At 68.0% G+C, this 56,834-nt stretch carries 55 protein-coding genes (1 of these 55 cut by a window edge); 40 read left to right on the forward strand and 15 right to left on the reverse strand.

The window, feature by feature from the left end; genetic code table 11:
* Nucleotides 1–60: 60 nt before the first annotated feature.
* Nucleotides 61–1,170, forward strand: a complete 1,110-nt coding sequence (locus AC5Y5Z_RS07085; protein ID WP_463827065.1) for a D-alanine--D-alanine ligase family protein — start codon at nucleotides 61–63, stop codon at nucleotides 1,168–1,170.
* Nucleotides 1,171–1,187: 17 nt separating this feature from the next.
* Here the strand turns inward: AC5Y5Z_RS07085 and AC5Y5Z_RS07090 are convergent, their stop codons facing one another.
* Complete coding sequence (locus tag AC5Y5Z_RS07090; protein ID WP_463827064.1) at nucleotides 1,188–1,733, reverse strand: DUF3515 domain-containing protein; 546 nt, start codon at nucleotides 1,731–1,733, stop codon at nucleotides 1,188–1,190.
* Between the two features lie 95 nt (nucleotides 1,734–1,828).
* Here AC5Y5Z_RS07090 and AC5Y5Z_RS07095 point away from each other — a divergent pair, with 95 nt between their 5' ends.
* Both AC5Y5Z_RS07095 and AC5Y5Z_RS07100 read left to right on the forward strand, forming a co-directional pair.
* Nucleotides 1,829–2,785 carry a thiamine-phosphate kinase gene (locus AC5Y5Z_RS07095; protein ID WP_499924183.1) on the forward strand — a complete coding sequence of 319 codons (957 nt, stop codon included), beginning with the start codon at nucleotides 1,829–1,831 and terminating at the stop codon, nucleotides 2,783–2,785.
* A gap of 168 nt (nucleotides 2,786–2,953) precedes the next feature.
* Nucleotides 2,954–3,637 carry a uracil-DNA glycosylase gene (locus AC5Y5Z_RS07100; RefSeq protein WP_499924185.1) on the forward strand — a complete coding sequence of 228 codons (684 nt, stop codon included), beginning with the start codon at nucleotides 2,954–2,956 and terminating at the stop codon, nucleotides 3,635–3,637.
* A 7-nt stretch (nucleotides 3,638–3,644) separates the two neighbouring features.
* Here the strand turns inward: AC5Y5Z_RS07100 and AC5Y5Z_RS07105 are convergent, their stop codons facing one another.
* Genes AC5Y5Z_RS07105 through AC5Y5Z_RS07120 form a run of 4 tightly spaced genes read right to left on the reverse strand, consistent with a single transcriptional unit; the run spans nucleotide 3,645 to nucleotide 7,348 of the window.
* On the reverse strand, nucleotides 3,645–4,475 hold the full coding sequence (locus tag AC5Y5Z_RS07105) for an oxidoreductase (RefSeq protein WP_499924187.1): 831 nt from the start codon (nucleotides 4,473–4,475) through the stop codon (nucleotides 3,645–3,647).
* Nucleotide 4,476: 1 nt separating this feature from the next.
* Nucleotides 4,477–5,721, reverse strand: coding sequence for a DUF1214 domain-containing protein (locus AC5Y5Z_RS07110; RefSeq protein WP_463827060.1), 1,245 nt, complete (start codon nucleotides 5,719–5,721; stop codon nucleotides 4,477–4,479).
* Nucleotides 5,718–6,899, reverse strand: a complete 1,182-nt coding sequence (locus AC5Y5Z_RS07115) for a sulfotransferase family protein (RefSeq protein WP_499924189.1) — start codon at nucleotides 6,897–6,899, stop codon at nucleotides 5,718–5,720. Before AC5Y5Z_RS07115 ends, AC5Y5Z_RS07110 begins: the two co-directional genes overlap by 4 nt.
* A 5-nt stretch (nucleotides 6,900–6,904) precedes the next feature.
* A complete protein-coding gene (locus tag AC5Y5Z_RS07120; RefSeq protein WP_499924192.1) occupies nucleotides 6,905–7,348 on the reverse strand; it encodes a nuclear transport factor 2 family protein in 444 nt (147 codons plus the stop codon).
* Between the two features lie 44 nt (nucleotides 7,349–7,392).
* Between AC5Y5Z_RS07120 and AC5Y5Z_RS07125 the strand changes: the two genes are divergently transcribed.
* Together AC5Y5Z_RS07125 and AC5Y5Z_RS07130 are read left to right on the forward strand one after the other, a co-directional pair.
* A complete protein-coding gene (locus AC5Y5Z_RS07125; protein WP_499924195.1) occupies nucleotides 7,393–8,295 on the forward strand; it encodes an SDR family NAD(P)-dependent oxidoreductase in 903 nt (300 codons plus the stop codon).
* 41 nt (nucleotides 8,296–8,336) lie between these two features.
* Nucleotides 8,337–8,525 (forward strand): hypothetical protein, encoded by a 189-nt coding sequence (locus AC5Y5Z_RS07130; protein WP_499924198.1) that lies wholly within the window; start codon nucleotides 8,337–8,339, stop codon nucleotides 8,523–8,525.
* A gap of 24 nt (nucleotides 8,526–8,549) precedes the next feature.
* Here AC5Y5Z_RS07130 and rpmB read toward each other — a convergent pair whose 3' ends face one another.
* Nucleotides 8,550–8,744: a 50S ribosomal protein L28 gene (gene rpmB / locus AC5Y5Z_RS07135; protein ID WP_463827055.1), complete on the reverse strand. Its 195-nt coding sequence runs from the start codon at nucleotides 8,742–8,744 to the stop codon at nucleotides 8,550–8,552.
* 266 nt (nucleotides 8,745–9,010) lie between these two features.
* Here rpmB and AC5Y5Z_RS07140 point away from each other — a divergent pair, with 266 nt between their 5' ends.
* Genes AC5Y5Z_RS07140 through AC5Y5Z_RS07150 form a run of 3 tightly spaced genes read left to right on the forward strand, consistent with a single transcriptional unit; the run spans nucleotide 9,011 to nucleotide 13,643 of the window.
* A complete protein-coding gene (locus AC5Y5Z_RS07140) occupies nucleotides 9,011–10,684 on the forward strand; it encodes a DAK2 domain-containing protein (RefSeq protein WP_499924201.1) in 1,674 nt (557 codons plus the stop codon).
* Complete coding sequence (recG, locus tag AC5Y5Z_RS07145; RefSeq protein WP_499924203.1) at nucleotides 10,684–12,930, forward strand: ATP-dependent DNA helicase RecG; 2,247 nt, start codon at nucleotides 10,684–10,686, stop codon at nucleotides 12,928–12,930. The genes AC5Y5Z_RS07140 and recG overlap by 1 nt, the downstream gene beginning before the upstream one ends.
* A complete protein-coding gene (locus AC5Y5Z_RS07150; protein ID WP_473139981.1) occupies nucleotides 12,927–13,643 on the forward strand; it encodes an HNH endonuclease family protein in 717 nt (238 codons plus the stop codon). The genes recG and AC5Y5Z_RS07150 overlap by 4 nt, the downstream gene beginning before the upstream one ends.
* 7 nt (nucleotides 13,644–13,650) lie before the next feature.
* On the opposite strand, the gene AC5Y5Z_RS07155 is transcribed toward AC5Y5Z_RS07150, so the two are convergent.
* On the reverse strand, nucleotides 13,651–14,511 hold the full coding sequence (locus tag AC5Y5Z_RS07155; protein WP_463827051.1) for an aldo/keto reductase: 861 nt from the start codon (nucleotides 14,509–14,511) through the stop codon (nucleotides 13,651–13,653).
* Between the two features lie 241 nt (nucleotides 14,512–14,752).
* On the opposite strand from AC5Y5Z_RS07155, the gene AC5Y5Z_RS07160 reads away from it, so the two are divergent.
* The 6 genes from AC5Y5Z_RS07160 (at nucleotide 14,753) to coaD (ending at nucleotide 21,916) form a co-directional block, all read left to right on the forward strand.
* Nucleotides 14,753–15,868 (forward strand): alpha/beta hydrolase, encoded by a 1,116-nt coding sequence (locus AC5Y5Z_RS07160; RefSeq protein WP_473139980.1) that lies wholly within the window; start codon nucleotides 14,753–14,755, stop codon nucleotides 15,866–15,868.
* Nucleotides 15,869–15,941: 73 nt separating this feature from the next.
* Nucleotides 15,942–16,703 (forward strand): DsbA family protein, encoded by a 762-nt coding sequence (locus AC5Y5Z_RS07165; protein ID WP_463827049.1) that lies wholly within the window; start codon nucleotides 15,942–15,944, stop codon nucleotides 16,701–16,703.
* Nucleotides 16,704–16,731: 28 nt separating this feature from the next.
* Complete coding sequence (locus AC5Y5Z_RS07170; protein ID WP_499924584.1) at nucleotides 16,732–17,352, forward strand: vitamin K epoxide reductase family protein; 621 nt, start codon at nucleotides 16,732–16,734, stop codon at nucleotides 17,350–17,352.
* 13 nt (nucleotides 17,353–17,365) lie between these two features.
* A complete protein-coding gene (locus tag AC5Y5Z_RS07175) occupies nucleotides 17,366–20,749 on the forward strand; it encodes a pyruvate carboxylase (protein ID WP_499924214.1) in 3,384 nt (1,127 codons plus the stop codon).
* Nucleotides 20,746–21,300 (forward strand): 16S rRNA (guanine(966)-N(2))-methyltransferase RsmD, encoded by a 555-nt coding sequence (gene rsmD / locus AC5Y5Z_RS07180; protein ID WP_473140001.1) that lies wholly within the window; start codon nucleotides 20,746–20,748, stop codon nucleotides 21,298–21,300. Before AC5Y5Z_RS07175 ends, rsmD begins: the two co-directional genes overlap by 4 nt.
* A 130-nt stretch (nucleotides 21,301–21,430) precedes the next feature.
* Nucleotides 21,431–21,916 carry a pantetheine-phosphate adenylyltransferase gene (gene coaD / locus AC5Y5Z_RS07185; protein WP_473139978.1) on the forward strand — a complete coding sequence of 162 codons (486 nt, stop codon included), beginning with the start codon at nucleotides 21,431–21,433 and terminating at the stop codon, nucleotides 21,914–21,916.
* Nucleotide 21,917: 1 nt separating this feature from the next.
* On the opposite strand, the gene AC5Y5Z_RS07190 is transcribed toward coaD, so the two are convergent.
* Nucleotides 21,918–23,018, reverse strand: a complete 1,101-nt coding sequence (locus tag AC5Y5Z_RS07190) for a metallophosphoesterase (RefSeq protein WP_499924219.1) — start codon at nucleotides 23,016–23,018, stop codon at nucleotides 21,918–21,920.
* On the opposite strand from AC5Y5Z_RS07190, the gene AC5Y5Z_RS07195 reads away from it, so the two are divergent.
* Nucleotides 23,017–24,069 (forward strand): NAD-dependent epimerase/dehydratase family protein, encoded by a 1,053-nt coding sequence (locus AC5Y5Z_RS07195; RefSeq protein WP_499924223.1) that lies wholly within the window; start codon nucleotides 23,017–23,019, stop codon nucleotides 24,067–24,069. The genes AC5Y5Z_RS07190 and AC5Y5Z_RS07195 overlap by 2 nt on opposite strands.
* Nucleotides 24,070–24,082: 13 nt before the next feature.
* On the opposite strand, the gene purU is transcribed toward AC5Y5Z_RS07195, so the two are convergent.
* On the reverse strand, nucleotides 24,083–24,994 hold the full coding sequence (gene purU, locus AC5Y5Z_RS07200; RefSeq protein WP_499924227.1) for a formyltetrahydrofolate deformylase: 912 nt from the start codon (nucleotides 24,992–24,994) through the stop codon (nucleotides 24,083–24,085).
* A 431-nt stretch (nucleotides 24,995–25,425) separates the two neighbouring features.
* Entirely contained in the window at nucleotides 25,426–26,610 is a 1,185-nt protein-coding gene (locus AC5Y5Z_RS07205; protein WP_499924231.1) for a permease, read from the reverse strand.
* 255 nt (nucleotides 26,611–26,865) lie between these two features.
* Between AC5Y5Z_RS07205 and sepIVA the strand changes: the two genes are divergently transcribed.
* The 11 genes from sepIVA (at nucleotide 26,866) to AC5Y5Z_RS07260 (ending at nucleotide 40,573) form a co-directional block, all read left to right on the forward strand.
* Nucleotides 26,866–27,603, forward strand: coding sequence for a cell division protein SepIVA (gene sepIVA, locus AC5Y5Z_RS07210; RefSeq protein ID WP_463827182.1), 738 nt, complete (start codon nucleotides 26,866–26,868; stop codon nucleotides 27,601–27,603).
* Nucleotides 27,604–27,674: 71 nt separating this feature from the next.
* Nucleotides 27,675–28,253, forward strand: coding sequence for a YceD family protein (locus tag AC5Y5Z_RS07215; RefSeq protein ID WP_463827042.1), 579 nt, complete (start codon nucleotides 27,675–27,677; stop codon nucleotides 28,251–28,253).
* Nucleotides 28,250–28,969, forward strand: coding sequence for a ribonuclease III (rnc, locus tag AC5Y5Z_RS07220; RefSeq protein ID WP_463827041.1), 720 nt, complete (start codon nucleotides 28,250–28,252; stop codon nucleotides 28,967–28,969). The genes AC5Y5Z_RS07215 and rnc overlap by 4 nt, the downstream gene beginning before the upstream one ends.
* A gap of 109 nt (nucleotides 28,970–29,078) precedes the next feature.
* Nucleotides 29,079–29,927, forward strand: a complete 849-nt coding sequence (gene mutM / locus AC5Y5Z_RS07225) for a DNA-formamidopyrimidine glycosylase (RefSeq protein WP_499924240.1) — start codon at nucleotides 29,079–29,081, stop codon at nucleotides 29,925–29,927.
* A gap of 81 nt (nucleotides 29,928–30,008) precedes the next feature.
* A complete protein-coding gene (locus tag AC5Y5Z_RS07230) occupies nucleotides 30,009–30,422 on the forward strand; it encodes an OsmC family protein (RefSeq protein ID WP_463827039.1) in 414 nt (137 codons plus the stop codon).
* Nucleotides 30,409–30,690, forward strand: coding sequence for an acylphosphatase (locus AC5Y5Z_RS07235; RefSeq protein WP_473139972.1), 282 nt, complete (start codon nucleotides 30,409–30,411; stop codon nucleotides 30,688–30,690). The genes AC5Y5Z_RS07230 and AC5Y5Z_RS07235 overlap by 14 nt, the downstream gene beginning before the upstream one ends.
* Nucleotides 30,691–30,943: 253 nt before the next feature.
* A complete protein-coding gene (smc, locus tag AC5Y5Z_RS07240; RefSeq protein WP_463827037.1) occupies nucleotides 30,944–34,549 on the forward strand; it encodes a chromosome segregation protein SMC in 3,606 nt (1,201 codons plus the stop codon).
* 300 nt (nucleotides 34,550–34,849) lie between these two features.
* A complete protein-coding gene (gene ftsY, locus AC5Y5Z_RS07245; RefSeq protein WP_463827036.1) occupies nucleotides 34,850–36,187 on the forward strand; it encodes a signal recognition particle-docking protein FtsY in 1,338 nt (445 codons plus the stop codon).
* Nucleotides 36,188–36,340: 153 nt separating this feature from the next.
* On the forward strand, nucleotides 36,341–37,759 hold the full coding sequence (locus AC5Y5Z_RS07250; RefSeq protein WP_499924586.1) for an ammonium transporter: 1,419 nt from the start codon (nucleotides 36,341–36,343) through the stop codon (nucleotides 37,757–37,759).
* 2 nt (nucleotides 37,760–37,761) lie between these two features.
* Nucleotides 37,762–38,100 (forward strand): nitrogen regulatory protein P-II, encoded by a 339-nt coding sequence (gene glnB, locus AC5Y5Z_RS07255; RefSeq protein ID WP_463827035.1) that lies wholly within the window; start codon nucleotides 37,762–37,764, stop codon nucleotides 38,098–38,100.
* A gap of 16 nt (nucleotides 38,101–38,116) precedes the next feature.
* The gene (locus AC5Y5Z_RS07260) at nucleotides 38,117–40,573 is read left to right on the forward strand and encodes a [protein-PII] uridylyltransferase (RefSeq protein WP_463827034.1); all 2,457 of its coding nucleotides are present in this window, start codon (nucleotides 38,117–38,119) and stop codon (nucleotides 40,571–40,573) included.
* Nucleotides 40,574–40,675: 102 nt separating this feature from the next.
* Here the strand turns inward: AC5Y5Z_RS07260 and AC5Y5Z_RS07265 are convergent, their stop codons facing one another.
* Nucleotides 40,676–42,421, reverse strand: coding sequence for a DEAD/DEAH box helicase (locus tag AC5Y5Z_RS07265; RefSeq protein ID WP_499924257.1), 1,746 nt, complete (start codon nucleotides 42,419–42,421; stop codon nucleotides 40,676–40,678).
* Between the two features lie 233 nt (nucleotides 42,422–42,654).
* Here AC5Y5Z_RS07265 and ffh point away from each other — a divergent pair, with 233 nt between their 5' ends.
* The 5 genes from ffh (at nucleotide 42,655) to AC5Y5Z_RS07290 (ending at nucleotide 48,437) form a co-directional block, all read left to right on the forward strand.
* The gene (ffh, locus tag AC5Y5Z_RS07270) at nucleotides 42,655–44,211 is read left to right on the forward strand and encodes a signal recognition particle protein (protein ID WP_499924261.1); all 1,557 of its coding nucleotides are present in this window, start codon (nucleotides 42,655–42,657) and stop codon (nucleotides 44,209–44,211) included.
* Between the two features lie 7 nt (nucleotides 44,212–44,218).
* On the forward strand, nucleotides 44,219–45,295 hold the full coding sequence (locus AC5Y5Z_RS07275; RefSeq protein ID WP_499924265.1) for a metal-dependent hydrolase family protein: 1,077 nt from the start codon (nucleotides 44,219–44,221) through the stop codon (nucleotides 45,293–45,295).
* Between the two features lie 44 nt (nucleotides 45,296–45,339).
* Nucleotides 45,340–45,984, forward strand: coding sequence for an Rv2253/PknI dimerization domain-containing protein (locus AC5Y5Z_RS07280; RefSeq protein ID WP_499924269.1), 645 nt, complete (start codon nucleotides 45,340–45,342; stop codon nucleotides 45,982–45,984).
* Between the two features lie 61 nt (nucleotides 45,985–46,045).
* Entirely contained in the window at nucleotides 46,046–47,833 is a 1,788-nt protein-coding gene (locus AC5Y5Z_RS07285) for an N-acyl-D-amino-acid deacylase family protein (RefSeq protein ID WP_499924272.1), read from the forward strand.
* 1 nt (nucleotide 47,834) lies between these two features.
* Nucleotides 47,835–48,437, forward strand: a complete 603-nt coding sequence (locus AC5Y5Z_RS07290; protein ID WP_499924277.1) for a TetR/AcrR family transcriptional regulator — start codon at nucleotides 47,835–47,837, stop codon at nucleotides 48,435–48,437.
* Nucleotides 48,438–48,529: 92 nt separating this feature from the next.
* Here the strand turns inward: AC5Y5Z_RS07290 and AC5Y5Z_RS07295 are convergent, their stop codons facing one another.
* Nucleotides 48,530–49,411 (reverse strand): D-alanyl-D-alanine carboxypeptidase family protein, encoded by an 882-nt coding sequence (locus AC5Y5Z_RS07295; protein WP_463827027.1) that lies wholly within the window; start codon nucleotides 49,409–49,411, stop codon nucleotides 48,530–48,532.
* A gap of 46 nt (nucleotides 49,412–49,457) precedes the next feature.
* Between AC5Y5Z_RS07295 and AC5Y5Z_RS07300 the strand changes: the two genes are divergently transcribed.
* The 5 genes from AC5Y5Z_RS07300 (at nucleotide 49,458) to trmD (ending at nucleotide 52,000) form a co-directional block, all read left to right on the forward strand.
* Nucleotides 49,458–49,877: a nuclear transport factor 2 family protein gene (locus tag AC5Y5Z_RS07300; RefSeq protein WP_463827026.1), complete on the forward strand. Its 420-nt coding sequence runs from the start codon at nucleotides 49,458–49,460 to the stop codon at nucleotides 49,875–49,877.
* 154 nt (nucleotides 49,878–50,031) lie between these two features.
* Nucleotides 50,032–50,520, forward strand: coding sequence for a 30S ribosomal protein S16 (gene rpsP / locus AC5Y5Z_RS07305; RefSeq protein WP_463827025.1), 489 nt, complete (start codon nucleotides 50,032–50,034; stop codon nucleotides 50,518–50,520).
* 8 nt (nucleotides 50,521–50,528) lie between these two features.
* Entirely contained in the window at nucleotides 50,529–50,771 is a 243-nt protein-coding gene (locus tag AC5Y5Z_RS07310; RefSeq protein WP_036354608.1) for an RNA-binding protein, read from the forward strand.
* A 7-nt stretch (nucleotides 50,772–50,778) separates the two neighbouring features.
* Nucleotides 50,779–51,300: a ribosome maturation factor RimM gene (gene rimM, locus AC5Y5Z_RS07315; RefSeq protein ID WP_473139963.1), complete on the forward strand. Its 522-nt coding sequence runs from the start codon at nucleotides 50,779–50,781 to the stop codon at nucleotides 51,298–51,300.
* Between the two features lie 13 nt (nucleotides 51,301–51,313).
* Complete coding sequence (trmD, locus tag AC5Y5Z_RS07320) at nucleotides 51,314–52,000, forward strand: tRNA (guanosine(37)-N1)-methyltransferase TrmD (RefSeq protein ID WP_463827023.1); 687 nt, start codon at nucleotides 51,314–51,316, stop codon at nucleotides 51,998–52,000.
* Between the two features lie 10 nt (nucleotides 52,001–52,010).
* On the opposite strand, the gene AC5Y5Z_RS07325 is transcribed toward trmD, so the two are convergent.
* Complete coding sequence (locus AC5Y5Z_RS07325) at nucleotides 52,011–52,964, reverse strand: serine hydrolase (RefSeq protein ID WP_463827022.1); 954 nt, start codon at nucleotides 52,962–52,964, stop codon at nucleotides 52,011–52,013.
* A gap of 366 nt (nucleotides 52,965–53,330) precedes the next feature.
* On the opposite strand from AC5Y5Z_RS07325, the gene rplS reads away from it, so the two are divergent.
* The 4 genes from rplS to AC5Y5Z_RS07345 are packed head-to-tail and all read left to right on the forward strand — an operon-like array spanning nucleotide 53,331 to nucleotide 55,652.
* Complete coding sequence (gene rplS / locus AC5Y5Z_RS07330) at nucleotides 53,331–53,672, forward strand: 50S ribosomal protein L19 (RefSeq protein WP_044510756.1); 342 nt, start codon at nucleotides 53,331–53,333, stop codon at nucleotides 53,670–53,672.
* Between the two features lie 54 nt (nucleotides 53,673–53,726).
* Nucleotides 53,727–54,599, forward strand: coding sequence for a signal peptidase I (lepB, locus tag AC5Y5Z_RS07335; protein ID WP_473139962.1), 873 nt, complete (start codon nucleotides 53,727–53,729; stop codon nucleotides 54,597–54,599).
* Nucleotides 54,600–54,601: 2 nt separating this feature from the next.
* Nucleotides 54,602–55,303 carry a ribonuclease HII gene (locus AC5Y5Z_RS07340; protein WP_463827020.1) on the forward strand — a complete coding sequence of 234 codons (702 nt, stop codon included), beginning with the start codon at nucleotides 54,602–54,604 and terminating at the stop codon, nucleotides 55,301–55,303.
* A gap of 43 nt (nucleotides 55,304–55,346) precedes the next feature.
* Nucleotides 55,347–55,652, forward strand: coding sequence for a DUF2469 domain-containing protein (locus AC5Y5Z_RS07345; RefSeq protein ID WP_012393608.1), 306 nt, complete (start codon nucleotides 55,347–55,349; stop codon nucleotides 55,650–55,652).
* On the opposite strand, the gene AC5Y5Z_RS07350 is transcribed toward AC5Y5Z_RS07345, so the two are convergent.
* Nucleotides 55,653–56,393 (reverse strand): ANTAR domain-containing protein, encoded by a 741-nt coding sequence (locus AC5Y5Z_RS07350; RefSeq protein ID WP_499924289.1) that lies wholly within the window; start codon nucleotides 56,391–56,393, stop codon nucleotides 55,653–55,655.
* 61 nt (nucleotides 56,394–56,454) lie between these two features.
* A protein-coding gene (locus tag AC5Y5Z_RS07355; RefSeq protein ID WP_463827018.1) for a WS/DGAT/MGAT family O-acyltransferase crosses the window boundary here: on the reverse strand, nucleotides 56,455–56,834 show its 3' portion. The gene runs 976 nt beyond the window's last position; only the last 380 of its 1,356 coding nucleotides appear in the window; the start codon falls outside the window, past its right edge; the stop codon is at nucleotides 56,455–56,457.

The raw sequence follows: 56,834 nt of genomic DNA on the forward strand, positions 1-56,834 counted from the left end.
CTCTCCGCTGACCTGCGCAATCCCGCGACGCGGCGCCGCAACCGGTAGCGTCTCCAGGTTGTGACTGCCAGCAATCGGGTGCGCGTCGCCGTCGTTTTCGGCGGCCGCAGCAACGAGCACGCCATTTCGTGCGTGTCTGCGGGCAGCATTCTGCGCAATCTCGACCCGCAGCGGTTCGAGGTGGTCGCGATCGGCATCACGCCGCAGGGCTCGTGGGTGCTCACCGACGGCAACCCCGACGCGTTGACGATCAGCAACCGGCAACTGCCTGCGGTGAGCCCGGAATCGGGTACCGAACTGGCGCTGCCGGCCGACCCGCAGCGCGGCGGCGAACTGGTGTCGCTGCGGCCCGGCGCCACCGAAGTGCTGGGCGCGGTCGACGTGGTGTTCCCGGTCCTGCACGGCCCCTACGGCGAGGACGGCACCATTCAGGGCCTGCTCGAACTCGCCGGCGTGCCGTACGTCGGCGCCGGCGTGCTGGCCAGTGCGGCCGGGATGGACAAAGAATTCACCAAGAAGCTGCTGGTCGCCGAGGGCCTGCCGGTGGGTGACTACACCGTGTTGCGGTCGTCCCAGCCGACGTTGCACCCCGAGGAACGCGAACGGTTGGGACTGCCCGCGTTCGTCAAACCCGCGCGCGGGGGTTCCTCCATCGGGGTCAGCCGGGTGACGAGTTGGGACCAGTTGCCCGACGCGATTGCGCAGGCCCGCCGCCACGACCCGAAGGTGATCGTGGAGGCCGCCATCAGTGGTCGCGAGCTGGAGTGCGGGGTGCTCGAAATGCCGGACGGCACAATCGAAGCCAGCACACTGGGTGAGATCCGGGTGGCCGGGGTGCGGGGTCGCGAGGACTCCTTCTACGACTTCGCCACCAAGTACCTCGACGACGCCGCCGAACTGGACGTGCCGGCAAAGGTCGACGACGACATCGCGGACACGGTGCGGCAGTTGGCGATTCGTTCGTTCGCCGCCATCGACTGCCAGGGCCTGGCCCGGGTGGACTTCTTCCTGACCGACGCAGGCCCGGTGATCAACGAGATCAACACGATGCCGGGCTTCACCACCATCTCGATGTACCCGCGGATGTGGGCGGCAAGCGGCGTCGATTATCCGACCCTGTTGGCCACCATGGTGGACACGGCGCTGGCGCGGGGTGTGGGGCTGCGTTAGCCGATAGCCGATAGCCGTTAGCCGGGCCGGGCGGGGTCGATTGGGACCGCGGCCAGGGTGCGGTCGATGACGGCGGAGAGTTCCTGAATCGGCGTCGGCCCCGATCCGCCGGGCAGGGTCAGTGCCACGTAGACCGGACGGTCCACGGTGTACCAGGTCGATTCGGTCCCGTGGGTGCCGGCCGGCTCGGACACCTGGAACCACTGCACCCGGTCGACGCCCTGGATCGGTACGCCCACCACGAAGCCGGCCGGACGCGGCATGCCGCAGCGCAGCACCACGGCACCGCCGTCGGACCGCCAGGCGCGGGCGCCATCGGGAGCGGGCTGCGCCAGATCCGCGCGCTGGTAGTCGCCGAGTCGCTGCGGCAGGGCGGCGAGCAGCGCCTGACACTCGGGGCTCGCCGCCTGCGGGGCCGCAGCCGCCGCGATGACGACCGGTGGCCGCGGTGCGCGGCGGTTGACCGCGACGACCAGGAGCGCCCCGATCGTCGCCACGGCCAGCACCAGCGCGGCGATCAGCGCGGCGCGCGGTGGGCCGCCGGGCTCGGAGTTGCCTGCCACTGCTGGTTACCTCCGCAATTACACTGACGCGGTCCGCCCGAACCGGCAGGGAACCAACGTACCGGTTCGTCGGGCCGCATGCGGGAGGAGGCGGGGTGAGCGACGACGCGGCCGGGCAGTCCCCGACGCTGCAGCAGTCCGGTGAGTTCGCCGTGATCGAGCGTCTGGTGCGCGACCGCCGGCAGCCCGCCGCGGTCACCCTGGGCCCCGGGGACGACGGGGCCGTGGTGTCGGGAACCGTGGTCTCGACCGACATGCTGGTGCAGGACCGGCACTTTCGGCTGGACTGGTCGTCGCCGCACGACGTCGGCCGCAAGGCCATCGCGCAGAACGCCGCCGACATCGAGGCGATGGGTGCGCGACCCACCGCGTTCGTGGTGGGTTTCGGGGCGCCCGGCAGTACACCGACGGCCGAAGTGATCGCCCTGGTCGACGGCATGTGGGACGAGGCGGACCGGATCGGCGCCGGCATCGCGGGCGGGGATTTGGTGAGCTGCCCGCAGTGGGTGGTGTCGGTGACGGTGCTGGGTGACCTGAACGGTCGTGCGCCGGTCATGCGGTCGGGGGCTCGGCCCGGGTCGGTGGTTGCGGTCACCGGTGAACTGGGCCGATCCGCAGCAGGATATGAATTGTGGCGCAACGGCATTGAGGAATTCCGCGAGCTACGCCGTCGGCATCTGGTGCCGCAACCGCCCTACGGTCAGGGGGCGATCGCCGCGGCCGGTGGCGCCACAGCGATGATCGACGTCTCCGATGGACTGATCTCGGATCTGCGGCACGTCGCGAAGGCCTCCGGCGTTGCCATCGATCTGTCGGCTGCGTCATTGGCCGCCGATCACGATGCGGTGACCGGCGCTGCCGCGGCGGTGGGTGTCGACGGCTGGTCATGGGTGCTGGGCGGCGGGGAAGACCACGCCCTGGTGGCGTGTTTCAGCGATGCGGTGCCCGACTCGTGGCGGGTGATCGGACGGGTGCTCGACGGGCCGGCGCGGGTGATGGTCGACGGTGTCGACTGGACGGGTCATGCGGGGTGGGAGTCTTTCGCGGGGTGAGGCCGTTGCCGGCGCCGAGCCGGTATCCAGGGCTGGCGCTCCTCGGCGTGTCGGCACTCTGAGTGCAGGCTCGGTGCCACCAGTGCAGTCTCGGTCTCACCGTGCGCGGCACGACGCGCGTTAGGGTGGCGCGGTGACCGTCTACGCCTTCAACCAGCCCGGGTCGCCGTGACCGCCCGTCCGTTGCCCGAACTGGTCGAAGCGGGCTGGGCGAGCGCACTCGAGCCGGTCGCCGACCAGGTGGCCCAGCTGGGCCAGTTCCTGCGCGACGAGATCACCGCCGGCCGGCGATATCTTCCCGCCGGACCAAACGTGCTGCGTGCCTTCACCTTTCCGTTCGATGACGTTCGGGTACTGATCGTCGGCCAGGATCCCTACCCGACGCCCGGGCATGCGGTGGGCCTGAGCTTCTCGGTCGCGCCAGACGTGCGGCCGCTGCCGCGCAGCCTGGCCAACATCTTCGACGAGTACGCCAAAGACCTCGGTTACCCGCCGCCGTCGTGCGGAGATCTCACCCCGTGGGCGCAACGGGGCGTCTTGCTGCTGAACAGGGTGCTCACCGTGCGGCCCAGCACCCCGGCGTCGCACCGCGGAAAGGGATGGGAGGCGGTGACGGAGTGCGCGATTCGCGCCCTGGTCGGTCGCCAGAAGCCGATGGTGGCGATTCTGTGGGGACGCGACGCCTCAACCCTCAAGCCTATGCTGGCCGACGGCGACTGCGCCTTCATCGAATCACCGCATCCGTCGCCGTTGTCGGCCTCGCGCGGCTTCTTCGGGTCGCGACCGTTCAGTCGCGCCAACGAACTGTTGGCGCGAATGGGCGCCGACCCGATCGACTGGCGGCTGCCCTAGCGCGCGCCTACCCGCCGGGGAAGTTGACGTCCTTGGTGACGGCCTTCCACTCCTCGATCGAGGCCGACATCGCGGCGATCTTGTCGCGCATCGCTTTGAGCACGTCGCGGCCCAGCAACAGCCGCAGTGGCGGTTCGTCGAGTTCGGTGACCATCAGCACCGCCTCGGCCACCTTGCGTGGGTCACCCGGCAGGTGATCGGCGAACTGCTTGATGAGGTCCTTGCGGGCGGCGACGTCGGCGTAATCGGCGATGGGAGTGCTGGATTCCTTCATCGATCGCGACGCCCAGTCGGTGCGGAAGGCGCCCGGTTCGATGGCGGTCACCTTGATACCCAGCGGCTTGACCTCCTGCGCAAGCGCTTCGGTCACCGCCTCCAGCGCAAATTTGGTCGACGAGTAGTAGGCGTTGGGCGGGTTGGCCACCAGCCCCGTCATGGACGAGATGTTGACGACATGGCCCGATCCGCGGGCCCGCATCGCCGGGAGCACCGCCTTGATCATGTCGACGGCACCGAAGTAGTTGACGTCGAAGAGCTTTCGCACCTCGGCGTCCTCACCCTCCTCCACCGCCGACAGATAGCCATGGCCGGCATTGTTGACCAGCACGTCGATGCCGCCGAAGGTCTCCTCCGCCGCGGCGACCGCGGCGGCGATCTGGCCGGCGTCGGTCACGTCGAGAGCCACGGGCAGGGCCCGGTCGCCGAACTCGTTGACGAAGTCGCGCACCGCATCGGCGTTACGTGCGGTGACGACGACGCTGTGTCCGGCTTCCAGGGCACCGCGGGCGATCTCGCGGCCGAACCCGGTGGAGCAACCGGTGACCAACCAGCGTGCCATATCAAAGTGTCCCTTCCGGGAGTCGCCGCAGATACGCCCTGCGGCGTTCGGCGAGTTCGGTTTTACGCTGTTGCTCGGTCACCCGCGGCAGGTTCGGTACCTCGGCGTCGAGCAGGTCGCGCTTGATCACCCGCCCGTGCGCACCCAGACCCGCACGGGGTCCGGTCTCGCCGAACTCGGCCATCCGCAACGTCAGGATGGCCTCGCGCAGACCGTCGGTGTCGATCCAGTTCGCCACACCGGGATCCTCGGGGGAGATCACATAGGTGTAGGTGCCGTCCTCGTTGGCCACCGACTGCGCCTTGTTGAGGCTTCCGGTGCGGTCGACGATGTCCAGCGTGGTACCCCAGATGTTGCTCAGCGGCACCGTGAAGTATTCGGCGCCACCATCGTTGACGTCCACCACGAAGGCCTCGTCCGGGGCGAGGTCGATGCGGCCCATCACATAGAACTGGTTGCGCATGGCGCCGTCGGTGTCTGCCGACCACGCCAGTTCGAACCGGTTGGCGGGCATCTTGTAGGCGCCGTGGCTGAGCTTGCCGGTGAAATTCGCGAAGTACGCCATCATCGCCGCGGTCGCCTCGGCCTGCTCGTCACGGGTGCGGGCCGGGGACGACGGTGCAGCGCCAAGGCGTTGCACCGCAAGGTGATTGGGGTCGTCACGGCCCCAGTCCAGCAAAACGTCGCGGATGTAGAACTCGTGCGCGGCCGCAGTGGTCCGCACGTGATTGGGTCGCCCCCCGGCGGGTTCGGCGTCGACGGTGATGGTGAAGCTGCCGTCGGAATCGACCGCCATGGTGCGGCCGTTGAGCACATCGACGGTGCCCATGTTCGCATCCCAGAGGGTGAAGTAATTCTCGGTCATGCGGTGTTCGCCGACGCGACCGTGGATCTCGTAGCGCTCGTCGCCGGAGATCGGGATAACCCGGTACACGCTGTCGGGATTGTCGATGCCCCACCGTGATCCGGGAATCGCGCGGCCGTCCACCGGGTGCGCCAGTCGGGTGATGCAGCTGACCTTGGGTCGCAGCTTGTCCTGGTTGGACGACCACACCGCCGCCGAGAACATCACCTCGGCGAACGCATCGTCGAACCGCTCGCGCATCGCGTCCGACGCCTTGGCGCGGCCCAGCCAGGTCTGCGCGACGTCGGCATAGGCGGCTTTGACGGTGGGGTGCTCGATCAGCTCGAGGGCGGCCAGTTCCTGTTCGTGCTGCGATGCCGTGGCGACCGGGTCATCACTCACTGGCTCCTCCTTGTGTATTCGTGAAATCGCTTGTTGTACAGACTGAATCGCTCGTCTACCAGTTCGGGCTGCAAACCGTAGGTCTGGAGACCGTAGGGCGGGCGCGCCGGCTCGCGGGGACGTTCGCGCAGCCAGCGTCGCATCGCGTCCTCGGCGTGGGACGTCAGCGGAAGCCCGATCGACTCGTAAACGCGGGACACCTGCCCGATCGGATCGGCGACCGCATCGTCGAACCCGATGTCGGTGACCCGCTCCGGTCCCCAGCCGTCCCGCGCCGTCATCGCCCTGTCGTTGGTCCATCCCATCCGCTCCAGCCACTGCGCGCCCACCCGGGGGAGGTCGACGGTGTCGGCGTGCATCGCGTGCAGGGTGGCGTTCAGGCCGGCCCCCGAGGCGATGGTGGTGCGCGGGTCCCGGTGCATGTGCACCAGGTGCAGTTCGGGGAACTGCGTGCGCAGCAGATCCAGATAGCCCAGGTGGGCCGGCGATTTCAGCACCCAGCGCTGCGGTTGTTCCCCGCGCTGCCGCTTCTGCCACTGCAGGAATTGCAGCATCCGGTGTAGGTGCCGGTAGGCCGGGGTGAAGTCTTGGTCGTCGAGCCAGGATCGGTAGTGCGGCAGGTGCGCGCCGGATTCGGGAACGTGGGACAGGAACGCATCGGCCAGGAAGACGATCTCCTCCTCGGCTTCCCGCGCATACATCGGATGGATCCGGAACAGGTCCGGCGCCAATTCCCGCGATTTCGCTTCGCGCCCTTCGCTGATCGCGATGCGGGGGTCGAGCCCGTCGAATCGGTAGCCTAGCTTTGGTGCGACCTCGACGACCTCCCAGCCGTACGCGCAGCTGAAGCGCGGGTCGGCCGCCAGCAGGCGTTGCAGCAGTGTGGTTCCGCTGCGCATCATGCCGACCACGACGATCGGCGGCGCCAGTCGTTCGGCCAGGATGTCGGGGTGCCGCCGGACCCATTCCTGGGTACGCAACCGCATCCGCAGGCTGTGCACGATGCCGGAGCGCAGGATGTAGGTGCCGATATCGTTGAGCCCGGCGTTCGGGTAGTCGTCCAGCAGCACGCGCAGCGGCCGCTCGAATTCGCCTGGCCCCCAATCGGTCAGCGACTCCTTGCGTTGCGCGTCGGCCAGGATGGCCGCGGCGTCGAAGGGTGCGGAGGCGTTGCCCACCAGGGTCAGAGCTTCAGGTGCTGGCTGACGTCGCCGACCTGGTCGACGAACATGACGCGGCAGTCGAAGTGCCACACGCCGTCGAGCCGGTGGAACGTGTCTTTGTAATGTCCGGTCACGATCACCTGTAGGGGCAGCTCGGGGGTGGCTTGGGTGACGCAGTAATACGAGGTACTGCGGGCGGTCCCGGCGGCCTCGTCGATGTACAACTGCACGTTGCTGGTGTTGTGTTTGGTCTTGGGGGTGCCGTCCTCATAGATGCGAGTGGCCATGTCATACATCTCGCGCACCCGGGCCGATCCGGCGAACACGGTCTCGGGCGGCCCGTCTTCCATCCCGCAGATGCGGCCGTGCTCGAAGAGCTGGGCGACGCCGTCCAGGTCGCCGCCGTCGAGCCGCTCGGCGTAGGTGTAGATCAGGTTGGTGATCTCTGTCGCGCTGTCACTCACCTTCGAACCGCCCTCGACGCCATCAGTCTGACTAATCTGACCTCGTGACGTTACCTTGGACGCCCGATCGGCTCGGCGACCTGACCGGCAAACGGGTCATCGTGACCGGAGCGACCAACGGGGTGGGGCTGGGCACCGCGCGAGCGCTGGTCAAAGCCGGCGCGCACGTCATTCTGGCGGTACGCAACACCGAGCTCGGTGAGCAACGCGCCGCGCAGCTTGGTGGCTCGACGTCGGTGGTCAAGCTCGATCTGGCCGACCTGTCCTCGGTGCGTGCCTTCCCCGATCTGATCGACGGCGACGTCGACATCCTGATCAACAACGCCGGCGCTCTGACCGAGCGGCGCCGCGACACCGTGGACGGCTTCGAGATGACGCTGGGCACCAACTTGCTCGGCCCGTTCGCGCTGACCAACTTGCTGCTGCCGCGGGTGCGGGCCCAGATCATCAATGTCGGATCCGACGCGCACCGCTCGGCGACGCTGCACCTCGACGATCTGCATCTGCGCCGCACCAAGTGGACGAGGCTGGGGGCCTACGCGCAGTCCAAGCTCACGGTGATGTTGTGGGGGCTCGAGCTCGACCGCCGGCTCCGTGCCGCAGGCTCGCCGATCGTCAGTCAGCTCACCCACCCGGGCTGGGTGGCGTCGAACCTGTCGCAGGTCGGCGACTCGCCGCTGATGTCGTTGGCGCACAAGGCGGTCAAGACGGTGGCCGACCGGCTGGCCAACGACATCGACGAGGGCGCGGCGCCCACGCTGTACTGCATCAGCGAACCGATCCCGCCGGGCAGCTATGTCGGCGTCAGCGGTCGGGGCGGGCTGCGCGGCGGCCCGGTGCTGATCGGCCGCACGGTGGTCGCGTGCGATTACGACACGGCCGGCCGGCTCGTGGCGTTCGCGGAAGAGGAGACCGGTACCACGTTGCAGATTCCCGGCCGTAAGTGAGCGGACGGCGCTGTGTGCGGGAGCCGCTAGCGGCGTGCGCCATGAGGGTGTCGATCGCGAAACCGCAGGGCTGCGGAAATCAACGCGGCGCCAACCGGCCCGTGGTCGTAGGCGTACACGATCGCGGCGGCGGCGCGATCGCGCAGATTGCGCCGCTCGGCGAGCCACGTCGTCGGCGCAACACCCGCGACATGACAACAACCCTCGAACGCATCAAAGCCGCTCTGTGAAAAGTGAGGCGGCGGGTAACGGCTTCAGCCGCGGGTGACCTTGCCGGCCTTGATGCACGACGTGCACACGTTGAGCCGCGTCTTGTTGCCGCCGGGACGGGTCACGGCGTGCACGGTCTGAACGTTGGGGTTCCACCGGCGGCTGGTGCGGCGGTGGGAGTGCGACACCGACTTACCGAAGCCGGGGCCTTTCCCGCAGATATCGCACACAGCGGCCATGGTTCAAACTCCTCAAGTCTTTGTTGCTGCGGTCCGGCGACCCGGTTCGGATCCGCCGGCCGGAAGTAGGCCGGGTTGGCCCGGCCGTCCCACAATACCGACTCCGGTAGGCAACCGCCAAAACGGCTCAACGAACCGCGACGCGTCGTGACCAGTGCTGTCGTGGCCGATAGCTAGGCTGCTGACTGGCTCACCGGCCGGCGGGACCGAGGTTACGCTAGCGCGCATCGGGGGCGTGCTGCGGCGGTAAGGAGGTGGGGGCGGGTTTGGCCACGGAGGATCGTCAGCTGGACGGCTCGGCCCTGCGGGACTGGGCGCACACCGCCGTGAGCGACCTGATCACCCACATCGACGAGATCAACCGCCTCAACGTGTTCCCGGTCGCCGATTCCGACACCGGTGCCAACATGCTGTTCACCATGCGTTCGGCGCTGGCCGAGGCGGATGCCGAAGCCAGTCGCGGCAGCCTGGACGTGGTCAGGGTCGCGGCGGCGTTGTCAGCGGGAGCGCTGCACGGCGCCCGCGGCAACTCCGGGGTGATCCTGTCGCAGATTCTGCGGGGATTCGCCGACGCGACCGCTGCTGCGGCCGCCGAATCCGGTGCGGCGCTACCGGCGATCGATGCCGCGCTCCTGGCCGCCGCGCTGTGGCGGGGGGTGGAACTGGTCGTCACCTCGATGGGGGGAAACGAGGTGCCAGGGACCATCGTGTCGGTGTTGCGGGCCGCCGCCGGTGCCGTCGACGAGTGTGCCGCCGCCGGCCAGTCGCTGCACCTTGCCCTCGTCGCGGCCGGGGATGCGGCGGTGATCGCGCTGGAGAAGACCCCCGAACAGCTGGACGTGCTCGCCGATGCCGGTGTGGTGGACGCCGGGGGCCGGGGGCTGCTGGTCATGCTGGACTCGCTGCGTTCGACGATCACCGGAGAGACGCCCACCCGGGCGGTCTACGAGCCGTCGCAGCCGCAGCAGAAGCCGCCGGCGATCGAGCGGGGTCCGGCGCCTCAGTTCGAGGTCATGTACCTGGTGGCCGGCTGCGATGCGGCGGCTGCGGACACGTTGCGGCAACGGCTGGAGGAATTGGGCGACTCGGTGGCCATCGCGGCCGCGCCGTCGGACAGCTACTCCGTGCACGTCCACACCGACGACGCCGGCGCCGCGGTGGAAGCCGGCCTGGCCGCCGGTCAGCTGAGCCGGATCGTGATCTCGGGACTCAGTTCCGGCGCGACCGGGCTGCCCGCGGGCAGCTGGACGCGGGAACGTGCGGTGCTTGCCGTCGTCGACGGCGACGGGGCCGAGGAGTTGTTCGCCGGTGAGGGTGCCTGCGTGCTGCGACCGGGGGCGGACGGCAGCGCCGATGCGCCCGGGATCACCGCCCATCAGTTGGTGCGCGCCGTGGTGGACAGCGGTGCCGCCCAGGTGATGGTGCTGCCGAACGGGTACGTGGCCGCTGAGGAGTTGGTGGCGGGGTGCACCGCGGCCATCGGCTGGGGTGTCGACGTGGTGCCGGTGCCGACCGGGTCGATGGTGCAGGGGCTGGCGGCATTGGCTGTGCACGACGCCGGCCGTCAAGCCGTCGACGACGGCTACACCATGGCCCGCGCCGCCGGCGCCGCCCGGCACGGATCGGTGCGGGTGGCTACCGAGAACGCGCTGACCTGGGCCGGAACCTGTAAACCGGGCGACGGCCTGGGCATCGCGGGCGATGAGGTGCTGATCGTCGCCGAGGACGTGGCCGCTGCCGCGATCGGCCTGCTGGACCTGCTGATGGCCTCGGGCGGTGACCTGATCACCGTGCTGATAGGCGGCGACCTGGACGACGCGGCGGCCGCTGGCATCGAGCAGGTGCTGGACAGACACATGCACGACCACCACCCGGGCAGCGAACTGGTGAGCTACCGCACCGGTCACCGCGGCGATGCGTTGCTGATCGGGGTGGAGTAGTGGCCTCGCTGACCGATCGGCTGGTCGACGTCATCGGGGGCAAGTCAGCCGGACAGCTGTACGAGTACTTCGGTCTGCGGACCGTCGACGACCTGTTGCGGCACTACCCACGCAGTTACCTGGAGGGCGCCTCCCGGCTCACGGCCGAAGACCAGCGTCCACAAGCCGGTGAGCACATCACCATCGTCGATGTCATCACCAAAAGGGCTTCCGGTGTGATGAAAAAGAAAAGTCCGACTCAGAAGAAAGCGCGAATGTGGTTGCGCATCACGGTCGGATCCGGCCGCGGTGAGGTGACTGCGACGTTCTTCAACGCCGAAGGCCTGATGAAGGACCTCACCGAGAACACGAAGGTGATGCTCTCCGGGGAGGTTGGATACTACGGCAAGACAATGCAATTCACCCATCCCGCGTTCTTGATCATGGACTCGACGGACGGGAGGAACCACGGCAGCGTCTCGCTGCGTGAGATCGCCGACGCGTCGACGTTGGTCACCGGCGAGTTGGCGATGTCGGAGTTCGAGCGTCGGGTCTACCCGATCTATCCGGCCAGCGCCAAAGTGCAGACCTGGCACATCTATGGCGCCGTAAAGCAGGTGCTGGACCAACTCGACCCGGTGCCCGATCCATTGCCCGCCGATTTGCGTGCCAGGTTGGGTTTGATCGACGAAGACGCAGCCTTACGCGGCATCCATTTGGCTGAACGACCGGCCGAGCGGGCGCGGGCGCGTGATCGCCTCACCTTCGACGAGGCCGTCGCTCTGCAGTGGGCGCTGGTCGGTCGCCGCCATGGTGAGTTGTCCGCATCCGGTCCCGTCGCCCCCCGGCGCGACGACGGTCTGGCAGCAGAACTGTTGCAGCGTTTGCCCTTTGAACTGACCGCCGGACAGCGTGAGGTGCTGTCCGTGGTGTCCGACGGGCTGGCCTCGGCTCGGCCGCTGAACCGGTTGCTGCAGGGTGAGGTCGGGTCCGGAAAGACCATCGTGTCGGTGCTGGCGATGCTGCAGATGGTCGACGCGGGTTACCAGTGCGCGCTGTTGGCGCCTACTGAAGTGCTTGCGGCACAACATTTTCGGTCCATCACCGAGGTGCTGGGTCCGCTGGCCACGGGCGGTCAGCTGGGAGCGGCCGCCGGGGACGGCTGGGAAGCCACCCGGGTGGTGCTGCTCTCCGGGTCCATGACCGCGGCGCAAAAGAAGCGGGCGCGGTCCGAGATCGCCGGCGGTGCGGCCGGGATCGTCATCGGCACCCACGCATTGCTGCACGACGCGGTGGAGTTCCACAAGTTGGGCATGGTGGTGGTCGACGAGCAACACCGGTTCGGTGTCGAGCAACGGGATCGGTTGCGCGCCAAGGCCCCGGCCGGCGTCACGCCGCATCTGCTGGTGATGACCGCGACGCCGATCCCGCGCAGTCTGGCCCTGACCGTGTACGGCGACCTGGAAACGTCGACCCTGCGCGAGCTGCCCCGGGGGCGTCAGCCCATCACCACCAAGGTGATCTTCGTCCGGGACAAGCGGGCCTGGCTGGAGCGTGGTTTTCAGCGCATCCGGGAGGAGGTCGCCGCCGGCCGCCAGGCCTATGTGGTGGCGCCGCGGATCGACGAGGAGGAAGCCGACGAGGCCGGAGACGACGGCAAGCGGCCGTCGGCGACCGCGGTCGGACTGTTCACCAGGCTGCGCTCGGCCGAGCTGGCCGGGCTGCGGCTGGGTCTGATGCACGGACGGCTCTCCGCTGACGAGAAGGACGCCGTGATGGCGTCCTTCCGCAGCGGCCAGACCGATGTGCTGGTCTGTACCACCGTGATCGAAGTGGGTGTCGACGTCCCCAACGCCACCGTGATGCTGGTGATGGATGCCGACCGGTTCGGCATCAGCCAGTTGCATCAACTGCGCGGCCGCATCGGCCGCGGCCGGCACCCGAGCCTTTGCCTGCTGGCGAGCTGGACGTCAGCGGGTTCTCCGGCAGGCAAAAGGCTGGAGGCGGTCGCCGGGACGATCGACGGATTTGTGCTCGCCGACCTGGATCTCAAAGAGCGCAGAGAAGGAGATGTGCTGGGCCGCAATCAATCGGGTCGGGCTATCGTGCTGCGGTTGTTGTCGCTGGCCGACCACCTCGAGTTCATCGAGAACGCTCGGGACTTCTGCGAGGCCGCCTACGCCACCAACCCCGACGATCCCGGATTGTCCTCGCTGGCAGCCCGATTCACCGATACCGATCAGATCGAGTACCTGGACAAGTCATGACGAACCGTCGAACCCTGCTGTGGCTGGCCGCGGTCGCTGCCGTGGCGGTGCTGGTCGCATACCAGACGCTGGGGTCCTCCGCCGCCCGACAAGCCCAGGAGTTCGCTGCGCGCGCCGACGTACCGACCGTGGCGCCCGGCGACGATGTGCTCGCCGGGGTGCTGCTGTTGCCGTTTCGGGCACACCGGTTCGACTACCGCCGGTCCGCGTTCGGCGACGCCTGGGACGACGACAACGATGCGCCGCTGGGCCACAACGGTTGTGACACCCGTAACGACATCCTCAACCGCGATCTGGTGGACGTCACGCACGTGTTCACCAAGCGGTGTCCCGACGCCGTGGCCACCGGCACCCTGCACGACCCGTACACCAACACCGTCGTCGCGTTTCAGCGCGGCGCCAAGGTCGGCGAATCGGTGCAGATCGATCATCTGGTACCGCTGGCGTATGCCTGGGACATGGGCGCCTACGGTTGGCCGGAGGCCCAACGGGTGCGCTTTGCCAACGACCCGGCGAACCTGCTGGCCGTGCAGGGCAGGGCCAACCAGGACAAGGGCGATTCGCCGCCGTCGCAATGGATGCCGCCCAACGGTGCTTTCGCGTGTCAATACGCCGTGCAGTTCATCGCGGTGCTGCGTGGCTACGCGCTGCCGTTGGATCAAGCGTCCAGCGGCGTGCTGCGAGACGCGGCGGCCACCTGCCCCGCCCGCTGATCGGCGCTCAGGTGCCGGCGTAGTTGTCCGGATCCGGGCGCAGCCGGGTGCCGTCGTTGAGCCCGTTCAGCGCGTCGACGTGCTCGGCGGCCAGCTCGAAATCGAACACATCCAAGTTGCCGGCGATGTGTTCGGGTTTTGCCGAGCGGAACACCACCGAGTTGCCCAACTGCACGTTCCACCGCAGCAGGACCTGGGCGGGCGTCTTGCCGTACTCGCCGGCGATCGACGTCACCGTCGGGTTGTCATTCAACTTGCCCAGCGCCAGCGGGGTGTAGGACTGCGTGACGATGTCGTGCTCGGCGTTCGCCTTGCGCAGCTCCTCCTGGTTGAGCAGCGGGTGCAACTCGATCTGATTGACCGAGGGGGTGACGAAAGTCAGGTCGATGGCCATCGTCAGGTGCTCCGCGGTGAAGTTGGACACCCCGATCGAGCGGGCGTGCTGCTCGCCGCGGCACTGGATCAGGCCACCCCACGAGTCCACGTACTTGCCCAGCGACGCGGCCGGCCAGTGAATCAGGTACAGGTCGACGTAATCGAGGCCGAGGGTCTCCAGGCTGCGCCGGCAGGCTTCCTGCGAGGACTTGAAACCCTGGTCAGCGGTGGCCAGCTTGGTAGTGACGAACAACTCGGCGCGCGGAATGCCCGACGCGGCGATCGCCCGGCCCACCGCCGCTTCGTTGCCGTAGGCGGCCGCGGTGTCGATGAGCCGGCAACCGACTTCGAGTGCGGCCGAGACGGCGCGTTCTGTCTCGTCGTCCGACAATTCCGCGGTGCCGAGACCCAGCACCGGCATCGTCTGCTCGTCGTTGAGGGCTATCGAGGGGATAGAACCGGGGACAGAAGCGGCGCCCGACTCGCCAGTCAACGTCATCACCTACCTATGAAATTTGAGCGTTCTCCGATTAGGGCCCAGCCTGGTGCCGCAGTCCGCACGGCTCGGGGATCACATATTACCGAGTTGACTATGCGATCTAACCAACGCCCGGGCTGGTGTCCGCTCCCAATGTCGGACATTCGTCGCACCGTCGGGCAGGCGGCGGCCGGATTTCGCCCGTTCGGCACGACGTAAGGTGGGCCGGCACGAGGCAATTTCAAGGGAGCGGCCGATGACCAAGAGTCTGTCAGGCGCGCCGGACCTCCATCTTGGAGCAAAGCGCGCACCGACCGGTTGGGTGACGCGCGTCCAGAACACGGTCACCAGCGTCGGCGCGAAAGTCATTCCGCGGATCCCGGACGGCGCCAAGCGCCTGCTGACCCGCGGGCGTTCGGTGACCATCGACGGCAACACCCTGGACCCCACCTTGCAGCTGCTGTTGACGGGACAGCGCGCCGTGGGGATCGGCGGCCTGGTGGTCGACGACGACGCGCGCACCTCCCGGGCGACGATGCGGGACGGCCTGCAGGCCATGCCCGGTCCGCAGATTCACGTCGACGTTGCCGAGATCTCGATTCCCGGGCCGGCAGGTCCGATCCCGGCGCGGCACTACCGCCCGGCAACCGCGAATGCGCCGCTGCTGGTCTTCTATCACGGTGGCGGCTGGTCGATCGGCGACCTGGACACCCACGACGCGCTGTGCCGATTGACCTGCCGGGACGGGGAGATGCATGTGCTGTCGATCGATTACCGGCTGGCACCTGAGCATCCGGCACCCGCGGCGATCGAGGATGCGTACGCCGCGTTCGGGTGGGCCTGGGAGCACGCTGAGGAACTGGGTGCGGCGCCCGGGCGGGTGGCGGTCGGCGGCGACAGCGCCGGCGGCAACCTGGCGGCCGTCGTCAGCCAGCTCGCGCGGGACAACGGCGGACCGGCCCCGGTGTTGCAGTGGCTCATCTACCCGCGAACCGACTTCACCGCGCAGACCCGCTCGCTGAGCCTGTTCGCGCGTGGCTTCCTGCTGACCAGACGCGACATCGACTGGTTCACCTCGCAGTACCTGCGCAAGTCCGGGATCGACGCGTCCGACCCACGGGTGTCACCGGCGCTGGCGGATTCGCTGTCCGACCTGGCACCCGCGCTGATCGCGGTCGCCGGGTTCGATCCGCTGCGCGACGAGGGTCAGGAGTACGCCGAGGCGCTGCGGGCCGCGGGCACCGCTGTGGACCTGCGCTACCTGGGATCGCTGACGCACGGCTTCGCCAATCTCTTCCCGCTCGGGGGTGGCAGCGCCGCCGGAACGGGCGAGCTGATCTCGGCGCTGCGGGCACACCTGAGCCGGTGCTGACCTGCGGCTGCGGCGCCGTCGGTACTCTAGAGTCGCCCGACCGCAGGTGAAGCAAACGAAACGTGAGGATTCTGTGGCCGAAAAACCCAAGCGCCCCGCGCGGCTCGACCTGAAGTCCGGCGACGGCAGGTCCGGCCGACTCATCCAAATCGGCGGCACGTTGATCGTCGTGCTGTTCGCCGTCGGTCTGGTCTTCTACATCGTGACGAGTCACAACAAGAAGCAGGCCGCCGGTGCGGGAGCCGAGGGCGCCGTCCGCGTGACCTCGAGCAAACTGGTCGCCGACAACGGCAAACCCAAGGCGACCGTGGCCTTCTACGAGGACTTCCTGTGCCCGGCGTGCGGCGATTTCGAGCGCACCTTCGGTCGCACGGTCGCCAAGCTCATCGACATCGGCGCGATCGCCGGTGACTACACGATGGTCACCATCCTGGACAGTCCGGCCACCCAGAACTACTCCTCGCGGGCGGCCGCCGCGGCCTACTGCGTGGCCGACGAGTCCATGGACGCCTTTCGCCGCTTCCACGAAGCGCTGTACAGCAAGGGCATTCAGCCGTCCGAAACGGGTGACCGGTTCCCCGACAATGCGCGACTGATCGAGCTCGCGCGCCAGGCGGGCGCCGCCGGCAAGGTGCCGGACTGCATCAACAGCGGCAAGTACATCGGCAAGGTCACCGGGTTGGCGGCAGCCAACAAGATCCGCGCGACCCCGACCGTGCGGATCAACGGCACCGAATTCGAGCGGACGTCACCGGCAGCGCTCGTCGCCAAGGTCAGAGACATCGTCGGCAACATCCCCGGGATGGACGAGGCCGCGGCAGTGGCGAACACCTGACCACGTGGCGGCTGATCTCGTCCCCGAGGTGGACTCCGACGCGGCTGACCCGCCCGGCGAACTCGAACCGTCCGGACCGTGGGTACCCGCGCCCAGTGCATGGTGGGTGCTGATCGCCGGGGTGATCGGTCTGCTCGCCTCCGTCACGCTGACGGTGGAGAAGATCGCGTTGCTGCTCAACTCGTCCTACGTGCCGTCCTGCAACATCAACCCGATCGTGTCGTGCGGTTCGGTGATGGTGACCCCGCAGGCTTCGGTGCTCGGCTTCCCCAACTCGCTGCTCGGTATCGCCGGTTTCACGGTGGTGGTGGTCACCGGGGTGTTGGCCGTGGCGAAAGTTCAGCTGCCGCAATGGTATTGGGTGGGGTTGGTGATCGGGTTGACAGCCGGCACGGTGTTTGTGCACTGGCTGATCTTTCAGAGCCTGTACCGCATCGGGGCGCTGTGCCCGTACTGCATGGTGGTGTGGGCGGCCACCGTGACGCTGCTGGTGGTCGCGGCCTCGATCCTGGTGCGTCCGGCCGCGACGGGAAATACCGCGCTGCGGTTACTGTTCGGCTGGCGCTGGTCGCTGGTCACGTTCTGGTTCACCGGGGTATTCCTGCTGATCATGGCGCGGTTCTGGAATTATTGGTCGACACTCATTTGATTAGGGGTCGCACGTGATCTCCAAAGTGTTGGTGGCCAATCGCGGCGAGATCGCGATCCGCGCCTTCCGCGCCGCATACGAGTTGGGTGTCGGCACCGTCGCCGTCTATTCGTACGAGGACCGCAATTCGCTGCACCGGACCAAAGCCGATGAGTCGTACCAGATCGGCGAAGTGGGGCACCCGGTGCGGGCGTACCTGTCCGTCGCCGAGATCGTCGAGACGGCCCTGCGCTGCCATGCGGACGCCGTCTATCCCGGTTACGGATTCCTCTCGGAGAACCCGGAATTGGCCGCAGCGTGCGCTGAGGCGGGCATCACGTTCGTGGGGCCCGACGCCGAAGTGCTCAAGTTGACCGGAAACAAGTCGCGGGCGATCGCCGCCGCGCGCGAGGCGGGCCTGCCGGTGCTGCAGTCCTCGGCTCCCTCGGCGTCGGTGGACGAGTTGGTCGCGGCCGCACAGGACATGCGATTTCCGTTGTTCGTCAAGGCCATTGCCGGTGGCGGTGGGCGCGGGATGCGGCGGGTCACTGACAGCGCAGCTCTGGGTGAGGCCATCGAGGCCGCCAGCCGGGAGGCGGAGTCGGCGTTCGGGGACCCGACGGTGTATCTCGAGCAGGCTGTGCTGCGCCCGCGGCACATCGAGGTTCAGATCCTGGCCGACACCGGTGGCAACGTGATCCACCTCTACGAGCGGGACTGCAGTGTGCAGCGCCGCCACCAGAAGGTGATCGAACTGGCTCCGGCGCCGAACCTTTCGGCTGAGTTGCGGGAAAAGATGTGTGCGGATGCGGTGGCCTTCGCCCGCCACATCGGCTACAGCTGCGCCGGCACCGTCGAATTCCTGCTGGACGAGAACGGCGAATACGTCTTCATCGAGATGAACCCGCGAATTCAGGTGGAGCACACCGTCACCGAGGAGATCACCGACGTCGACCTGGTGTCCAGCCAGCTGCGCATCGCCGCCGGCGAGACCCTCGACGATCTGGGCCTCACCCAGGACACCGTGCGCCCGCACGGTGCCGCGCTGCAATGCCGGATCACCACCGAGGATCCGGCCAACGGGTTCCGCCCCGACACCGGTCGGATCAGTGCGCTGCGCACCCCCGGCGGCGCCGGGATCCGGCTGGACGGCAGCACCAATCTGGGGGCTGAGATCAGCGCCCACTTCGACTCCATGCTGGTGAAGCTGACCTGCCGGGGCCGCGATTTCCAAACCGCGGTCAACCGGGCGCGCCGGGCGATGGCCGAGTTCCGGATCCGCGGTGTGTCGACCAATATTCCTTTCCTGCAAGCGGTTCTGGACGACCCGGACTTCCAGGCCGGCCGCGTCACGACGTCGTTCATCGACGACCGGCCGCAACTGCTGACCTCGCACACCTCGGCCGACCGCGGCACCAAGATCCTGAACTACCTGGCCGATGTCACCGTCAACCAGCCGCACGGCGCGCGTCCGTCGACGGTGTACCCGCAGGACAAGCTGCCCTCGATCGACCGCGAGGTGGCGCCGGAGCACGGTTCCCGGCAGCGGTTGCTCAAACTCGGCCCGGACGGTTTCGCGCGCTGGTTGCGGGAGTCGCCCGCGGTCGGCGTGACCGACACGACGTTCCGCGACGCGCATCAGTCGCTGCTGGCCACCCGGGTGCGCACCAGCGGATTACTCATGGTGGCACCGTATCTCGCGCGCACGATGCCGCAGCTCTTGTCGGTCGAGTGCTGGGGCGGGGCGACCTACGACGTGGCGCTGCGCTTCCTCAAGGAGGACCCGTGGGAGCGGCTGGCCGCGCTGCGGCAAGCCATCCCCAACATCTGCCTGCAGATGTTGTTGCGGGGCCGGAACACCGTGGGCTACACGCCCTATCCGGAGACCGTCACGTCGGCGTTCATCGAGGAGGCGACGGCCACCGGTATCGACATCTTCCGGATCTTCGACGCGCTGAACAACCTGGACTCGATGCGACCGGCTATCGACGCGGTCCGCGAAACCGGCACTGCCATAGCCGAAGTCGCGATGTGCTACACGGGTGACCTGTCCGATCCGGACGAACGACTCTACACCCTGGACTATTACCTGCGATTGGCCGACGGGATCGTCGAGGCCGGTGCACATGTGCTGGCCATCAAGGACATGGCGGGGTTGCTGCGGCCGCCGGCGGCCCACACCCTCGTTTCCGCTTTGCGCAGCCGGTTCGACCTCCCCATTCACGTGCACACTCACGACACGCCGGGCGGCCAGCTGGCCAGTTACGTGGCCGCCTGGCAGGCGGGCGCCGACGCCGTCGACGGGGCCTCGGCGCCGATGGCCGGCACCACCAGTCAGCCGGCGTTGAGTTCGATCGTGGCCACGGCCGCGCACACCGAGTACGAGACCGGGTTGTCGTTGTCGGCGGTGTGCGCGCTCGAGCCGTTCTGGGAAGGCCTGCGGAAGGTCTACGCGCCCTTCGAATCCGGTCTACCCGGTCCGACCGGCCGGGTGTATCACCACGAGATCCCGGGCGGTCAGCTGTCGAACCTGCGCCAACAGGCGATCGCGCTGGGGCTGGGGGACCGGTTCGAGGAGGTCGAGGAGGCATATGCGGGCGCTGACCGGGTGCTGGGCCGGCTGATCAAGGTCACCCCGTCGTCGAAGGTGGTCGGCGACCTGGCGCTGGCCCTGGTGGGCTCCGGTCTGAGCGCCGACGAATTCGCCGCTGACCCAAAGCGATTCGATATCCCGGACTCGGTGCTGGGATTCCTGCGCGGTGAGTTGGGCGATCCGCCCGGCGGATGGCCCGAGCCGTTGCGTTCCGACGCGCTGGCCGGCCGCGCGCCGGCCAAGCCGGACCCGCAACTGACCGCCGACGACGAGAAGGCGCTCGCCACCGCCGGTCCGGAGCGTCAGGCCGCCCTCAACCGGCTGTTGTTCCCCGGTCCCACAAAGGAATTCGAGGACCATCGAGAGGCGTACGGCGATACCTCGCAGCTGTCGGCCAACCAGTTCTTCTACGGCCTGCGCCAAGGCGAGGAGCATCGGGTGAAGCTGGAGCCGGGCGTGGAGTTGTTGATCGGGCTGGAGGCCATCTCCGAACCCGACGAGCGCGGCATGCGGACCGTGATGTGCATCATCAACGGCCAGCTGCGTCCGGTGCTGGTGCGCGACCGCAGCATCGCCAGCGCCGTTCCCGCTGCGGAGAAAGCTGACCGCGGCAACGCCGGCCATGTCGCGGCGCCCTTCGCCGGGGTAGTCACCGTCAGCGTGTCCGAAGGTGATGAGGTGAGCGCCGGCCAAACCGTCGCCACCATCGAGGCCATGAAGATGGAAGCGCCGATCACCGCGCCCAGCGACGGCACGGTGGAGCGGGTGGCGGTCTCCGACACCGCTCAGGTGGAGGGTGGCGACCTGCTGGTGGTGCTGAACTGACCCGCGTGATCGGTGGCGTGGCCCGGGGCCGGCGCCTCACCGTTCCGCCGCGGGGGACCCGGCCGACCACTGACCGGGTGCGCGAGTCGCTGTTCAACATCCTGGCGACGCGGGTCGGTTTCGCGGACGTGGCGGTGCTGGATCTCTTTGCCGGGTCGGGTGCCTTGGGTCTGGAAGCCCTGTCGCGGGGAGCTGCGTCGGCGCTGTTTGTGGAATCCGACCCGCGCGCGGCGGCGGTGATCGCCCGCAACATCGAGACGGTGGGGCTGCCCGGGGCGATCGTGCGCCGCGGTGCGGTCGCTGCCGTGCTGACCGCCGGGTCGCCCTCCCCGTTCGACCTGGTATTGGCCGACCCGCCGTACGAGCTTGGAGCCGCTGAGCTCTCGGCTGTGCTGGCCGCGCTGACGTCGGGGGGTTGGACCCGGGTGGGAACGGTTGCCGTGGTGGAGCGCGGAATCGGCAGTGCCGCGCTCACGTGGCCGGACGGCTGGACGTTGTGGCCCGAGCGCGTCTACGGCGACACCCGTCTGGAGCTGGCCGAACGGGTGTAGGGCGCCTGCTAGCGTCGTTGACTATGAGCGTGCCGCCGGCGACGATGCTGAGCGGAGCGAAGAGGAGGAGCGGCGCAATTGAGCGCCGCCGGCGACGATGCTGAGCGGAGCGAAGAGGAGGAGCGGCGCAATGAGCGGCGCGGTCTGTCCCGGGTCCTTCGACCCGGTCACGTTGGGGCACGTCGACGTCTTCGAACGTGCCGCAGCCCAATTCGACGAGGTCGTGGTGGCGATCCTGATCAACCCCGCCAAGAAGGGCATGTTCGACCTCGACGAGCGGATCGCGATGATCGAGGAGTCGACGAGCCACCTGCCCAACGTGCGGGCGCAGGCCGGGAAAGGCCTGGTCGTCGACTTCGTCAGGTCCTGCGGGATGAACGCCATCGTCAAGGGTCTGCGCACCGGCACCGACTTCGAGTACGAACTGCAGATGGCGCAGATGAACAAGCACGTCGCCGGCGTTGACACGTTCTTCGTAGCGACATCGCCGCGGTATTCGTTCGTGTCGTCGTCGCTGGCGAAAGAGGTGGCGATGCTGGGCGGCGACGTGACCGAGTTGCTGCCCGAACCGGTCAACCGGCGACTGCGCGAACGGATCGCCCGGCAGAGCGGGTAGCTCAACCGGCGCTCTGCCAGTAGTTGTCGGCGCAGATCGTGGTCTCGCCCGACCAGCGATAGGCCGTCAACTTGCCGCCCTTCACCGCGCTGAAATCCACGCACGCGCAATGGTCTGCCCAATCACGGTGGCGCTGCGGGGAATCCTTGCGCCAGTAATGACCGAAGAACACCGGAACTGTTCCCGAGTAGACGTAGCAGCGGTCCGCAGATGTGACGGCGCTGTCGGGTAGCGGGGGATACGGTGCACCCGCCGCAGTGGTGAAATTGCTTGCCATTTCCGCGATCTCGCGCAGGGTCGCCGCATCCTCGTTCCACCACCGGATTCTGGCCCTGCTGCGGGCGTGGCCGTCCTTATCCAGATAATCCGGCTGGTGATGGGCTGCCAGGCTGATCTCAGGGCCCTTGAGCAGCACCTCGACCGTGGTGTAGAGGCGGTCGGTGCTGTCGGAGGCCCGGGCGAACTGGTCCACCGCAGTGAACTGGTTGGATCCCAGTTGGCTCTCGACGTATCGCATGGACTCCTCATGCCAGCAGGCATGAACGACGCGGATATCGCCGAGGTCCAGCCACAGCGGCAGCGTCTTGAACCAGTCCAGGTAGTAGAAGCGCTGCTCGTCGGTGAGTTGGTCGACGAACTCGCGGTGCTGTCGGTAGTTGCTGTCGGTGTGTTTGCGCAGATATTGGCCGCTGCCGCTCGGGTGCTCGATGGAGTAGCAGATCGCATTGAACTCATGGTTGCCCATGACGATGCGGGCGCTGCCCGTATCCACCATCGGCTTGACGATTTCGAGGACGCGAAGCTGTTCCGGGCCGCGGTCCACCAGGTCGCCGACGAAGACGGCTTGACGGGTGGGGTGTTGATACGCGCCCGTCGAATCCTGAAGTGTGTAGCCAAGATCGGCGAGCAGCGTTTCAAGCGCGGAAGCACAACCGTGGATGTCGCCGATGATGTCGTAGTACTGCATGACCTGATCTTCGCACCTGGGTGCGACACGTCGTCGAGCTTGAGCAAGCTGGTGCCGGAGGCATGGCGTTCTCTTCGTCGAGTGGGTTACCGTCTGCTCGAAACATCGATGTTGACGGGGATCGAGGACGCCCATGCAGACCGTGCTGATTACCGGAGCCTTCGGTCTGGTCGGTGCGGAGGCGGTCCGAAGGTTCGCTGCCGACGGATGGCGGGTGGTCGCCACCGCGCACCGCAAGTTGGCGGTCCTGCCGCCGGGGGTGGAAAGCCGCCGCGTCGACTTGACCGTTCCCGACCAGGTTGAACAGTTGGTCAGCGAAATTTCGCCGGACGTGATCGTCCACCTGGCGGCCGTCATCCCCCCGTTGATCTACCGCGAACCGGCGTGGGCGCGCAGAGTCAACGTCGATGCCACCGCAATCTTGGTGCGTGCGGCAGAGCAGCAACCTGATCCGCCGCGCTTTCTGCATGCGTCCAGCATCTCCGTATACGGCGCGCGCAATCCACATCGGCACCAGGACCGGTTGGGCGTGGAAACCCCGGTCAACCCGTGCGACCTGTACGGGAGTCAGAAGCTCGAAGCCGAGGAGATCGTCCGTGCGTCGAGGTTGAACTGGTTGATCTTGCGGCTCGGTGGGGTGATCAGCGTCGACCCGGCGGCCATGCCCTTCACCACCGACGTGTTGTATTTCAGCAGCGCGATGCCGGCCGACGGTCGGGTGCACTGCGTCGATACCCGCGATGTGGCAACCGCATTCGTTGCGGCCGCGCATTCGGAGGTGGCCGGTGAGGTGTTGATGATCGCCGGCGATAACTCGCACATGTTGCGGCAGGCCGAGATTGGCGCGGCCATGGCGGCGGCGCAGGGCATGGCCGGCCTGATACCGATGGGACGTCCCGGTGACCCGGACAGTGACGATTCCTGGTATCTCAACGATTGGATGGATGTCTCCCGTGCGCAGGAACTGCTGAATTTTCAGCAGCATTCGTGGCCGGACATGCTGGCCGAGATCCGTGCGCAGACCGGCTGGCGACGCTACCCGCGGCGCCTCGTGGCGCCGGTTGCCCGGCAGATCCTGAAACGCCATGGGGCGTATCGCAAGTCGCCCGGTCAGTATGCCGATGTGTGGGGAGCGCTGCGAGCCAGGTACGGCGACTCGTTGTCGGAAGTCGGAAGCGCAGAATAGATTCCCGTCGCGGTCAAAAGACAATCGTCTGGTTGTCGTGCACGATCACTCGGTCCTGACAGTGCCAGAGCACCGCGCGCGAGAGTACCGCCCGCTCCACGTCGGCACCGACACGCACCAGGTCGTCGACGGTGTCGGTGTGGCTGACCCGCACCACATCCTGCTCGATGATCGGCCCCTCGTCGAGCATCTCAGTGACGTAGTGGGCTGTGGCGCCCACCAGTTTGACGCCGCGCTCGCGGGCGCGCTTATAGGGTGCTGCGCCGATGAATGCCGGCAGGAATGAATGGTGAATGTTGATCAGCGGGCATCCGACGGCGGCGAGGAACTCAGGCGTCAGTATCTGCATATAGCGCGCCAACACCACCAAATCGACATTGCCGGTGAGTAATTGAAGCTGACGCTGTTCGGCTGCGGCGCGGCTTTCCCGGGTGGCGGGTATGTGGATGAACGGCACACCGAACGGACGAACCCGCTCGGCAAGGTCGGGATGGTTGGCGATCACCATCGCGACGGAAATCTTGAGCTCGCCACGACGGTTGCGCCACAACAGATCCAATAGGCAATGGTCTTCCCTGGATGCGAAGATGGCGACCCGTTTGGGTTTGGCCGCCTCGGTGAAGCGGTAGTCGATGCCGAATTCCCCTGCCACGGTGGCGGCGAATTGCTCTTCCAGACCATCGATTGCGGCGGTGAGCCCGGGCAGGTGAAAGATCGCGCGCTGCAGAAAGGTTCCGTTCTCGGGTGCGGTGGAGTGCTGGTCCAGAGAGATGATGTTGGCACCGGCTCGAGCGAGGAATGTGCTTACCGCAGCGATGATTCCGGGGCGGTCGTGGCAGCGCAGCAGTAGTCGTCCGATGTCTGCGGGAGACGGGGGGCCGGCCGGCCGCTGCGCGAAGTTGCCGGGATCGTTCGGCGTCGGCACCAGTGGACCCCTTTCGCCTCGCAATCGTGCGAGCAACGATACCGCCGTGGTAGGCATCGCGGCAGCTACGGCACGTCGTCGTCTTCAGTGAGGTCTCCCGCGCGGGACACCCACGCCAACATTTAGTATCCGTTCGCCTACCGCGGCCGGGCGCAGCAGTTCAACGGGGCTTACGCAGCTTTGGCCAGAGAGGCGCCGATTTTGCCGGCTTGGATGACGCCGATCTCCTCGAACCCGTGGGCGGCATAGAGCTACCTGTTGTGGGGGTTGGTTGCTTCGAGGTACGCAGGCAGTCCGTCGCGGTCGCAGCGCCCGGCCGCATGGCGGAGCAGTGCTGAGCCGAGCCCACCGCGACCGGCGTCCGGAAAACCCAGCGGGCGACGGAAGACATCCACCGGCAATCGATCAACGAAAAATGTTGGTAGCGAGCCTCAGTGGCACTGGTGACTATGCCCGCCATGATCGTGTTCAGCGTCGGGCGACCCGTTCATCATCCGTAGCATCGGCATTCCACCGGACGCGAAGAATCGAACCACCAGCACCGCTGCGACGATCAGGAAAGCGATGTTCAGCCAGGTGGTGTAATTCCAGGAGATGCTGCCGGACATCACCATCGCGTTGCGGGCGCCCGGAATGAGATCGGCTGCCCCGAAGATCAATTCGACGAGATAGCCCGCGACGACCATCGCGGCGTAGAACGTCGTCAACAACGTCAGCATCATTCTGGCGCCGTAATACTTGCGATAGATGTTGAGGATCGGCAGGATCAGCAGGTCGGCGAAGATGAACGCGATGACCCCGCCGAAACTGATGCCGCCGTTCCACAGCACCGCGGCCAACGGCACATTGCCGATCGAGCAGACGAACGACACGATCGCGACGACTGGGCCCACGATCGGTCCCCACACCGACGACAGTGCCGGGTGGTTCGCTAAAAAGAAGCTCTGCCAGAAGCTCTCCGGGACCCACGCCGCGATTGCGCCGGCGATGAGCAATCCGATGACCAGGTCGCGCAGGATCGCCAGCCACTCCATCACGAAGACATGCGACACGGAGGTCAGACCCGGTCCGGAGAACAGCCGTCGCCAGAACGACCCGTCGCCCCGGATCGACATGTCCATCGCCGCATGGCCTTCCATCGATCCGGCGATTCCCTTGTCTGCCTGTTCACGCGCGGCATCGATGAGCCGGCCGCGCACGAACAGCCGGAACAGTAGGGCCAGCACGATGATCATCAGCGGTCCGCCGACGAACTCCGCTGCGGTGAATTGCCAGCCCATCAGCAGCGCCAGGATGATGCCCAGTTCCACCACCAGATTGGTGGAGCCGATTTCGAAGGCCATGGCCGCGGTGAAGTCGGCCCCCTTGCGGAACAGCGAGCGGGCCAGCGCCACGGCGGCATAGGAGCACGACGACGACGCGGCGCCGAGCGTGGCCGCCACGGCCAGGGTGCGGGGCCTGTCGTCGCCCATCAAGGCCACGATTGTCGAGCGGCGCACAACAGCCTGGACGACCGCCGACAACGCGAAGCCCAGGATCAGCGCCCAAAGGATTTCCCAGGTCATGGAACCTGTCAGCGTCAACGCGTGCAGCACTGCGTTCACGACTCTGTCCATCAAAGTTCCCTTCCGCTGTGACGCCGTCATATATACCCCCCAAGGGTATATATGCTGTCAATAGAGGCCTCGTCCGCTGTCCCGGTGGCTACACCGGCGATAGTCTGAGACCAAATCACGTGGCTAGAGGCGGTTCGCGGGTGATGCGCAGCAAAAATTCAAGCCGACACACCGGAGTCATCACCGCAGTCACAGACGTAACACCAGGCACACTGGTAACTACAGATTTATGCAAGCCGCCAGGAGGGTATGGCCGTGTACCGAGTCTTTGAAGCGCTGGATGAATTGAGCGCGATCGTCGAGGAAGCCCGCGGCGTGCCGATGACCGCCGGGTGCGTCGTTCCCCGCGGCGACGTGCTTGAACTGATCGACGACATCAAGGACGCGATCCCTGGTGAGCTCGACGATGCCCAGGACGTGCTGGACGCCCGCGACGCGATGCTGCACGACGCCAAATCGCACGCCGACTCGATGGTGTCCTCGGCGACCACCGAATCCGAGTCGATGGTCAACCACGCCCGCGCCGAAGCCGACCGGCTGCTCTCGGACGCCAAGGCTCAGGCTGATCGGATGGTCAGCGAGGCCCGTCAGCACAGCGAGCGGATGGTCGGGGAGGCCCGCGAAGAGGCGATGCGCATCGCCGCGTCGGCGAAACGCGAGTACGAGGCCAGCATCAGCCGGGCCAAGTCCGAATGCGACCGCCTGATCGAAAACGGCAACCTCTCCTATGAAAAGGCCGTGCAAGAGGGCATCAAGGAGCAGCAGCGGCTGGTGTCCCAGAACGAGGTGGTGCAGGCCGCGCACGCCGAATCCACCCGTCTGATCGACACGGCGCACGCCGAAGCGGACCGGCTGCGCGGCGAATGCGACATCTACGTCGACAACAAGCTGGCCGAGTTCGAAGAGTTCCTCAACGGAACGCTGCGGTCGGTCGGTCGAGGCCGTCACCAGCTCCGGACCGCAGCCGGCACCCACGACTACGTCACGCGGTAGGCCCGACGGCCCGGTGACGGGCAGCTGAACTGAACGTGGACCTGTCAGCTGCGCGCCGTAGGATTCCACCTATGGCCAAGCAGCACAGCCAGACGGCGCAGCGACACATCACCACGCCGTTGACGATCGATATCGCTCGGCTGGGTCGACGGCCAGGAGCGATGATTCCGCTGCGCCAAAGCGTGGACAGCCCGCTGCGCATCGGCCTGGATCTGATCGCGATCCAGCCGGGAGCACCCCTGGAGCTGGACCTGCGGCTGGAATCGGTGTCCGAAGGGGTGCTGGTGACCGGCACGGTAACCGCACCCACCGGCGGCGAGTGTTCCCGGTGCCTGTCGCCGATCCAGGGCCGGGTGCAGGTTGCGCTGACCGAGCTCTTCGCCTATCCGAACAGTGCGACCGAGGCGACCACCGAGCAGGACGAGGTCGGCCACGTCGTCGCCGAGACCATCGACCTCGAGCAACCGATCATCGACGCGGTGGGGCTGGAATTGCCGTTCGCGCCGGTGTGCTCGTCGGATTGCCCGGGTTTGTGCACGCAGTGCGGCATTTCGCTGGCCGCCGAGCCCGACCACCGGCACGATCAGATCGACCCCAGGTGGGCCAAGCTCGCCGGAATACTGCCCCCGCCGGACGGGGGCGAGCAGTGACCCCCTCCCGGCAGGTCCTGCTGGACGCGCTGGGCGTCGACCTGCCCGAAGACCTGCTCACGCTGGCGTTGACGCACCGCAGTTACGCCTACGAGAACGGCGGTCTGCCCACCAATGAGCGGCTGGAGTTTCTCGGCGACGCCGTATTAGGCCTCACCATCACCGACGAGCTCTACCACCGGCATCCGGACCGGTCGGAGGGGGACCTGGCCAAGTTGCGTGCCAGCGTCGTCAACACCCTGGCGCTGGCGGACGTGGCGCGCCGCCTGCCCGGCGACGGGCTGGGCGTGCACGTACTGCTCGGTCGCGGGGAAGCGAACACCGGTGGCGCGGACAAGTCCAGCATCCTGGCCGACGGGATGGAGTCGTTGCTCGGCGCGATCTATCTGCAGCACGGGATCGACGTCGCACGGGAGGTCATCCTGCGCCTGTTCGGCCCGCTGCTGGACGCCGCGCCGACCCTGGGTGCCGGTCTGGACTGGAAGACCAGCCTGCAAGAACTCACCGCCTCGCTGACGCTCGGCACGCCGACCTACCAGGTGACCTCGACCGGGCCCGACCACGACAAAGAATTCACCGCGGTGGTGGTGGTGATGGAGACCGAATACGGGTCGGGCGTGGGCCGCTCCAAGAAGGAAGCCGAGCAGAAGGCGGCGTCGGCTGCGTACAAAACACTCGAGGCAGCGCACGTGCTCGACACCGCGGGGAAATCCTGAAGCTCCGATGACGGTGACAAGCCGGTGCCTGCTGCGCCGACAGTGAATTTCCCGACGGTCGCGCGGCGTGTCCGGTCGCGGATTGCACAGTGGGCCCAGGAGGGCGGACATGCCTGAGCTACCTGAAGTCGAGGTGGTGCGGCGCGGTCTGCAGTCCCATGTAGTCGACAAGACGATCACCGCCGTCCGCGTCCACCACCCCCGCGCGGTGCGGCGCCACGAGGCCGGCCCGGCCGACCTGACCGCCCGGCTGCTCGACGCCCGGATCACCGGCACCGATCGGCGCGGCAAGTACCTGTGGCTGACGTTGAGCACCGGCGAGGCCCTGGTGGTCCACCTCGGCATGAGCGGCCAGATGTTGCTGGGGGTGGTGCCGCGCGCTGACCACGTGCGGATTTCGGCGTTGCTCGACGACGGGACGGTGTTGAGTTTCGCCGACCAGCGCACCTTCGGCGGCTGGCTGCTTGCCGATCTGGTGACCGTCGACGGCAGCGTCGTGCCGCAGCCGGTCGCGCACCTGGCGCGCGATCCGCTGGATCCGCAGTTCAATGCCGCGGCGGTGGTGGATGTATTGCGGCGCAAGCATTCTGAGATCAAGCGCCAACTGCTGGACCAGCAGGTGGTCTCGGGCATCGGCAACATCTACGCCGACGAAGCCCTGTGGCGAGCCCAGGTCAACGGCGCGCGGATTGCGGCCACGATGCCGCGTCGGCGGCTGGCCGCGGTGCTGGAATCGGCGGCTGAGGTGATGCGCGAAGCGCTGGCCAAGGGTGGCACCTCGTTCGATTCGCTGTACGTCAACGTCAACGGGGAGTCGGGTTACTTCGACCGGTCGCTGGACGCCTACGGCCGCGACGGGCAGCCGTGCCGGCGCTGCGGGGCGGTGATGCGCCGGGAGAAGTTCATGAACCGCTCGTCGTTCTATTGCCCGAAATGTCAACCGCGGCCGCGCCGTTGAGCCATTGACTCTGCGCTCAGGGAGCAGAAACGGCCGAAACAGCGCCCTCACCGCAGACTCAACACACAGAAGAGAGGAACTATGACGCAACTGTGGGTGGAACGCACCGGCACCCGCCGCTATACCGGGCACAGCTCCCGGGGAGCACAGGTGCTCGTCGGGAGCGAGGACGTCGAGGGGGTGTTCACTCCCGGCGAATTGCTGAAGATCGCGCTCGCCGCGTGTAGCGGCATGGCCAGTGACCAGCCGTTGGCCCGCCGGCTGGGTGACGACTACCGGGCGGTGATCCGCGTGTCCGGCGCCGCTGACCGGGAAAAAGAGGTCTACCCGCTGCTCGAAGAGACCCTCGAACTGGACCTGTCGGGACTGAGCGACGAAGACCAGCAACGGGTGCGCACTGTCGTCGACCGGGCCGTCGACGCGGTGTGCACAGTGGGTCGAACGCTGAGATCGGGCAGCACGGTGACGTTCGGAGTCCGCGATGTCGGGGCCTGACGTGCGACTGACCGCCTGGGTGCACGGCCACGTCCAGGGCGTTGGTTTCCGCTGGTGGACGCGCTGCCGCGCGCTGGAGCAGGGGTTGACGGGGTACGCCGCCAACCACGCCGACGGGCGCGTGCTCGTCGTGGCCAACGGGCCGCGTGAGTCCGGCGAGAAGCTGCTGGACCTGCTGCGCGGCGACAGCACGCCGGGACGGGTGGACAAGGTCGTCGCCGACTGGTCGGAGCCGACCGAGCAGTTCACCGGATTCGTCGAGCGTTAGCGGGCACGGCCCTCGCCGAGCGTCACGCCAGCGTGGCGTCGGGCGTTGGCTGCCACGCTGGCGTGACGTTCGGCGTGACGGGCGAGGGCCAAGCGCTTAGCTGCTCGTCGACTGTCACGCCAGCGTGGCGTCGGGCGTTGGCCGCCACGCTGGCGTGACGTTCGGCGCGACGGGTGACGGGCGAGGGCCACGCGCTCGGCTGCTGGCGTGACGCTCGGCGCGATGGCAGACGGCCCGAGTAGTCTGGCTCGCCATGTACCTCAAGAGTCTGACGCTGAAGGGCTTCAAGTCCTTCGCCGCGCCTACGACTCTGCGTTTCGAGCCGGGCATCACCGCCGTCGTCGGGCCCAACGGCTCCGGCAAGTCCAATGTGGTCGACGCGCTGGCCTGGGTGATGGGCGAACAGGGCGCCAAGACGCTGCGCGGCGGCAAGATGGAAGACGTCATCTTCGCCGGCACCTCCTCCCGTGCCCCGCTGGGACGCGCCGAGGTCACCGTCACCATCGACAACTCCGACAATGCACTGCCGATCGAGTACTCCGAGGTGTCCATCACCCGCCGGATGTTCCGCGACGGCGCCAGCGAGTACGAAATCAACGGCAGCAGTTGCCGTTTGATGGATGTCCAGGAACTCCTGAGCGACTCCGGCATCGGCCGCGAGATGCATGTGATCGTCGGGCAGGGCAAGCTCGACGAGATCCTGCAGTCCCGCCCCGAAGACCGGCGGGCGTTCATCGAAGAAGCCGCGGGCGTGCTCAAGCACCGCAAGCGCAAGGAAAAGGCGCTGCGCAAACTCGACGCGATGGCAGCCAACCTGGCCCGTCTGTCGGACCTGACCACCGAACTGCGGCGCCAGCTCAAGCCGCTGGGCCGGCAGGCCGAAGTGGCCCGGCGTGCCCAGACCATCCAGGCCGACCTACGCGATTCCCGGTTGCGCCTGGCCGCCGACGACCTGGTCAGCCGGCGCACCGAACGGCAGGCCATCTTCGACGCCGAAGCGTCCATGCGCCGCGAACATGACGAAGCCGCGGCCCGCCTGTCGGTCGCCGCGGAGGAACTGGCCGCGCACGAAGCGGCACTGTCGGAGCTCTCCGGACGCGCCGAATCCGTCCAGCAGACCTGGTTCCGGCTGTCCGCGCTGGCCGAACGGGTCGGTGCGACGGTGCGGATCGCCAGCGAGCGGGCGCAGCATCTTGACGTGGAACCGGTCCGGGCCAGCGACACCGACCCCGACGCGTTGGACGCCGAGGCCGACGAGGTGGCGTCTGCCGAGCAGCAACTGCTGGCAGAACTAGACGAGGCCCGCGCCCGCCTGGACGGCGCCCGCGCCGAACTGGCCGAGTGGGAGCGCCGCGCGGTCGAGGCGGACAAGGCGCACCTGGCGGCGGTACGCGCCGAGGCGGACCGGCGCGAAGGTCTGGCGCGGCTGGCCGGCCAGGTGGAGACCATGCGGGCGCGGGTCGAGTCGACCGACGAGAGCCTCGCGCGGCTCTCCGAGCGGATCGAGCAGGCCGACGCCCGTGCCCAACAGACCCGCGCCGAGTTCGAGAGCGTGCAGGGTCGCGTCGGGCAGCTGGACCAGGGCGAGTTGGGCCTGGACCAGCAGTATGAGCGGACGATGTCCGCGGTGCGGCTGGCCGACGCGCGGGTCGCCGAGCTGCAGACCGCCGAACGTAGCGCCGAACGCCAGGTCGCCTCGTTGCGGGCTCGCATCGACGCGTTGTCGGTGAGCCTGGAACGCAAGGACGGGACCGCCTGGCTGACCCGAAATCACGGTGGCGCGGGGCTTTTCGGTTCGATCGCGGAGTTGGTCAAAGTGTCCCCGGGCTACGAGGCGGCGGTGGCAGCGGTGCTGGGGTCGGCGGCCGACGCGCTGGCCGCCGACAGCCTGGGCACCGCGCGCAGCGCGGTCACCGCGCTCAAACAGGCCGACGGTGGTCGTGCGGCGCTGGTGCTCAGCGATTGGCCCGCACCGACGCCTGAGTCGCCGGAGTTGCCCGACGGGTCCCGCTGGGCGCTGGACCTCATCGACGCGCCGGCCCGGCTGCGTGGGGCGTTGGCGGCGATGCTCTCCGACGTCGCGGTCGTCGAGGATCTCGGTCACGCGCTGGACCTGGTGGCCAGCCGTCCTCAGCTGCGCGCGGTCACCCGCGACGGCGACCTGGTGGGCGCGGGCCGGGTGAGCGGCGGGTCGGACCGCAAGTTGTCCACGCTGGAGGTCGCCTCGGAGATCGACAAGGCGCGCAGCGAACTGGCCGCCGCCGAAGAACAGGTCGCTGCGCTCAGCGCCGCGCTGTCCGGGGCGCTGACCGAACAGAGCGCTCGCCAGGATGCCGCCGAGCATGCGCTGGCGGCGCTCAACGAGTCCGACACCGCCATTTCGGCGATGTATGACCAGCTCGGCCGGCTGGGCCAGGATGCGCGAACGGCACAGGACGAGTGGACCCGATTGCTGCAGCAACGCGAACAATTGGAAGCCGGGCGCGCCGGGACCGTCGAGGAAGTGGCCGAGCTGGAGACGCGGCTGCGCAATGCGCAGCAAACCGAGTACGTCACCGAGGAGGAGGCAAGCCCGGCGCAGGCGCGTCAGGAGATCGCGGCCGCCGCCGACCGGGCACGCAGCGTCGAGGTCGAGGCCCGGCTGGCAGTGCGCACCGCCGAGGAGCGGGCCAATGCGGTGCGCGGGCGTGCCGACTCGCTGCGCCGGGCCGCCGCGGCCGAACGCAAGGCGCGATCGCTGGCCGAACAGGCGCGCGCAGCCCGGGTGCGGGCCGCCGCGGTGGCCGCCGCGGTCGCCGAGTCCGGTCGGTCGCTGGCCGGTCGGCTCGATCTCGTCGTAGCCGCGGCGTCGAAGATGCGGGACGAGCTGGCCGCCGAACGCCAGCAGCGGGCAGCGGCAATGACCGCAGTTCGCGAGGAGACCAACACGTTGAGCGCGCGGGTGGCGGCGCTCACCGATTCGCTGCACCGCGACGAGGTGGCCAACGCCCAGGCGGCGCTGCGCATCGAGCAGCTCGAGCAGATGGTCCTCGACCAGTTCGGCATGGCGCCGGCCGACCTGGTCGCCGAGTACGGACCCGACGTCCCACTGCCGCCGACCGAGCTGGAGATGGCCGAGTTCGAGCAGGCCCGGGAGCGCGGGGAGCAGGTCGTCGCGCCCGCCCCGATGCCCTACGACCGCACCACCCAGGAGCGTCGGGCCAAACGCGCCGAGCGGGAGCTGGCCGAACTGGGACGGGTCAATCCGCTGGCCCTGGAAGAGTTCGCTGCGCTGGAGGAGCGGTACAACTTCCTGTCCACCCAGCTTGAAGACGTCAAGGCCGCCCGCAAGGATCTGCTCGACGTCGTCGCTGACGTCGACGCCCGCATCCTGCAGGTGTTCAGCGAGGCATTCTTCGACGTCGAACGCGAGTTCCAGACCGTATTCACCGCGCTGTTCCCCGGCGGCGAGGGCCGGCTCCGGCTGACTCAACCCGACGACATGCTCACCACCGGCATCGAGGTAGAGGCCCGTCCGCCGGGCAAGAAGGTGACCCGGCTGTCGTTGCTGTCCGGCGGCGAGAAGGCGCTGACGGCGGTGGCGATGCTGGTCGCGATCTTCCGGGCCCGCCCGTCGCCGTTCTACATCATGGACGAGGTGGAGGCCGCGCTGGACGACGTGAACCTGCGCCGCCTGATCGGGCTGTTCGAGATGCTGCGGGACCGCTCGCAGCTGATCATCATCACCCACCAGAAGCCCACCATGGAAGTGGCGGACGCGCTCTACGGCGTGACGATGCAAGGTGACGGCATCACCGCCGTGATCTCGCAGCGGATCCGGGGGCAGCAGGTCGATCGGCTAGCTACCACGCCGGTATAAGCCGGTTGCTCCGACGGGCTGCAGAACTGCCCGGCGTTCGAGCGTGCCGTTGGTTACGGGGTGTGCACTCAGGGCGTCGGGTGTGCACGCAGGGCCTGGAATGTGTACTGGCGGAGGGATTCTCGCCGGATTGCCGCCCTGGTTACACCGCTGAAACCCTGACTTCACACTCAACGCCCTGCCCGCACACCCGACGTCGAGCGCGTGGGCAGCGCACGCGAACAGCCCAGCCCAAGAGCCGCCCGACCCGCCCCCAACCCGCCGAGTGCCTGACACCCCCCGGCTGGAAGGATTGTCCGCGTGTCCGAAGGTCTATGGATCGCCGTCGCGGTCGTCGCCGTCCTGCTCATCATCGCGGCGCTGGTCGTCGGACTGGTGCGGTACCGCACGCGCAGGATCAGCCTGGCGCCGCGCCCGCAAACCGACGCGATCGACAAATCCGGCGGCTACACCGCATCGTCCGGCATCACGTTCAGCCAGACCCCGACGCCGACCCTGGACCGGCCCGAACCGGTAGAGCGGATCGACACCAGCGGTCTGCCCGCCGTCGGGGACGACGCGACCATCCCGCGCGACGCGCCCAAGCGCCCGATCTCCGAGGTCCACCTCCCTGAGGTCGAGGCGCCGCCGGCCGAACCCGAGATCCCCGAAGGTCTCGAGGTCCTCGACGTCCTGGAACCGGAAGCGCCCGAAGCGCCCGCGGTGGAGGAGATCGAACCGACCGAAGGGCGACTGGAACGCCTGCGCGGCCGGCTGGCCCGGTCGCAGAACGCGCTCGGGCGCAGCATGCTGGGCCTGATCGGCGGCGGCGACCTGGACGAGGACTCCTGGCAGGACGTCGAGGACACCCTGCTGGTCGCCGACCTGGGCCCGGTGGTCACCGAGTCGGTGGTGAGCCAGCTGCGCGCCCGGCTGGCCAGCACCAACGTGCGCACCGAGGCCGACGCCCGCGCGGTGCTGCGGGACGTCCTGATCAAAGAGCTGCATCCCGAGATGGACCGATCCATCCGGGCGCTGCCGCACGCCGACCATCCGTCGGTGTTGCTGGTGGTCGGCGTCAACGGCACCGGCAAGACGACCACGGTCGGCAAACTGGCCCGGGTGTTGGTGGCCGACGGTCGCCGCGTGGTGCTGGGTGCGGCGGACACCTTCCGGGCCGCGGCGGCCGATCAGCTGCAGACCTGGGCGTCGCGGGTCGGCGCGGAAGTGGTGCGCGGCGCCGAGGGCGCTGACCCGGCGTCGGTGGCGTTCGACGCCGTCGACAAGGGCATCGCGGCCGGCGCCGACGTCGTCCTGATCGACACCGCCGGCCGGTTGCACACCAAGGTCGGCCTGATGGACGAGCTGGGCAAGGTCAAGCGCATCGTGACCCGTCGGGCGTCGGTCGACGAGGTGCTGCTGGTGCTCGACGCCACGATCGGGCAGAACGGACTGGCCCAGGCCAAGGTGTTCGCCGACGTCGTCGAGATCACCGGCGCGGTGCTGACCAAGCTGGACGGAACCGCCAAGGGCGGCATCGTTTTCCGCGTCCAGCAGGAACTCGGCGTGCCGGTGAAGTTGGTCGGGCTGGGCGAAGGCCCCGACGATCTGGCGCCGTTCGAGCCCGCGGCGTTCGTCGACGCCCTGCTCGGCAAGTAGGTATTACACAGCAGTCTTTACGTTAATCCTGACGAAACATCGCCGCCCCATTCGCGCAACAACTTATGCGCATGGTTCTGGGCAGGTCGCCAGTCATCCATCTGGGGCCCTCCCGATGCTGACTGGAGGTGATAGCGAGTGAGTTTCCCGATTATGGGCCAGCCCAACACGGGCGATACCGCCTGGATGCTGGCGAGTTCCGCGCTCGTTCTGTTAATGACGCCGGGCCTGGCGTTCTTCTACGGCGGCATGGTGCGCGCCAAGAGCGTGCTCAACATGATCATGATGAGCATCAGCGCGATGGGCATCGTCACGGTGCTCTGGGTGCTCTACGGCTACTCGATGGCATTCGGCACCGACACCGGCAACGTGGTGGGCAGCCCGACCCAATACTTCGGGCTCAAGGGGCTCATCGGCGGCAACGCCGTCGCGGCCGACCCCACCAAGACTCCGCCGTTGGCGGCGACGGACATTCCGCTGGCCGGCACCCTGCCCGCCACCGTGTTCGTGGCCTTCCAGCTGATGTTCGCGATCATCACCGTCGCGCTGATCTCCGGCGCGGTCGCCGACCGGCTCAAGTTCAGCGCCTGGCTGGTGTTCTCCGGCCTGTGGGCGACGCTGGTCTACTTCCCGGTCGCGCACTGGGTGTTCGCGTTCGACGGGTTCGCCGCCGAGAAGGGCGGCTGGATCGCCAATAAGCTGCACGCGATCGACTTCGCCGGCGGTACCGCGGTACATATCAACGCCGGTGTGGCCGGCCTGGTCCTGGCGATCGTGCTGGGCAAGCGCAAGGGTTGGCCCACCACGCTGTTCCGGCCGCACAACCTGCCGTTCGTGATGCTCGGCGCCGGCCTGCTGTGGTTCGGCTGGTACGGGTTCAACGCCGGTTCGGCGACCAGCTCCAACGGTGCTGCCGGTTCGACGTTCCTCACCACCACGGTGGCGACGGCCGCGGCGATGCTGGCCTGGCTGCTCACCGAGCGCATCCGCGACGGACACGCGACGACGTTGGGCGCGGCCTCGGGAATCGTCGCCGGCCTGGTCGCCATCACGCCGTCCTGTTCGTCGGTGAACGTCGTCGGTGCCCTGGTGATCGGCGTGGTCGCCGGTGTGCTGTGTGCGCTGGCCGTCGGGTTGAAGTTCAAGCTCGGGTTCGACGACTCGCTCGACGTGGTTGGGGTGCACCTGGTCGGCGGGCTGGCCGGCACCTTGCTGGTGGGCCTGGTCGCCGCTCCGGAAAGTGTGGCGATCAACGGCGTGACCGGCGTGTCCGCCGGATGGTTCTACGGCGGGGGCCCGGACCAGCTGGAACGGCAGGCTGTCGGGGCGTTCGCCGTGCTGGCCTACTCCGGCGTGGTCACGCTGGTCCTGGCGCTTATCCTGAAGTACACCATCGGGCTGCGTCTGGGGGCTGAGCAGGAGGCCGCCGGGATCGACGAGTCGGAGCACGCTGAGAGCGGCTACGACTTCGCGGTCGCCAGTGGTTCGGTGCTTCCGAGGGCCAGCATCCCGCCGCAGAGTAGCGTCAACGGCCGGGAAGAGCGCGTGGGCGAGAAAGTGGAGGCGGAGTAGACATGAAGCTGATCACCGCGATCGTAAAGCCGTTTACCCTCGACGACGTCAAGACCAGCCTCGAGGACGCCGGCGTCCTGGGCATGACCGTCAGCGAGATCCAGGGCTACGGGCGGCAGAAGGGTCACACCGAGGTCTACCGGGGTGCGGAGTACTCCGTCGACTTCGTGCCCAAAGTGCGGATCGAGGTCGTCGTCGACGACGCCATCGTCGACAAGGTCGTAGACAGCATCGTCCGGGCCGCCCGGACCGGCAAGATCGGCGACGGCAAGGTGTGGGTCAGCCCGGTCGACACCATCGTGCGCGTCCGCACCGGTGAGCGCGGATCGGACGCTTTGTGAGTAGAACCGGCCGGGTGTGACCACGACGGACCGGCCGGATTCTTCACAGACACCAGAAAGCGCCGCGGCGGCAGTCGATCTGGCTGCCGCCCGGCGCGAACTGTTGTCTGAGGGGCTCCAGGGGCTCACCCCCGCGCAGATGCGCCAGAGGGTCCTCGAACTGCACGAATCCTGGCTGAAGGCCAAGGCTGCCGAGATCGGCATCGGCGACGGCAGCGGATACGCGATCGTGGCGGTGGGCGGGCTGGGCCGGCGCGAGTTGCTGCCGTACTCCGACCTCGACCTGGTGCTGCTGCACGACGGCAAACCCGCCGACGTGCTGGGCCCGGTGGCGGACAAACTGTGGTATCCGTTGTGGGACGCCAACATTCGGCTCGACCACAGCGTGCGCACCGTCAGTGAGGCGCTCAGCACGGCCAACGCGGACCTGACCGCCGCCCTGGGCATGCTGGAAGCGCGGCACATCGCCGGCGAGGAGCAGCTCTCCGCCGATCTGGTCAGCGGGGTGCGACGGCAATGGCGCACCGGAATCCGTTCCCGCATGGACGAACTCGTCGACATGACGCACGCCCGCTGGTTGCGCCTGGGGCGCATCGCCCACCGGGCTGAGCCCGACCTGAAATCCGGCCGCGGCGGGCTGCGCGATGCGCAGCTGCTCAACGCACTGGCGCTGGCCCAGCTCATCGACCGCAGCGGCATGTCCCGCTCGGACAACCCGGCCGGGTCACTCGACGAGGCCTACCTCACGTTGCTCGATGTGCGCACCGAACTGCACATGGTGTCGCGCCGCGGACGCGATCAGGTGCTCGCCCAATTCGCCGACGAGATCAGCGCCGCATTGGGCGTCGGCGACCGGTTCGACCTGGCGCGCATGCTCTCCAGCGCCGGACGCACCATCGGCTACCACGCCGTCACCGGCCTGCGCACCGCCGCCAACGCGCTGCCCCGGCGCGGCATCTCGGCGTTCATCGGCCGGCCCAAACGCCGTCCGCTGGACGAGGGCGTGGTCGAGTACGCGGGGGAGATCGTGCTGGCCCGCGAAGCCCAACCCGACCGCGATCCTGGCCTGGTGCTGCGGGTGGCGGCGGCGTCGGCCGACAGCGGCGTGCCGATCGGCGCGGCGACGCTGAGCCGGCTGGCCGACAGCGCACCGCCGCTGCCCACGCCCTGGCCGCGGGAAGCCCTGGACGATCTGCTGGTGGTGTTGCTGGCCGGACCCACCGCGGTGCCCACCATCGAGGCGCTCGACCGCACCGGGCTGTGGGGACAGCTGCTGCCGGAGTGGGACGCGATCCGCGACCTGCCGCCCCGCGACGTCTCGCACAAATGGACGGTGGACCGCCACGTCGTCGAGTGCGCGGTGCACGCCGCGCCGCTGACCACCAACGTCGCCCGGCCCGACCTGCTGGCACTCGGCGCGCTGCTGCACGACATCGGCAAGGGTCGCGGCGTGGACCACTGTGTGTTCGGCGCGGACCTGGTGGTTCCGATCGCTGAGCGCCTGGGGTTGTCGGCCGCTGACATCAACACGCTGACGCAGATGGTCCGCCATCATCTGCTGTTGCCGATCACGGCCACCCGCAGCGACCTGAACGACCCGGCGATCATCGAGTCGGTGTCCGAGGCGCTGGGTGGCGATCCGCAACTGCTCGAACTGATGCACGCGCTGTCCGAGGCCGACTCCAAGGCCACCGGACCCGGGGTGTGGAGCGACTGGAAGGCCTCGCTGGTCGAGGACCTGGTGCGCCGGTGCCGGATGGCGATGGCCGGTGAGACGTTGCCGCAAGCCGAACCCACTGCGCCGCACTATCTTTCACTGGCCGCCCAAAAAGGGGTGCACGTCGAGATCAATGCCGGCGATGGCGAGCGGCTGACTGCGGTGATGGTGGCCCCGGACGAGCGCGGCCTGGTGTCCAAAGCGGCTGCGGTACTGGCGCTGAACTCGCTGCGGGTGCATTCGGCGTCGGTGAACGTGCACGAGGGCGTTGCGATCACCGAGTTCGTGGTCTCGCCACTGTTCGGTTCGCCGCCGGCGGCCGACATGCTGCGTCAGGCGTTCGTGGGTGCGCTGCGCGGTGACGTCGACGTGCTGGGGACGCTGGAGAAGCGGGATCTGGAGGCCACCAGCTCGGCGACCGCGCGGGCGGGGGAGGTGCAGGTGGGCGTGCCAGTCACCCGCTCGACCGCGCCGCCGCGCATCCTGTGGCTGGACACTGACACACCCGGGCAGCTGATCCTGGAAGTCCGCGCGATGGACCGGGTGGGCCTGCTCGCCCTGCTGGCCTGGGCGCTGGAACGCGCCGACACCGACGTCGTCTGGGCGAAGGTGAACACGTTCGGTTCGACGGCCGCCGACGTGTTCTGTGTGACGGTCCCGCCGGACTCGAACGCCCGCACCGCGGTGGAAAAGAACTTGCTGGACGTGCTGGGCGCCCCGGCGGTGGTGATGGTCGACGAGCCGGTGGGGGACTAGCCCGGTTCGCCCCGCTGCCCACCGGCCGCCGGGTGTGCGGTTTCCGACAGGACACGCCGCCGAAGCGTCGCCATTTTCACACTCGCCGAGACGGTTGCGGCGCTACTCCGAGTTCAATTGCCGCACCGCGACGATCCGCTCCTGGAGCTGATCCCGCGTCGCTGCGGCGATCGGTGGGCCGCCGCAGCGCCGCCGCAGCTCGTTGTGGATCCAGCCGTGCGGCTTGCCGGTGCGGTGATGTGCCACCGAGACCAGCGCGTTGAGCTCGCGACGCAGTTCGCGCAGCTGTCCGTGGGTGGTGACCGGCACCGCCGGTCCAGCGACGGCCGCACGCTTCTGCAGCTGCTCGTCCTGGCGGCGGTGCAGCAGCGCACGCATCTGCTCGGCGTCGAGCAGGCCGGGAATGCCGAGATAGTCGGCTTCCTCGTCGCTGCCCGCGGGGGTGGCGGTACCGAACGACGACCCGTCGAAGATGACCTGATCCAGCTCGGCGTCGGCCCCCAGCGAGACGAAGCCCTTTTCTTCGCCGGGCTCGTTCTGCTCCTTGACGGCGGGGTCGTCCAGCAGCGGGTCGTCGAACGACTCGCGGTGCGGTTTGCCCAGCACGTGATTGCGCTGGGCTTCCAGCTCGCTGGCCAGCTGCAGCAGATTGGGCACCGACGGCAGGAAGATGCTGGCCGTTTCGCCGGGCCGGCGGGATCGCACGAACCGGCCGATGGCCTGGGCGAAGAACAGGGGGGTCGAGGCGCTGGTGGCGTAGATGCCAACCGCGAGCCGGGGCACGTCCACACCCTCGGACACCATCCGCACCGCGACCAACCACCGACTGGTGCCGGCCGAGAACTCGCTGATCCGGGCCGACGATTTCGGGTCGTCGGAGAGCACGACCGTGGGGTCCTCACCGGTGAGCTTCATCAGCAGCTTGGCGTAGGCACGGGCCGCGGTCTGGTCGGAGGCGATGATCATGCCGCCCGCGTCCGGCACGTGCTCGCGCAGCTGACGCAGCCGGCGATCGGCCGCGGTGATGACCGCCGGCATCCACTCTCCGGCCGGATCCAGCGCGGTGCGCCACGCCCGCGCCGTCTGCTCGGCCGACAGCGGCTCACCGAGGCGCGCCTCGTGTTCTTCCCCGGCGCTGTCCCGCCAGCGGGCCTGCCCCGAATAGGCCATGAACACCACCGGGCGGACCACGCCGTCGGCCAGGGCTTCGGCGTATCCGTAGGTGTGATCGGCGCGAGACCGGCTGAGCCCGTCGGCGTCGGGTTCGTAGGTGACGAACGGGATGGGGCTGTCGTCGCTGCGGAACGGCGTGCCGGTCAGGGCCAGGCGGCGGGTGGCGTCGCTGAACGCCTCCCGCATGGCCTCGCCCCACGTCTTGGCGTCACCGCCGTGGTGGATCTCGTCGAACACCACCAGGGTCTTGCGCTGCTCGGTGCGTACCCGGTGCAGCGTCGGGTGTGCGGCCACTTGGGCGTAGGTGACGACGACGCCGTGATATTCCGGGGAGGTCTGCGGGTTGGAGTTGGAGAACTTCGGGTCCAGCGACAGCCCCTGGCGAGCGGCGGCCTGCGCCCACTGGATCTTGAGGTGCTCGGTGGGCACGACGACGGTGACTTGCTCGACCGCGCGGTGGGCGATTAGCTCGCCGGCGATCCGCAACGCGAAGGCGGTCTTGCCGGACCCCGGGGTGGCGACGGCCAGGAAGTCGCGCGGCTCGGTGCCCAGGTACTTGACCAGGGCGCGGCGCTGCCAGCCACGTAGCGACCGCGTTGTGTCGGCTGGAGAGTGTCCGACCGGCTGCAACGACAACAATCCCCCCGTGACGGTCTGTGCTGGGCTGTAAAACATAGCATGGCAACGGTTTTCGGTGCGGTAGCGACGTGAGCCTACCGCGGCGCGTCGCGGGTTTCGAGCCTCGGCGACGTCGGGCCAGCCCGGCGCAGTTCGCTCGCGCTTCGTCGAGACTGTACGGGGGGCGAGGTCCCGCGGCGTGTCGCCGCCCAGGTTTCAGTGTCGCCGCCCGGGTTTCAGTGTCGCCGCCCGGCCGCGCGACTTCAGGCCACACCACTAGGCTTGCCTACGTGTTTGAATCGCTCTCCGACCGGTTGACCGGTGCGCTGGCGGGGCTGCGCGGCAAGGGCCGCCTGACCGACGCCGATATCGACGCCACCACCCGCGAAATCCGGCTTGCGCTGCTCGAAGCCGACGTATCGCTGCCGGTGGTCCGGGCGTTCGTGCACCGGATCAAGGAACGTGCCCGGGGCCACGAGGTGTCCGCCGCGCTCAACCCGGCCCAGCAGGTCGTCAAGATCGTCAACGAGGAATTGATCGGCATCCTCGGTGGCCAGACGCGCGAGCTGGCCTACGCCAAGACGCCGCCGACGGTGATCATGCTGGCGGGTCTGCAGGGGTCGGGTAAGACGACGCTGGCCGGCAAGCTGGCTTATCGCCTGAAAAATCAGGGTCACACGCCGCTGCTGGTGGCCTGTGACCTGCAGCGGCCCGCCGCGGTGAACCAGCTGCAGGTGGTCGGGCAGCGCGCCGGCGTTCCGGTGTTCGCGCCGCACCCCGGCGCCTCACCCGAGTCTGGCCCGGGTGACCCGGTCGCCGTCGCGGCCGCCGGCATCGCGGAAGCCAGAGCCAAGCACCACGACTTCGTGATCGTCGACACCGCCGGACGCCTCGGCATCGACGAGGAGCTGATGGCGCAGGCGGCCGCCATCCGCGACGCTGTCGACCCCGACGAAACCCTGTTCGTCCTGGACGCGATGATCGGTCAGGACGCTGTCGCCACTGCGCAGGCCTTCGGCGAGGGCGTCGGCTTTACCGGCGTGGTGCTGACCAAGCTGGACGGTGACGCTCGCGGTGGCGCGGCGCTCTCGGTCCGCGAAGTCACCGGTGTGCCAATCCTTTTCGCCTCCACCGGAGAGAAGTTCGAGGACTTCGACGTCTTCCACCCCGACCGGATGGCCAGCCGCATCCTGGGCATGGGCGACGTGCTGAGCCTGATCGAACAGGCCGAGCAGGTCTTCGACGCCCAGCAGGCCGAGGCGGCCGCCGCCAAGATCGGTGCCGGCGAGCTCACCCTGGAGGACTTCCTCGAGCAGATGCTCGCCGTGCGCAAGATGGGCCCGATCGGCAATCTGCTGGGCATGCTGCCCGGTGGGGCGCAGATGAAGGACGCGCTGGCTGAGGTCGACGACAAGTCGCTGGACCGCATCCAGGCGATCATCCGCGGCATGACCCCCCAGGAGCGGGCCGACCCGAAGATCATCAACGCCTCGCGGCGGCTGCGCATCGCCAACGGTTCGGGTGTCACCGTCTCCGAGGTCAACCAGTTGGTGGACCGCTTCTTCGAAGCGCGCAAGATGATGTCGTCGATGCTCGGCGGCATGGGCATCCCGGGCATGGGGCGCAAGTCCGCGACGCGCAAATCCAAGGCAGCCAAGGGCAAAAAAGGCAAGAAGGGCGCACGCGGTCCCACGCCGCCCAAGGTCAAGAGCCCGTTCGGCGCGGGCATGCCGGGGATGCCGGCCGGTTTCCCGGATCTGTCGCAGATGCCGGAGGGCCTCAACGAGCTGCCGCCCGGCCTGGCCGACTTCGACCTGTCCAAGCTGAAGTTCCCGGGCCAGAAGTAGTCGCGCCGTGCACCTGCACGTGCGGGGGCGGACCCTGCCCGACGAAAGCCCGATCGAGCTGTGGGTCGCCGACGGCCGCATCAGCACTGAACCGGTGGCCGGTGCCGACACGATCTTCACCGACGGCTGGGTGATACCGGGCCTGGTCGACCTGCACTGTCACATCGGACTCGGCAAAGACGGCGGCGTCGAACTCGACGAGGCGATCGCGCAGGCCGAGACCGAGCGGGACGTGGGTGTACTGCTCGTGCGCGACTGCGGCGTGCCGATCGACACCCGCAGCCTCGACGACCGCCCGGACCTGCCCCGGATCATCCGGGCCGGGCGCCACCTCGCCAGACCCAGGCGCTACGTCCCCGGCCTGCCGCTGGACCTCGAGGACGAAGCGGACCTGCCGGCTGCGGTCGCCGAGCAGGCGCGACTCGGCGACGGCTGGGTCAAGCTGGTCGGGGACTGGATCGATCGCAGCATCGGCGACCTGGCCCCGCTGTGGTCCGACGACGTCCTCAGAGCCGCCATCGACGCTGCGCACGAGCACGGCGCCCGGGTCACCGCCCACATCTTCGGTGAGGACGGGTTGCCTGAGTTGATCCAGGCCGGCATCGACTGCATCGAGCACGGCACCGGACTGACCGACGACACCATCGCCATGATGCTCGAACACCGCACGGCCCTGGTGCCGACGCTGATCAACCTGGAGAACTTCCCGGGTATCGCCGACTCGGCGCAGCGCTACCCGGTCTATGCCGCTCACATGCGGGAGCTGTATGCCCGCCGCAACGAACGCCTGTCCGCGGCCCGGGCGGCCGGAGTGCCGATCTACGCGGGCAGCGACGCCGGCGGCATGATCCGGCACGGCCGGGTCGCCGACGAGGTCGAGGCGCTGAAGGGAATCGGCATGAGTCCCACCGAGGCGCTGGGTGCGGCGTGCTGGGACGCCCGGCGCTGGTTGGGCCGACCCGGGCTGGACCACGGCGCTTCGGCCGACCTGTTGTGTTACGCCGAAGATCCGCGCCAGGGACCGGACGTGCTGTCGCGGCCCGATCTGGTTGTGTTGCGCGGCAAAGTCTTTCAGCCCGGCTGAGGCTGGCCGCAGCGGGCATCCGCCGGTCTGGCTAATATCACCGCATGGCCCCGGTCAACGGCGCCGACGACGGCCCCGATCCCGACGAACAGCCGGTCCGCCGGCTTTCGCCGTTGACCACTTCGCGACGCTGGCTGCGCCGCGGCATACTCGCACTGGCCGCCACGATCATGGCGATCGGTTTGTTCGCCGAAGGCAAGACGGTCGTTCACGACCGGCGCCACCACGCCGCCCCGGTTCCACTGGACGGCACCTATCGCATCGAGGAAGAACGCTCCCAGCAGACTTTCGACAACCGGCCTGACCCACAGCCCCCCGACGTGACCACCAGCTGGGCCATCCGCTCGTCGTGCACCTCCGGCGGCTGCCGGGCCACGGCGACTCTGCTCGACGACCACGGCCACACCGTGATGGTGTTCGAATTCGCCGACGGGCAGTGGCGGTCGCGGCCGAGAACGGTGCGCGTTCCGTGCGCGGCCTCCGAGACTTCGGCGAACCATCAGCAAGCCACGCAGGTGCTGTCGCTGCGGCCCCGCTCCCACTCAGAGCTGGTCGGCGAGATGGTGACCACGGTGACCGGCGACGAGTGCGGCCGGCGCGGTGGCGTCATCCGCGTCCCGGCTGCAGCGCACCGCAGCGGAAACGTGCCGCCGGGCGTCGACGTCCCGGACCCCGCGGCCAGCCCTTGAAAAGATTGCGAGTGATCGCTATCTATGTTAGCGTCGCGGCAGCCCACGACTTGGAGGAACTGTGACTTACGACGTGATCATCCGTGACGGCCTGTGGTTCGACGGCACCGGTGCGGTGCCGCAGACCAGGACGTTGGGCATCCGCGATGGCGTGGTGGCCGCCGTGTCGTCGGTGCCGCTGGACGAGACCGGCTGTCCCGAAGTGATCGACGCGGCCGGCAAATGGGTGCTGCCCGGCTTCATCGACGTGCACACCCACTACGACGCCGAGATCCTGCTCGACCCGGGACTGCGCGAGTCGGTGCGGCACGGGGTGACCACCCTGTTGCTGGGCAACTGTTCGCTGTCGACGGTCTACGCCAACTCCGAGGATGCCGCCGACCTGTTCAGTCGCGTCGAGGCGGTGCCGCGCGACTTCGTCCTCGGTGCGCTGAAAAGCAACAAGAACTGGTCGACGCCTCAGCAGTACATCGAGACGCTCGACGCACTGCCGCTGGGGCCGAATGTGAGTTCCATGCTCGGTCATTCGGACCTGCGGACCGCGGTGCTCGGCCTGGAGCGGGCCACCGACGAGACAGTGCGGCCCACCGACGCCGAACTGGAGAAGATGGCGAAGTTGCTCGACGAGGCGCTGGACGCCGGAATGCTGGGCATGTCGGGGATGGACGCGCCGATCGACAAGCTCGACGGCGACCGCTTCCGGTCCCGTGCGCTGCCGTCCACCTTCGCGACGTGGCGGGAACGGCGCCGGCTGATCAAGGTGCTGCGCAAGCGCGGCCGCATCCTGCAGAGCGCGCCCAACGTCAACAGCCCGCTGTCCCCGCTGATGTTCTTCCTCACCAGCAGTCGAATCCTCAACCGCCGCAGGGGTGTTCGGATGAGCATGCTGGTCTCCGCCGACGCCAAGTCGATGCCGATGGGGGTGCATGTGTTCGGCCGCGGTACCCGGCTGCTCAACAAGCTGCTGGCTTCCAGCGTGCGGTTCCAGCACCTGCCGGTGCCGTTCGAATTGTATTCCGACGGAATCGATCTGCCGGTTTTCGAGGAGTTCGGTGCCGGCACCGCGGCGTTGCACCTGCGGGACCAACTGCAGCGCAACGAGCTATTGGCCGACGAAGCCTACCGCCGCCGGTTCCGCCGCCAGTTCGACCGCAAGAAGCTCGGACCGTCGTTGTGGCACCGTGACTTCCACGACGCTGTCATCGTGGAATGCCCGGACAAGTCGTTGGTGGGCAAGAGCTTTGGCGCGATCGCCGACGAGCGCGGACTCCACCCGCTGGACGCGTTCCTCGACATCCTGGTCGAGAACGGGGAGCGCAATGTGCGCTGGACGACCATCGTCGCCAACCACCGGCCCAAGCTGCTGGACAAACTGGCCGCCGATCCCAGCGTGCACATGGGGTTCTCCGACGCGGGCGCGCACCTGCGCAACATGGCGTTCTACAACTTCCCGCTGCGACTGCTCAAGCGGACGCGGGACGCACTGCAGGCCGGCAAGCCGTTCCTGACCGTGGAACGAGCCGTGTACCGGCTGACCGCCGAGGTCGCCGAGTGGTTCGGCATCAACGCCGGCACCCTGCGCGAAGGCGACCGGGCCGACTTCGTCGTCATCGACCCCGCCCACCTCGACGACTCGGTGGACAGCTACCACGAGTCCGAGGTCCCGTTCTACGGCGGACTGAGCCGCATGGTGAACCGCAACGACGCGACCGTGGTCGCCACCGGGGTGGGCGGCGCTGTGGTCTTCCGCGACGGCGAGTTCCGCGAGGGCTACGGCCAGACCGTCAAGTCGGGACGCTACCTGCGCGCCGGTGAGCGGCAGGCGGCCGCGGTCAGCGTGCCGGCCTGAGATGGCCAGGACGCAGCAGCAGCGTCGCGAGGAGACCGTCGGGCGCCTGCTGGACGCGTGCATCGACACCATCGTCGAGTCCGGGTACGCCCGAGCCTCGGCGGCGGTGATCACCAAACGCGCCGGGGTGTCGGTGGGTGCGCTGTTCCGGCACTTCGACAACATGGGCGACTTCATGGCCGCGACGGCCTCGGAGGTGTTGCGCCGGCAGATCGAGACGTTCACCAAACAGGTCGCCGAGATTCCGACCGACCGGCCGGCGCTGGAGTCGGCGCTGGCGATCCTGCGCGACATCACCGCCGGCTCCACCAACGCGGTGCTCTACGAGCTGATGATCGCCGCGCGCACCGACGAGAAACTGAAAGCGACGCTGCAGCACGAACTTTGGCAATACCGCGCCAAGATGTACGACGCGGCGCGCACGATGCCGGGGACCGAACACATCCCGCAGGACACGCTGCCGGTCCTGGTGGCGCTGCTGACCAATGTCTTCGACGGTGCCGCGATCGTCGAAGGCGTACTGCCGCAACCCGAAATCGCCGAGCGCCGGATCCCGGTGCTGACCGAGCTGCTCACCGCGGCGTGGCCGAACCCGCGCGCCTGAGCGCCCGCACCTCTGGGCGAGCAGACGCAGAATCGCACGAGCACAAGCGATTTCGTGCGATTCTGCGTCTGCTCGCGGGCGAGTGGCCGGGGTTACAGCGAGCCGATGCCGGACTGCGGGCCCACCGCGAATCCCCAGTCGAACAAGTTGCCCGCCTGGTCCCAGTACGTCGGGCCACCCGCGGTGACCAACCCGTACATCATGGCGATCACCAGCCGGCGGCCACCGCGCGCGGCCGCGCCCACGAAGGTCTTGCGGGCGGCGTTGGTGAAACCGGTCTTGCCGCCGATGGCGCCGGGATACCGGACCAGCAGCTCGTCCTGGTTGAGGATCGGCTGGTCGCCGGTGTCGCCGGGGAACATCGCCGATGGTTCGGCAGTGATGCGGGCGAACGTCGGGTTGGCCATCGCCGCGCGGAAGATGACCGCGAGATCATGGGCGGTCGTCCAACCGGAGCCGTCGGCGCCGTCCAATCCGGACGGGGTCGTCGCGTGGGTGTTCCCGGCGCCCAGCGACGCGGCTTTGGCGTTCATCTTGCCCACCGCGGCGTCCTGGCCGCCGAGCATGTGCGCCAACGTGTTGGCGGCGTCGTTGCCCGACACCAGCAACAGGCCGTCGAGCAACTGGCGGGCGGTGTAACTGCGGCCCGGCTTCACCCCGGCGCAGTTGCACTCGGCTGCGGTGTCGGTGAGGTCGGCCACCACGGTGGAGTTCAGGTCCAGCTCGTCGAGCGCCACCAGCGCCAGCAGCACCTTGATGGTGCTGGCGGGTGGGTGCGGCACATTCTGGTCGCGGCCGGCCAGGACCTGCCCACTGTCCAGATCGGCGACGATCCAGGTCTGCGCCGGCCCGTCCGGGATCGGCACCGAACCGGCCACCTGCTGCACATCGGTGTCGGCTTCCGACACTGGGGACGTGACGCCTGCGGCCCAGATCATCGCCAGCGCGGCGGCGGTAGCCACGAGCTTTCGCATGGGCGCAGAGTTTAACCCGGCTACGCCGCGGTGTTGAATCGTTCCCATGTTGAGCCTGGCCGAGATTTCTGACCGCCTGGAGATCCAGCAGTTACTCGTGGATTACTCCACCGCCATCGACCAGCGTCGATTCGACGACCTGGACCGCGTCTTCACGCCGGATGCCTATATCGACTACCGCGAACTCGGCGGTATCGACGGCCCGTATCCCGAGGTCAAGAAGTGGCTGTCGGAGGTGCTGCCGAATTTCCCGGTCTACGCGCACATGCTGGGGAATTTCTCGGTCCGCATAGAGGGCGACACCGCGTCCTCGCGGGTTATCTGTTTCAACCCGATGGTGCTGGGCGGCCAGCAGGACCAGATCCTGTTCTGTGGTCTCTGGTACGACGACGAATTCGTGCGCACGCCGCAGGGCTGGCGGATGACGCGGCGCGTAGAGACCAAGACCTTTCAGAAGGTGCTGTAGCGAATTACCGCCGGATCGCCACGTTCTGGCACAATAGGCGGCTGTCCGCGGCGCGATCATGATCGCACCCGGTCACAACACGCGAGGCAAAACCGGACCCGGGCGTTCCGCCCCGGTTGCTGAATTGCAGCGTGACACCCACAGGAGTTCAGTTATGGCTGTCAAGATCAAGCTCACCCGGCTTGGCAAAATCCGCAATCCCCAGTACCGCATCGCGATCGCCGACTCGCGCACCCGCCGCGACGGCCGCTCGATCGAGGTCATCGGCCGCTACCACCCCAAGGAAGAGCCGAGCCTGATCGAGATCAACTCCGAGCGTGCCCAGTACTGGTTGTCGGTCGGCGCACAGCCCACCGAGCCCGTCCTCAAGCTGCTCAAGATCACCGGCGACTGGCAGAAATTCAAGGGCCTGCCCGGCGCCGAGGGCCGGTTGAAGGTCAAGCCCGCCAAGCCGAGCAAGCTCGAACTGTTCAATGCCGCCCTGGCCGCAGCCGACGGCGGGCCCACCACCGAGGCCACCAAGCCGAAGAAGAAGTCGGCGCCGAAGAAGGCCGCCAAGGGTGACGAGACCACTGAGACCGCTGCCGAGCCGGCCGCCGAGACGCCGAGCGAAACGGCGGCGGCTGCCGAAGCCGAAAGCTGAGCGGGGCTGTGAGCACTGTCGTGGTCGACGCCGTTGAGCATCTGGTTCGCGGCATCGTCGACAACCCCGACGATGTCCGGGTGGATCTGGTGACCAGCCGCCGCGGCCGCACCGTCGAGGTGCACGTGCACCCCGACGACCTGGGCAAGGTGATCGGCCGCGGGGGACGCACCGCGACCGCGCTGCGCACCCTGGTCGCCGGGATCGGTGGCCGCGGCATCCGCGTCGACGTGGTGGACACCGACCAGTAGCGCTCGAATGGAGCTGATCGTCGGGCGGGTGGCCAAGGCCCACGGCATCACCGGCGAACTCGTCGTCGACGTCCGCACCGACGATCCCGACGTCCGGTTCGCGCCGGGCAGCAGGCTGCGGACCCGTAAACCGCGCGATCCCGGTCCCGAACGCAGCTACGTCGTCGAGGGCGCCCGTCCGCACGGCACCCGGCTGCTGGTCCGGCTGGCGGGGGTCACCGACCGGGATGGCGCCGATGCGCTGCGGGGCAGCCTGTTCCTGATCGACTCCGACGAACTGCCGCCGATCGAGGAACCGGACACCTACTACGACCACCAGCTGGAAGGTCTGCGGGTCACCACGACCGGCGGGCGGCAGGTCGGTGTCGTCACCGAGGTGCTGCACACCGCCGGGGCCGAATTGCTGGCTGTCACGGGCGATTCCGGCGAGGTGCTGGTGCCGTTCGTCAGCGCTATCGTCACCTCGGTCTCGCTGGAAGACGGCACCGTGGAGATCGAACCGCCCGACGGTCTGCTGGACCCGGGCTGACCGTGCGCATCCCATGAAAATAGACGTCGTCACGATCTTTCCGGCCTACCTGGAACCGCTGCGACAGTCGTTGCCGGGCAAGGCGATTGCGTCGGGCCTGGTGGATCTGCAGGTGCACGACCTGCGACGCTGGACCCACGACGTGCACCACTCGGTGGACGACGCGCCCTACGGCGGTGGCCCGGGCATGGTCATGCGGGCACCGGTCTGGGGCGACGCCCTGGACGAAATCTGCACCGAACAGACACTTTTGGCGGTTCCCACGCCGGCGGGTGCACTGTTCACCCAGGCCACCGCGCAACGCTGGAGCGCCGAAACTCACCTGGTGTTCGCCTGCGGCCGGTACGAGGGCATCGATCAGCGTGTCGTCGACGATGCGGCCCGCCGGATGCGTGTGGAAGAAGTGTCGATCGGCGACTACGTGTTGCCCGGCGGCGAGTCGGCGGCGCTGGTGATGATCGAATCCGTGCTGCGGCTGCTCGCCGGGGTGCTGGGCAATCCCGCATCGCACCAACATGATTCGCATTCACCGGCGCTGGACCGACTGCTGGAAGGCCCGAGTTACACGCGACCGCCGAGCTGGCGCGGCCTGGATGTCCCGCCGGTTCTGCTCTCCGGCGACCACGCCCGCATCGCGGCCTGGCGCCGGGAGGTGTCGATGCAGCGCACCCGGGAGCGGCGGCCCGAACTGCTGGACTGACCGCGGGCGCTCAGATGCGGCCGTTGGGGAACATCGTCTTGACGGCCTGGGTGATCGTCTCGCGAGCGGTGGCGTCGTCAGCAGCCTGCAGCGACTCGATCACCATGATGTAGCGCCGGTCGGCGCCGATCACACCGGTCGACAGGTGCATCCAGTCCGCGCCGATGCAGCACATCCAACCCTGTTTGACCGCAACGGGTTCGGCGTACAGGCCGTCAGGTATCCCGAACCGTTGCGGGTACCCGTCGACCCCGGTGGGGGTGGACCGGGCCAGATCGTTGAAGATCAGCCGGGACCGGTCCTGCGGCAGACCGCCCGAGCCGTCCAGCAACCCCTGGTAGTAGCGGATCAGGTCGGCGGCCGAACTGATGGTGTTCCACCACCGCCCGTCACTGGGTGGTGTGGTGGCGGTCAGCCCGTACCGGGCCGCGACCTGGGTGACGATGGCATCTCCGCCGTCCTGTCCCCAGAACCGCTCGGCCGCGTCGTCGTCGGACGACTGCAGCATCACGTCCAGTGCCTGGTGGTCGTCGGCGGACAGCACCGACCTGCCCTCGGATTCCTGCAGCAACAACTGGTCGGCGATGAAGAGTTTGGCCACCGAGGCGGTGGCGATGATCTGGTCGTTGCCGTTGGAGACCAACTGGTGGGTGGCCCGGTCGAGGATGGCCACCGACAGGATCGCCCCGCTGGCCGCGGCCTGCTCGGTGGCTTGCTGGACCCGCGCCTGCACTCCGTCGAGCCCGCCGGGCCGCAGCATGGGCAGCGCCGTCGGGTTGCCACTGGGCGTGATCACCCGCAGCAGCAGTTCGACCAGCTGCGGCTGCGATTGGGTCGGCGACTCCGACACCGGCTGGGCGGGGGAGTCGAATGCTTTGGCGTGCACCGTCGCCTCGCAACCCGCGACAACCACCAGCGCCACCGCGGCTACGGCGGTCAGCAGGGTCAGCGGCCGGGCTCGCATCGCACTCCTTCAGCCGTCCCGTGGGCGTCTCTAGTGGGCGGGGGTCAGCCGCGCCGGATGCTGTCCCGGGCCCGAACTTCCGGGGCTGGTCCAGGTATAGATTCCGCGCGGTTTGAACCCCTGTCATATGTACCATTTGCAGGCGCTTCAGGGCGGACGCGAACCACTACAGTTTCCTGTGATTTTCACTGCATGCGCACCATCTGGCACAATTGGGCGGTTGTCTCCGGCGGTCGTCGGCCGGCCCGTGCCTGCCGCCTGCTGCGAGACGCACTTGAGAAGCCCGAAACCCATCGGCTTGGTGATCGCCGCGCGCCTGCGTGCGGGTAGTTCATCCGGCCGCGACCCCGAGGAAGTGTCTTTCCAATGAACAGGCTGGACTTCGTCGACCAGGCGTCGCTGCGCGACGACATCCCCGCGTTCAACCCGGGCGACACCATCAACGTGCACGTGAAGGTCATCGAGGGCGCCAAGGAGCGTATCCAGGTGTTCAAGGGTGTGGTGATCCGCCGGCAGGGCGGTGGCATCCGCGAGACGTTCACGGTCCGCAAGGAGAGCTACGGCGTGGGCGTCGAACGGACCTTCCCGGTGCATTCGCCGAACATCGATCACATCGAGGTGGTGACCCGGGGCGACGTCCGTCGCGCCAAGCTGTACTACCTGCGCGAGCTGCGTGGCAAGAAGGCCAAGATCAAGGAAAAGCGCTGACCTCGCCCAGCAGCGCTGACCGCGAGAGCTTCGAGCCCTGGCTACGCTGAGCTCGTGACGGAAACGGAAAAGTCCCCTCCGGAGGACTCGTCTTCGGACCCTGACCTCGTGCGGTCGGCGCCGCAGTCGCTCGACCCGAGCGCGTCCGACGAGCCCGTCGCGACCGCTGCAGGGAAGGCCGAGCCGGTCGACACGGCGCCCGAGGCCGAGGATGCGAAGCCGAAACGGTCCACCCTGCGGGAACTGACGTCGCTGCTGGTGATCGCGATCGTCCTGTACTACGTGATGCTGACGTTCGTCGCGCGCCCGTATCTGATCCCGTCGGAATCGATGGAACCGACCCTGCACGGCTGCCCGACCTGCGTCGGCGACCGCATCATGGTCGACAAGCTCACCTACCGCTTCGGCGAACCGAAGCCGGGTGACGTCATCGTCTTCAAGGGCCCGCCGTCGTGGAACCTCGGCTACAAGTCGATCCGCTCGCACAACCCCGCGATGCGCTGGATCCAGAACGCGCTGTCGTTCATCGGATTCGTGCCGCCCGACGAAAACGACCTGGTCAAGCGCGTCATCGCGGTCGGTGGGCAAACAGTCCAGTGCCGGGCGGACACCGGCTTGACGGTCAACGGCAAGACGTTGAAGGAGCCGTACCTCGACCCGAACACGATGATGGCCGACCCGTCGGTGTATCCGTGTCTGGGCAGTGAGTTCGGTCCGGTCACCGTGCCGCCGGGACGGTTGTGGGTGATGGGTGACAACCGGACCCACTCGGCGGACTCCCGGGCGCACTGCCCGATGCTGTGCACGGGTGACCCGACCGCCGGTACGGTTCCGGTCGGCAACGTCATCGGCAAAGCGCGCTTCATCGTGTGGCCGCCGAAACGGTGGGGTGGCGTGGGTTCGGTGAACCCTCAGCAGGCTCAGTGACGATGGCCACGACGTGGCCGCCGCGGACGGTGATCCGCAAGTCGTCAGGGTTGCGCACCCTGGAGTCCGCGCTGTACCGCAACGGACTGGGCCCGGTTGCGGGGGTCGACGAGGTGGGTCGCGGCGCCTGCGCCGGCCCGTTGGTGGTCGCGGCCTGCGTCCTCGGTCCGGGGCGTCTGGAAAGCCTTGCTGCCCTTGATGATTCGAAGAAGCTGACGGAGAAGGTACGGGAGCGGTTGTTTCCGTTGATCCGCCGCTACGCGCTGGCCTATCACGTGGTGTTCATTCCCTCGACCGAGGTCGATCGCCGCGGCGTGCACGTGGCCAACATCGAAGGCATGCGACGCGCGGTGGCCGGCCTGTCGGTGCGGCCCGGCTATGTACTCAGCGACGGATTCCGGGTCCCCGGGTTGGCGGTGCCGTCGCTGCCGGTGATCGGCGGGGATGCCGCGGCGGCCTGTATCGCCGCGGCGAGCGTGCTGGCCAAGGTCAGTCGCGACCGGTTGATGGTCGCGATGGAAGCCGATCATCCCGGCTACGGCTTCGCCGACCACAAGGGCTACAGCACCCCCGCGCACAGTCGGGCGCTGACCCGGCTGGGTCCGTGCCCCGAACATCGCCGTTCGTTCATCAACGTGCGCCGGGTCGCGACCGGGACTGTGCTCACCACCGGTGGTCCGCCCGAGAGCGGCGTTTGTCAGTGAGGAAAGATGGAGCCCAAGATCCGGGAAGAGGACGTCTGAGCAGATGAGTGCAGAAGATCTCGAAAAGTATGAAACCGAGATGGAGCTCTCGCTGTACCGCGAATACAAGGACATCGTCGGTCAGTTCAGCTACGTCGTGGAAACCGAGCGCCGGTTCTATCTGGCCAACAGTGTCGAGATGGTGCCGCGCAACGCCGACGGCGAGGTGTATTTCGAGCTCCGCCTGGCCGACGCGTGGGTGTGGGACATGTACCGTCCGGCCCGGTTCGTCAAACAGGTGCGGGTGGTGACGTTCAAGGACGTCAACATCGAAGAGGTGGAGAAACCCGAACTCCGCTTACCGGAGTAGTCAGCCGGGCGGCAGCTGACCGCGGGCGTCGACGACGTGGCGCGCCACGTCGGCAAGTTTGATGTTCAGGCTCTGCGAGTGCCGGCGCAGCAGATCAAAGGCCTCGTCTTCGCCGATCTGGTGCAGCATCATCAGCATGCCCACGGCTTTGCCGATTTCCCGGTTGCTCAGTAAGCCGCGGCGCAGGCTGGCGGCGTCCTCGCCCTGCGCGATCGCGTTGATGGCCACACCGGCGAACGCCGCCAGCACCGCGGCCCGTCCGGCGGCTTCGGCGTCGAAGAGGTTGGGCGTTTCGCTGAACAGGTTCAACGCAGCGTTCTTGCGCCTGTCCATCAGCAGCCGAAAGCCCATCGCGCCGCGCACCGGCGTTTCGGCGACCAGGCGCTCGGCGAACCTGGGCCATTGATTCGGGACGGTCAGGTCCGGCTCGATCTGCGGGGTCTCCTCCTCGATCGCGTCGATGCACGGACCGTCGCCGGCTCGTCGTTCCAGGTCGTCGACCTGGTAGGCGAGTCGGCTACTGGCACCCACCGTCACGTAGCGGTCGTCGCGCTTGACCAGCAGGCTGGCGTGGTCGCAGCCGGGCACGACCAGAGTGGCGGCCACGCAGATCGCCGCATACATCTGGGTCGGGTCCGTGCCCTGGTAGAGGATCTCGGCCAGGGCGGCGAACACCGTCGCGGGATCGGCCGTCGACCCACCCGGGGTCGGGCCGTCGTCGGCGCTCGGTTCGTTGACCAAGTCGTCACCTCCCTTCGGCGCAGCGGGTGCTGGCCGTAGACTAGCGCGGTCGTCACAGGCGTCACACGCCGACTGCGCGCTCGAGGTCTTTCAGCGACGTCTCCAGATGACTGAGCATCCGCTGCAGGTGCGGCACGCTGCCCCGGGCGCCCACCAAGCCGAAGTCCAGATTGTCACCGTTATTGGTCACGGTGATGTTCATCGCCTGCCCATCCAGCGTGATCGACAGCGGATAGTTGCCGACCAGCTCCGCGCCGCGCCAATACAACTTCTCCTTGGAGCCCGGCACGTTGGAGATCACGATGTTGAACGGCGGCGGCGCGGTGCGGATGAATCCGGGTACCAGACCGAGGAACAGGCCGCCGGTGAGGAACGCCGACAATGCCAGCTGCTGAACCTGGGGGAGCTGGTTGAACAGCTCTTTCTGTTCGGTCATCGACG

This window comes from Mycobacterium sp. NGS29, assembly GCF_059812965.1.

Coding starts and splice junctions, on each gene's coding strand:
- AC5Y5Z_RS07150 (WP_473139981.1), top strand. CDS start 12,927: ATGACGAACCGTCGAACCCTGCTGTGGCTGGCCGCGGTCGCTGCCGTG.
- AC5Y5Z_RS07290 (WP_499924277.1), top strand. CDS start 47,835: ATGGCCAGGACGCAGCAGCAGCGTCGCGAGGAGACCGTCGGGCGCCTG.
- mutM (WP_499924240.1), top strand. CDS start 29,079: ATGCCTGAGCTACCTGAAGTCGAGGTGGTGCGGCGCGGTCTGCAGTCC.
- AC5Y5Z_RS07105 (WP_499924187.1), bottom strand. CDS start 4,475: ATGGCACGCTGGTTGGTCACCGGTTGCTCCACCGGGTTCGGCCGCGAG.
- rimM (WP_473139963.1), top strand. CDS start 50,779: ATGGAGCTGATCGTCGGGCGGGTGGCCAAGGCCCACGGCATCACCGGC.
- AC5Y5Z_RS07325 (WP_463827022.1), bottom strand. CDS start 52,964: ATGCGAGCCCGGCCGCTGACCCTGCTGACCGCCGTAGCCGCGGTGGCG.
- AC5Y5Z_RS07160 (WP_473139980.1), top strand. CDS start 14,753: ATGACCAAGAGTCTGTCAGGCGCGCCGGACCTCCATCTTGGAGCAAAG.
- AC5Y5Z_RS07215 (WP_463827042.1), top strand. CDS start 27,675: ATGGCCAAGCAGCACAGCCAGACGGCGCAGCGACACATCACCACGCCG.
- smc (WP_463827037.1), top strand. CDS start 30,944: ATGTACCTCAAGAGTCTGACGCTGAAGGGCTTCAAGTCCTTCGCCGCG.
- rpsP (WP_463827025.1), top strand. CDS start 50,032: ATGGCTGTCAAGATCAAGCTCACCCGGCTTGGCAAAATCCGCAATCCC.
- trmD (WP_463827023.1), top strand. CDS start 51,314: ATGAAAATAGACGTCGTCACGATCTTTCCGGCCTACCTGGAACCGCTG.
- AC5Y5Z_RS07190 (WP_499924219.1), bottom strand. CDS start 23,018: ATGGGCGTCCTCGATCCCCGTCAACATCGATGTTTCGAGCAGACGGTA.
- rpmB (WP_463827055.1), bottom strand. CDS start 8,744: ATGGCCGCTGTGTGCGATATCTGCGGGAAAGGCCCCGGCTTCGGTAAG.
- AC5Y5Z_RS07130 (WP_499924198.1), top strand. CDS start 8,337: ATGAGGGTGTCGATCGCGAAACCGCAGGGCTGCGGAAATCAACGCGGC.
- AC5Y5Z_RS07230 (WP_463827039.1), top strand. CDS start 30,009: ATGACGCAACTGTGGGTGGAACGCACCGGCACCCGCCGCTATACCGGG.
- AC5Y5Z_RS07340 (WP_463827020.1), top strand. CDS start 54,602: ATGGCCACGACGTGGCCGCCGCGGACGGTGATCCGCAAGTCGTCAGGG.
- AC5Y5Z_RS07195 (WP_499924223.1), top strand. CDS start 23,017: ATGCAGACCGTGCTGATTACCGGAGCCTTCGGTCTGGTCGGTGCGGAG.
- coaD (WP_473139978.1), top strand. CDS start 21,431: ATGAGCGGCGCGGTCTGTCCCGGGTCCTTCGACCCGGTCACGTTGGGG.
- AC5Y5Z_RS07265 (WP_499924257.1), bottom strand. CDS start 42,421: ATGTTTTACAGCCCAGCACAGACCGTCACGGGGGGATTGTTGTCGTTG.
- AC5Y5Z_RS07300 (WP_463827026.1), top strand. CDS start 49,458: ATGTTGAGCCTGGCCGAGATTTCTGACCGCCTGGAGATCCAGCAGTTA.
- AC5Y5Z_RS07235 (WP_473139972.1), top strand. CDS start 30,409: ATGTCGGGGCCTGACGTGCGACTGACCGCCTGGGTGCACGGCCACGTC.
- AC5Y5Z_RS07250 (WP_499924586.1), top strand. CDS start 36,341: ATGGGCCAGCCCAACACGGGCGATACCGCCTGGATGCTGGCGAGTTCC.
- glnB (WP_463827035.1), top strand. CDS start 37,762: ATGAAGCTGATCACCGCGATCGTAAAGCCGTTTACCCTCGACGACGTC.
- AC5Y5Z_RS07295 (WP_463827027.1), bottom strand. CDS start 49,411: ATGCGAAAGCTCGTGGCTACCGCCGCCGCGCTGGCGATGATCTGGGCC.
- AC5Y5Z_RS07280 (WP_499924269.1), top strand. CDS start 45,340: ATGGCCCCGGTCAACGGCGCCGACGACGGCCCCGATCCCGACGAACAG.
- rplS (WP_044510756.1), top strand. CDS start 53,331: ATGAACAGGCTGGACTTCGTCGACCAGGCGTCGCTGCGCGACGACATC.
- AC5Y5Z_RS07205 (WP_499924231.1), bottom strand. CDS start 26,610: ATGGACAGAGTCGTGAACGCAGTGCTGCACGCGTTGACGCTGACAGGT.
- AC5Y5Z_RS07345 (WP_012393608.1), top strand. CDS start 55,347: ATGAGTGCAGAAGATCTCGAAAAGTATGAAACCGAGATGGAGCTCTCG.